The sequence below is a fragment of the Aquidulcibacter sp. genome (assembly GCF_020253525.1).
In the GTDB taxonomy this organism is placed as follows: Bacteria; Pseudomonadota; Alphaproteobacteria; order Caulobacterales; family Aquidulcibacteraceae; genus Aquidulcibacter.
Map to the genome: position 1 here is coordinate 1 of NZ_JADCBK010000060.1, position 50,661 is coordinate 50,661.

Consider the following 50,661-nt stretch of genomic DNA (forward strand, 5'->3'; position numbering starts at 1 on the left):
CAAGCTGGTTGATCAGTTGGAATTGCAGATCGACGAACTCACCACCGCACAATCCGAAGCCAAGACCAAAGCGGAAATCAATCGCCTGGCCAGCACGCAGTCTGCGCCAGACACCAAGCAGGACAAGGCACCAAACCACCCCAAGCGCGCCCCGCTGCCTGATCATTTGCCGCGCGAGAGAATCGTCCTGCCATCACCAAGCGCCTGCCCCTGCTGCAGCGGCACCCTCGTGAAACTCGGCGAGGATGTGACGGAAACGCTGGAGGTCATCCCGCGGCAATGGAAAGTCATCCAGACCGTGCGGGAGAAATTCGCCTGCCGCAGTTGTGAGGCCATCTCCCAGCCGCCCGCGCCCTTTCACCCGATCATGCGCGGCAGGGCGGGGCCGCATCTCCTCGCCACCATTCTGGAGGCGAAATTCGGCCAGCACCTGCCGCTCAATCGGCTGAGCGAGACCTTCGCGCGTGAGGGCATCCATCTCAGCACCTCGACGATCGGGGATTGGGTGGGCGCCAGCACTGCAACGATCACGCCGCTCATGATGCTGATTGATGCCCATACGATAGCCGCCGAGCGGCTGCATGGTGATGATACCACTGTGCCGGTACTGGCGGCGGGCAAAACCGATGTCGGGCGCTTTTGGACCTATGTGCGCGATGATGCGCCCTTTGGTGGCACGGACCCGCCCGCGGCGATGTTTCGCTATTCCCGAGATCGAAAAGCCATCCATCCCGAACGCCACTTGGCCAGTTACACCGGTATTCTGCAGGCAGATGCCTATGCCGGGTTCAATGGGCTCTATGCAGCAGGGCGACAGCCAGGGCCGATCCTGGAGGCCGCTTGCTGGGCGCATGGCAGGCGGAAACTGTTCAAGCTGGCCGAACTGCATCACATGCCACTCGCCATTGAGGCCGTGCGCCAGATTGATGCGATATTCGCCGCCGAGGCCACCATCAATGGCAAGCCTGCGGCTGAGCGACTTGCGGTGCGCCAGCGCGACATCGCGCCATTAGTGGCCGCGCTTGAGGCGTGGATGCGGGCCGAGCGGGCGAAGCTCTCGCGCCACAATGACCTTGCCCAGGCCATGGATTACATGTTGAAGCGCTGGGAGGCTTTCACGCGGTTCCTGAGTGATGGGCGCACCTGCCTGACGAATAACGCCGCCGAGCGCATGTTGCGCGGCGCGGCCCTTGGACGGAAGGCTTGGCTCTTTGCGGGTTCTGACCAGGGCGGAGAGCGCGCCGCCGCCATGTATAGCCTGATCCAGACCGCAAAGATGAACGGCGTTGATCCGCGCGCCTGGCTTGCTGACGTACTCGCCCGCATCGCTGATATGCCGCAGCAAAGACTTCATGAATTACTGCCCTGGAATTGGAAAAAGCAGCAGAGCATGGCGCACAGCGCAGCGTGAAGATCAGAAAGCCGTGGGACTCGCCGGATAGTTACGGATAAATCGGTCACGGAATAACACCGCGCCATTGGTGCGCGGCCTGCCATATGTCCTGCATGCTGCGGCTGACGCTGCTGGCGCCGGATATGGTTGAGGCGAATCTGGACGGGCGGCAGCCGAAGGGGGTGACGCTACCGGGGCTTCTGGAGCCGTTTCCTGTGGAATGGGGGCAACAGTGAAGCCTCATTATACTGCAAAAATGTTTGAGTCGTAGCGGAAGCTAGCTAGCCCTGCAGCAAGCGGAAACGGCCCGCGCCTGGCTAGGCGGGCGCGAGGGGCGGGTACGTGCCAGACGCTCTAATGATCGCGACTCGGCGGCGAGCGCGCGTGATGGCGACACGAAGCAGGCGGCGGGCATGTGGCGATGGTGGAGGGTCGCGAGCCAAGTCGAAAAAGTGGGACTTGAACTGGCCCTCTACCAGGATAACGCCGTCGAACTCCTTCCCTTTGGACTTGTGGATGTTCATCACTAGGACGCCCTGCGGTTCCAGTTCGGCAGACATCAGCCGCTCCTGATCGAGGGTCTTCTTAACGAAGGTGGTCGCGCCCTGGTAGGTTCCCGTGTTGACCCACATGCTCGACAGGCCCCGGCCAAGCGCATCCGCCGCCCGGAACAATCGGACCAGGTGGACTTGTTTCACTACATCTTCCAGGACGGGGATGGTCGCCAGGACGGCGCGCGCGGCTCGCCAGTCTACCACCGGATCCCCTAGCAAGCCGACACCGACCGCCGCGGCTGCCGAGATTTCCTTACCGAACTTATTCCGCAATGGGCGCCCCGCGAGCGCTGCCTCAGCGGCCTCGCCAAAGCCCTTTGCGGCGGCCTTGGCTGTCTGCGTGTTGTCGATGGCTGCCTTAAGCCGGCAATAGGCCGCCGCTGCTTGCATGGTGGCGGCTGCGCTTTCAGCCGGCGGCGTCCTGGGCCATTCCAAAATGGAGGCGAGGACAACGGCAGCCGCCGCCGAAAGCTCGGCGTCCCAAACCACCTCGTGACCGACCGGTTTCAGGGTAGACGTCTTGTAGACGTGCTCCTCGCTTAGGATCGTCGAGATGTCGGACACTAGGGCGTTGCTCCGGCAAAGGACTGCGATACTAGGATTTTCGATCCCCTGCTTGGCGAGCTGTCCGAACATCCAGATCACAGCGGCATGGGTCATTGTCGAGAACATCCGCGGCGGATAATTGATTTGGGCGACTTCCGGACACGGCTTCGGCAAGGCGGTGTCGTGCAGCACGGCGTCCGCAAACTTGAGGATGCCGCTGTTGGGACTGCGGTGGTTATCACCCGCCAAATCGGTGACCATCGGCTTCAAGAAGGCGATGGCCCTTTCGATCCGTAGTGGGTCCACCTTAGGCTGGTACTGGAAAATGCTCTGGTCAGGGTCGGCAAGGCAGAAGATGGTCGTGACCTTCGACAGGGCGGCCACGAGCCGCCACTGGTCGTCGTCGGTGTCCTGGAACTCGTCGACTATGATCAATGGATACTTACGGCCGATCAATCGGCGCAAAGCGGCGCAGCCTTCGATCAGGTCTGCCGCCGCGCCGGCGAACTGGTCGAAGCCGAAAACGGCCTGTTCGCGGGCTAGGCGCCCCGCCTCGTCGGCCCAGTCACCGTCGAACGCCGCCTTCTGAAGGCGTTCTTCATCCGGGTAGCGGATCGAGGTAGGTTTTCCGGTCAGCAGCCGCCCATGCGACTTCAGCAGCTCGAGACAGAACGAGTGGTAGGTCTGGACTTCGATCTGCTTTCGCTCCGCCGCCTTGAGGATCGTTTTGCATCGGACCAAGACAGCGCGCACGGCCGCTCTGGAGAAGCTCAGGAAGAGCACCTCCTGGGCAGCTCCGAGCGTCGACAGCAACGCCTGGGCCTTGAGAAGCGCGATCGTTGTCTTGCCAGCACCTGGCCCTCCCTTCACCAGGAGATGCCCTTCAGCGGCCAGTATCGACACCCGCTTGGCATCCAGCTCCAGCTTCAGGTGACATCTCCGAACAGCATGTTCAACCCGCCCTGCCGGCGTCGCCCTCGTCCGGCGGCGCCAAGGCATTGTGAATGGCTTCCAATATATCGCGGATCGTCTTGGGAAGCTGGTCCGCGGTTTCACACGCGCGAACGAAGATCGCAGCGTAGCCGAATGCATCACCCTTCCGGGCTCTCAGCACGTCCAGCGCGAGGTCCTTGGCCTTGGCGGCCGTGTCAACCAGCGCGTCATACTTCCCGAGGGCCGTCGGGTAATCAGAGCGACCCTCGACCTCGGTTAGGAAGCGCACGTGCACGGCGCTTGCCGTTTCCTCCACCAGAAGCGCTTCGATCCCCTTGTGCGGCAGGGTCCAGTGCTGTGTATAGTCGCCCAACTGCGCGATAGCGTCGACGGTCAATGGCTTGTTGGGCTTGTCGCAAACGCCGAAGACCGGCTTTCCCATGGCTTTGAACACAGGCCCGTACTTCGGGACAGCGGTCTCGCTCCCTGCATTGAATAGGCTGACGCCGGCAAGATCGAAGTGGGCGTAGGCGTCGGCGCCCAATGAGGTTTCCATGATCGTGGACGCCTCCGCGAAGAGCGCGGTTTCCGTCGATCCCTCCACCACGAGGACGGCGCGGCTGAGAATGGATTCGGCGAACTGACGGCGTTCTGTCTTGAAGGTCTTTGGTTTAAATGTCCCCAGGTTGATGGGGGCGCCGGTCAGCGCGCCATCGTTTTGCCGGTCGAGGATCACGACGTCCTTTGGCTCGAACTGCTCAATGACATAGGGCGAATGGGAAGTGACGATGGCCTGTCCCATCTCGGCTAGTACGAACTGGCTTACCCGCCGCTGCGTGTGGGGCGGCAGGGCAATCTCGGGCTCCTCCATGGCGAAGATCACGGAGCCCTTCTCCTTGAGTTCGGCGATCACCGTGAGAAGCGCGAACACCAGCAGGTTGACGGACCCGGTGCCGAGCCGCGCAAACGGCACCGCGTAGCCGATCGGCTCGGCCGCGATAAAGAGCTTCACCACCTCGCGGAGGTTCTCGCGCGTCAGCTCCGAGGCGAAGAAGCTGGTCGCATCTTCACCGGGCGCGAGATTCACAAATCGCGCCATCCGCCTGCGGATGTCTGCCCGTACCTGCTTCAGCTGGGCGACTTCTCCGATGGAGGGTTTCAGGTCCTGCAGGCGGTCGAGCGTGTCCTGCCACATATCGGCGAGGCCTGTGCCGCCCAGGCGGAGGACGGTGTCCAAGAGAGAGCCTCGCTGCAGGCTGAGAGCGCGGGAACCGGTCCGGAGGGTACGAAGGAACACAAAGCCACATAGCCGCTTATGCTCCCGACCGAAGATCCGGCGCCCGGTGCCCAGCGCGACCTCCATGGTCTCATCATCGTCGTCAGGCGGCTCGATGGGATGGTCGAAGAAGGTGTTGCCGACAAAGTCATCCTCGTCCTTGTCATATCGGCCGAGAAAGACCAAGGGCAGAGCCCAAGTGATTAGCGGCCCGTCACCGGTCACAGGGCCCCCATCGCCCTCGTCAGCAAAGTCGCTCTTGGAGATGTCCCAGCGGCGCAGGTGGCGAAAGAATCGCAGTTCCGCCTCCGGCGACAGGTCGGTCAAGACCGCCTCGATGCGGATCACTATTGGGGTGCCGTCCTTGCCCTTGTAACGCCCGCAGTGGAAGTCGTGTTCATCGACAACCGGGCGCCGATACAGCCGCTCCGGCCCCAGAACGAGATCAAGTGCCTCGCAGACAGTGGACTTGCCGACGTTGTTCCCACCAACCAACAGGGTATGCCCAGAGAAGTTGACCGTACCCTGGGCGATCCCACGGAAGTTCGAAATGATAAGCCTCTTAACCTTCACCCCACCGTCCCCCTACCCCCGCCGCGTGGGAACATCGCACACTGGAACAATTCCGTCGATCTAAACGGGTGGTTATTGGCCGCGCATTGATCAGCATGGTGAATCGGAGGCCGCCCCTCCCTGATAGAGATCAGCCGAATGACAGTTATCTGAGTTCGCTCTTCGGAAAGCTGCCAGGCAGGTATCGGCCAGTTGCTGCCGGCCAAAACGAAGCCGCAACCGTCCCATGACATCAGGCGCGGCTCGAGCGATGGGAGTGCGACGGCGCGAGACGGGCCGCTTCGGCACGATCAACGAAATGGCGGCGGGGAGAACATCATCTTGTCCTATGTCTCGCGACTGCCCCGCCTGACGCTGCGGCGCAGGGCGTGGTCGAGGCGATCCTGGACGGGCAGCAGCCGGAGGGGGTGACGCTGCCGGCTCTGCTGGAAGGGGTGCCGGTAGGGTGGGGGGGGCAGGAACCGCCCAACCGTCTGAACCGATGCTAACCCTAGGCGCACCTCGCCGAGCATACCGTCTGCTGCTACATTGAAAAACTGCCGATCGGGTACCCAGGAACAATGATGGCAAAAATTACACTCTTTTCATGATCACGCCTCCTCAGCAGAATGACGCTCGAGATTGCATGCCGTCTCAAGCCAGTAGGGGCGGTGATTCCTGGAGGCCATCTTGATCTTAGGACCTGCAAGGGACTGTTCGAACAAACTGCTGACGTTGGAGAGCATCCAGGCTGGACACTTCGCCTGCCGAACGGTTTTAACCCAGATGAAGGCCCGAACCATCTCCTGTTCGCGCCTTGCGGCAGACTTTTGACATGATCGTATCCGACTATCATGCCAAATACTTTGCCGAGGACCTCTCACGCCGTGCCCCAAGCGGCATGGATCGTCTGTCAGCGGCCCTATTCGATGCTGCGGTTGACCTCAACCCGCATCAGATTGAAGCCGCGCTCTTTGCACTGCGCTCACCGCTCTCCAAAGGCGTGATGCTTGCTGACGAGGTCGGCCTGGGTAAGACGATCGAGGCGGGGATCGTACTGTGCCAGCTTTGGGCCGAACGCCGCCGCAGGCTTCTGGTAATTTGCCCAGCCTCCATCCGCAAGCAATGGGCGCTCGAACTCCAGGAGAAGTTCAACCTCCCAGCCGTGGTTCTCGACGCGCGCTCATGGGGCGATGCCACGCGCTTGGGCCAGGACCCCCTTACGCAGCCCGCCGTTCTGGTCATGTCCTACCACTTCGCCAATAGCCAACGGGACGCCCTGAAAAGAATCGCCTGGGACATCGTCGTCATCGACGAAGCCCATAAGCTGAGGAACGCCTATCGGCCCAGCAACAAGGTAGGCCAGGGAATCCGCTGGGCTACGGAAGACTGCCGCAAGGTCCTGCTGACCGCGACGCCCCTGCAGAACTCCCTCCTGGAACTGTATGGCCTCAGCACACTGATCGACGAGCAGATGTTCGGCGATGCCGATGCCTTTCGGTCCCAATACGCCACGGCGGGCGGCGATCTTGCTGGCCTACGGCAGCGCCTCGCCGCTTTCTGCAAGCGAACCCTTCGCAAGCAGGTGACCGAGTACGTCCGCTACACAGAACGGCGCACCATCACCCGGCCCTTTCACCCGAACGACGCGGAGCAGGCCCTCTACGAGGCGATTTCGAGTTTCCTTCAACGGGAGGACAGCTATGCCCTTCCGCGACGCCAGCGCCATCTGACAACACTCATCCTACGAAAGCTTCTCGCCTCCTCCTCAATCGCCATCGCAGCTACGCTCGACGCACTTCGCCTCCGGCTTGAGGAATTACGAGACCAGAAGACTGGCAATGATGAGGAACTAGCCGCACGGATCATCGAGGACGAAGAGCTCGAACCCGAACTTCTCGATGAAATCCTTGATGAAAATGACAGCGAAGGTGGCGCCGAGGCAGATGCGCCTCAGACAATCAACCATGCTGTACTGAAGGAAGAAATAGCGATCCTCGCCGCACTCGCTGATCGGGCACGGCAAGTCGGCGTGGATACCAAATCGCAGACGCTGCTTCAGGCATTGGAGCTTGGCTTCACGGAAATGGAGAAAACCGGCGCCGCACAGAAGGCACTCATTTTCACAGAGTCCAGGCGCACACAAGAATATCTAAAAGGCTTCCTCGAAGCCCATGGGTACTCGGGCCAGGTCGTGCTCTTTAACGGCACAAATGGCGGGCCGGAAGCGCACGCAATCTATGAGGAATGGGTCGCCCGCAACCGGGACTCAGGCCGTGTATCCGGCTCTCGCGCAGTCGACTCCCGTACCGCACTGGCGGAGCATTTCCGCGACGGAGCGCAAATCATGCTGGCCACAGAAGCAGCAGCCGAAGGCATAAACCTTCAGTTCTGCTCCCTGGTCATCAACTACGATCTGCCCTGGAACCCGCAACGTATCGAACAGCGCATTGGCCGCTGCCACCGCTATGGTCAGAAGCACGACGTAGTCGTCATCAACTTCCTCAACGAACGCAACGCGGCCGACAAGCGTGTGCTGGAGCTACTGACCGAGAAATTCAGCCTGTTCAACGGTATCTTCGGCGCCTCCGACGAAATCCTGGGCTCGATTGAGTCCGGGGTGGATTTCGAAAAACGCATCCTGGCCATCTACCAGCAATGCAGAACGCCCGATGAAATTGACACTGCGTTCCGCGCACTTCAGGCGGAGCTTGACGAGCAGATCCGCACCCGCCTGGCTGACACGCGCAAGGCGCTGCTCGAAAACTTTGATGAAGATGTGCATGAACGCCTGCGCGTGCGGCTTGCCGACACCCAGGCAACCTTGGATCGCGTCAGCCGCCGCTTCTGGGCAGTTACGCAGCACATGCTGGCGGCCATGGCGACTTTTGATGAAAGCACCCTGGCATTCGACCTGCACGCCCCGCCAACACCCCAAATCTCCCTCGGGCGCTATCACCTTATCTCCAAGACGCGCCCGCAGGCGCCGGGCGGAGAAACTGAGGAGATCAGCCAGTTCCTCTACCGCCTGTCGCATCCCCTCGGCCAGCACGTCATTGATACTGCCAAGGCCCTGCCCACACCCCCCGCCGAGATCGTCTTCGACATATCCGGTCACCCCGCCCGCCTCTCGGTCATTGAGGCGCTGAAGGGCAAGGCAGGCTGGCTAACGTTGCGGCGCCTTGGCATCGAAAGCTATGAACGAGAGGAGCACCTGCTCTGTTCGGGCTTCGCCGAAAACGGACTGGCACTCGATCAGGAAACGATGGAACGGCTATTCCTCTGTGCCGCTAAACAGGTCCGCCCGCGGGCGGTGCCGCCTGACGTCCAAGAACGCTTGCATGCCGAAGCGGAAAGGCACGCCCAGGCCACCATAAGTCGATCCCTGGAAACCAATAATCGTCACTTCCAGGAAGCCCGAGAAAAGCTGGAACGCTGGGCCGACGACATGGTGCTGGCCGCCGAAAAAGCGCTGGCCGATACGAAGGAACAGCTTAAGGTTCTGCACCGCCAATCCCGCCAGGCCCCAACCCTGGAAGAACAAAAGCAGCTACAGGATAAGATCCGCCGCTTGGAACAGCAGCAACGCCGCCAGCGTCAGGAAATCTTCCAGGTTGAGGATGAAATCATGGCCAAGCGAGATGCCCTGATTGATCAGCTTGAAAGGCGCCTGGCCCAGCGCACGGAAGCCGAGACCCTGTTTACGATCCGCTGGGTGGTCCTGTAATCACGCCGGATGACACCAAGGAAGCAAGAAAAATGAGCAATTTCGATACCCTGGTCGCCAAGCTGCGCGAGATTTTCCAGATTGATCGCCCCGACCTTGATTTTGGTGTCTACCGTATCCTGAATGCCCGGGCGGGCGAGATTGAGGAATACCTATCCAACCGCCTGAAGGCGCGTGTGGCTGAGGCACTAGCCGCCGGGGCTGCCGCGAATATCGAAGCTTTGCGAGCCGAACTGACCAAATCCATAAAGCAGTTCGAGGACCTGGGTGAAATTCCTGACGACAAGAAAAGGGTGAAAGATCTGCGCGCCGCGCTTGCCGCCGCCAGCGCAGGGGCATCTGAACATGAGAACCAGGTATCTTCCCACCTGCTGACGTTTTTCTCCCGTTACTTTGATAAAGGGGACTTCATCAGCCAGCGCCGCTACAAGGGCGACACCTACGCAATTCCCTATTCAGGGGAAGAAGTGGTTCTCCATTGGGCTAACCGCGACCAATATTACACCAAATCTGGCGAGTCCTTTTCCAATTTTAGCTTCAAGCTGGAAGACGGCCGTGCTGTTCACTTCCGCCTTGTCGCCGCCGATACGGCCAAGGACAACCGCAAGGATAATGACAAGGAACGCCGCTTTGTGCTGGCGACCGCGCGGACAATCACCCGCACGGATGAAGATGGCGAGACCTTTGAGGAAACCATCCAGCCCGTGACCGAGGAAGATGGCGCACTGGTGATCCGGTTCGATTATGCCCCGCAGCCGAAAGGCACCAAGCAAGAAGCGCTGGTTGATCAGGCGGTAGCGGCGATTCTGGCCGATGATGCGGTCAAGGCGCGCTGGTTGGCGCTCACCACCCGCGCCCCGACAGAAAAGAACCCCCAGCGCACACTGCTGGAAAAGCACCTGAAGACCTATACCGAGAAAAACACCGCAGACTACTTCATCCATAAGGATTTGGGCGGCTTCCTGCGCCGCGAATTGGATTTTTATATCAAGAGTGAGGTGATGAACCTGGATGATGTGCAGGGGGCCGAAGCCTTCGCTGATATCGAACGCAACCTGCGGATGATCCAATGCTTGCGCGCCATTGCGCTGGACTTGATCACCTTCCTTGCTAGCATTGAGAATTTCCAGAAGAAGCTTTGGTTGAAGAAGAAATTCGTCGTCGCAGCGCATTATTGTGTGACGCTAGATAGAGTTCCGGAAGCGCTTTACCCCGCCATCATGGCGAACCCCGCACAATGGGCGCAGTGGCATGAAATGGGCATGCGTTCTAGCGCCGCGTTGGGAACGGTCGAGGAACTGAAGGCCGCGCCCTTTTTGATGGTGGACACGGCGCTGTTTGATGCAGGGTTCCGCGCTGATTTGTTGAAAGCTATTCCTGACCTGGATGCCAGCCTAGACGGGCTGCTACTACATGGGGAGAATTTTCAGGCGCTAACGCTGTTGATGCAGCGGTATCGGGAGCAAGTAAAATGTGTCTACATGGACCCGCCCTACAACATCGGAAAGAACGACTTCACCTATAAGGACGCTTACAAGCATTCCAGCTGGGCAGCCATGCTGTTTGATCGACTAACACTGGCAATGCATCTATTGCGACGGGACGGCATACTGTCGATGTATATTGACGAGAACGAACACTATAATGCTGCGCTGGTTCTTTCCGCAGTCTTTGGAAAAGAGAACCGTGCTGGGGATATCATCTGGAAGAACTCTAGCAAGAACGACCAGTCCTACGTTTCGATGCAGCATGAGTACCTGATGACGGCTGTCGTTGACAAGAACGTAAACAAAGGTAACTGGACCGAAAAGAAGGAAGGCTTGGATGAAATATATGCAGCCTTTGCTAAACTGAGGAAGGAGCACGGAACCGATTGGAAGGCCATCCACGCCGCCGCACTGAAATGGTACGCAACGTTTCCGGACTCAAATCCGATACGGGATAGCAAACACTATAGCTGGATGGATGAGCGCGGAGTGTACTTCCCAGATAATATTTCAGGGCCAAACTTCGGACAGTATAGGTATGACGTAATTCATCCCATGACCGGGCGAGTTTGCAAAGAACCGTCCAGCGGATGGCGATATCCTGAAGAGACGATGCTTCAGAGAATTAAGGATGGCCTCGTTCATTTTGGAGACGATGAGACCACGGTTCCGAACAACAAGACCTACTTAAAAAACACCGAGTTTCAGAGCCTTACAAGCATCAAGTATCGGGATGGTCGTGTGGCGAGCAAAACACTTGCCAGTCTGTTTGGTGGTAAGGCGTTCACCAACCCAAAGGACTACGAGCTGTCATCTCGTTTCTTAAAGGCATTCGAGACAGACAGAGAAATCATCGTTGACCATTTTGCGGGTACTGGGACAACCGGCCATGCTATCCTGCACTTGGCCCGCAATTCCTCTGAGAAACGACGTTACATTCTGGTTGAACAAGGCGACTACTTCGATACTGTGCTGAAACCGCGCATGATGAAGGTTGTCTATTCCGCTGATTGGTCCGAAGGTAAACCAACCGCTCCCGAAACAGGGATCAGCCATGCCTTTAAGGTACTCAAGATCGAGGGCTATGAGGATAGTCTGAACAACCTCGAGCTGAAACGATCAGACGCGCAGGCTAATCTGCTCAATGAACTCAGCGAAGCCGCCCGCGATGATTACCTGATGCGTTATATGCTGGATGTTGAGGCGAAGGGTTCGCTTCTGTCTGTCTCAGATTTCCAGAAGCCCTTTGACTATACGCTCAAAATCGCCATTGACAGCGCCGGTGCCTGGGAAGAGCGCAAGGTGGATCTGGTCGAAACCTTCAACTATCTAATCGGCCTCACTGTTCGCCATATTGATATCCAGGCCAGGCAGGGCTTCGTGACGGTAGAAGGCTGGCTGCCGACCGGCGAAAAAACCCTGATCCTTTGGCGCGACTGTGAGAAACTCGGTTACGAAGAACTCACGCGTCTCTGCGACAAGCTGAAGATAAACCCGGCCGACAGCGAATTTGATGTGGTCTACATCAATGGCGACCACAACATCCCCTCCGTAGTGGAAACTACTGAGGAGGAAGGCAGTCTGGTGAAGAAGCTGATGCTGCGCCAGATCGAACCCGCCTTCCTGGATGCAATGTTCAATGTGGATGATGTCTAATGGCGCGCGCCCCGAAGAAAAAGCGCACCTTCCATCAGGAATTGGTATTGAACCGATGGATGCTAAGCCATTTCCACGGCGACGGCCTGATGACGCTGAAATCTCGTTTAGGCGAAGACCGGCACGAAGGCATTGACGATGACGGCCAGACAAAATTCTTCCATGAACTGACGCGCAGCCTTTTCAACATGGATCGGATCAATGAGGCCGATCTGCGTCGTTATGACCTTAACATCGTAGGGCATTGGCAGAAGATCACCCATCGCCGCAACGCCGCCACCGGCGAAGTGCTGACGATGAAATACTTCCAATACCTCTCCCTTCTGTTCACGGAAATCTACCTCGACTGGTATTTCAACCATCGGCAGGACCTACTGGATGGTTTGAATCAACAAATGACGGCCTATCGGGCAGAGGATGGGGCCGAACCGTTCAAGGACTACACCGCCGAAGACCTGAACAAGCTGGCCTTCTGGAACGCCACAGGCAGCGGCAAAACGCTAATCCTGCACATCAACATCCTACAATACCTGCACTACTTCCAGGCGGGAAATCCGAATCTATTCCCCGACAGGATCATCCTGCTGACACCAAATGAAGGTCTGTCGCGCCAGCATCTGGATGAATTCCATCAATCCGGCATCAACGCCCATGCCTTTGACAAAAACCAGGCCGGTTCGCTGTTCAAGGGTTGGGTGGATGTGATCGAGGTCACGAAGCTGGCCAATGAGATGGGCGACAAGACTGTCTCGACCGAGGCCTTTGAAGGCAATAACCTTGTCCTGGTTGACGAAGGCCACCGCGGCACCGGCAGCGCGGGCGGCGTCTGGATGGCACGGCGTGCTGCGCTGGTGAAGGGTGGCTTTGCCTTTGAATATAGCGCCACCTTCAGCCAGTCCGTGGCCAAGGGTTCCACTGTCGCCAAGGCTGAGGATGATATCCTGAAGGCCAAGGCAAGGCGCCTTTTTGACAAGACACTGAAGCAGCTGGATTCCACGGAACGCGCACAACTGCAGCTGACAACAGAAGAACGCGCCCGCGCCCGGATTGATGGCATCCGGGAAGCTTATGCCAAGGCCGTGCTGATTGATTACAGCTATAAGTATTTCTACGCCGATGGTTACGGGAAGGAGTCCCTGATCCTGAACCTTGACGACAAAGGTTATGACAAGGATGGGGATCTGTATTTCACGGCCTGCCTGCTCAGCTTCTATCAGCAGCTCTGGCTTTGGGATTCGCACCGCGACAAGATCAGGGATTTCAATATCGAGAAACCCCTCTGGGTGTTTGTCGGCAATACCGTTGCGGGCGAGGATAGTGATATCCTTGAAGTTATCAGATTTCTGGCTTGGTTCCTGAACCATCCAAAGGAAGCCACCACCTGGATTGCAGACCTTGTAGCGGACAAGGCCCGGCTGCTGGATTCGAAGGGCAACGATATCTTCGCCAAGCGCTTTACGCCCCTTATTCAGCGAGACGCGCTCACGATCTATGACGATATTCTGAAACGGCTGTTCAACGCGGATGCTCGGCAACGGCTGAAGCTGGTGAACCTGCGCAACAGCAAGGGTGAACTTGCCCTGCGGGTGGGGGCCTTCGACCCCTTCGGCCTGATCAACATCGGTGACGATTCCGGCTTCTTCAAAAACGCGGAAGACAGCACTGACTTTGACACCGAGGCAGATGATTTCGGTACGGGGCTTTTCGGAACAATCAACAACAAGGACAGCAAGCTGAATGTCCTTATTGGATCGCGAAAGTTCACCGAAGGCTGGTCAAGCTGGCGGGTATCAACCATGGGCCTGCTCAATATGGGCCAGGGGGAAGGGTCCCAGATCATTCAGCTTTTCGGTCGCGGCGTACGCCTGAAAGGGCGCGGCATGTCGCTCAAGCGCTCGCTGCCTGCTGAAAGGCCGAAGGGTACGCATATGGAACGCCTGGAGACACTGAATATCTTCGGCGTTCGGGCAAACTATATGGCCACCTTCAAGGATTATCTGAAAGAGGAAGGCATTACACCAAGCGATGAAATCATAGCGCTCGATTTCCCGACAAAGACCAACCTACCTTCTGGCACCAGATTAAAGACCCTGAAGCTGAAGGACGGTTACAAGGATAATCAGATCAAGGGCTTCAAGCGTATCCACTTCCCGACACTTTATGAAATTCCAGCGGAGTTTGCTGGTAAGGTTAAGCCGCCTCATGTTGTGCTAGATCTCTACCCACGCGTGGAGGCTCTCTCGACTACGGCAGTCAAAGAAAGTAGCGCGCCCGACAAACGCTATCGCGGTAAGCTGAGCAAGAAGGCAATCGCGTGCTTTGATTGGGACACGGTCTTCAATGCCGTGCAAGAATATAAGCTGCTGAAAAGCTGGAGCAACCTGAAGGTAGACCGAAACCGCCTTGCCGAGTTTTGCCTCGGCAATGATGGTTGGTACACGCTTTTCGTACCTCAGGAAGAATTGAAGGTGGAAGGGTTCGCTGATGTGCAGCGCCAGCAGAAAGTGATGGTGCAGCTGCTTACTGATTATACGGATCGCTTCTACCAGGGCCTAAAAGCCGCCTATGAAGGCCAGTTCTATGATGTCGCGCCAGTCGTGGAAGATTCAGGTTCGATCATCAAATTGTATCAATTCGAAATAGAAAACACCGACGATGGGCTCGAGTACAAGGAGAGGCTCGAGGTCCTGAGGGGCATTGTCGAATCTGGGAAGCTTGGCGAGGCGAGCAAGTGGAACGCCCCACATATGGTTGCGATCAGCTTCGGCCAGCATTTGTACTATCCCCTGCTCTCGCCGATTAAAGACGCTATCGTCCCCCTGAAGATGCGGCCCCTCGCCATCGGAGACCCGAGCGAGGTCCGGTTTGTCCAAGACCTGGAGGCATTTTATGAGTCCCCCGCGGGCAAAGAAGCCCTGGGAGGTTTAAGCCTTTATCTGCTGCGTAACGCGGATAATCGGGCCAAGGGGCTCGGCTTCGCATTAGCTGGAAACTTCTACCCCGACTTTCTTCTCTGGCTTGTTGACGATGAATCTGGAAAGCAGTGGCTTTCATTCGTTGATCCAAAGGGAATAAGGAATCTGAATTTGTCGGATCCGAAGTTCGGCCTGTATCGTGAAATCAAACAGATTGAGGCGCAGTTGGCCGACAAAGCCATCAGCTTGAGTGCCTTCATCTTGTCGATCACCAGCTTCCACGATTTGATCAATTTGCCCCGGACGACAACGAAATCTGACCTTGAGGAGCGCAATGTACTATTTATGGACGACGGCGGCCCATCCTACCTCCGCCAGCTCATAACCAAAGCCCGCGCGTGAACTCATCCCTCGCGTGGTCTGAACCACGCTGGATTTATCGGATGCTCCAACCCCCAACTAGGATGGAGACCCTATGATTGAGACGACAAAAAAATTTGTCCTGAGGTCCGTGCGCTGGGCTGTGCACCAAACCCTCCTGCTTCCGAACCGCGAACGCCTGATGGCCTGCGAATCCACCAAAAGCGGCTAATCTGTTTCGAGTAGGGGCACCTCAGATACCGCCCGAATTGCGGCGCTAGTGCGAGTTGGCCCCGTGAACTGTGTACACAAATACGCAGTTATCTTCACCTGATTGGCGATGGAGCGCCGCGGGAGCGAGCACCCGAAGAGACATAATTCTCATGAATTCCAATTGCTTGGTCGCCGTCAACAGCAAGCCGTGGGCATTTTTATCGATCTAAACCAGCGCATTAGCGGGCCGACTTTTGTACACGAATTTACTGCCTCGTTGGCCGCCAAAATTTATTGAGACCATTATCATATTTTTCTTGACAACATTCCTGGTTTGTGGCAGCCAAATAGCGTGGGAATGATCCCACAAAGGCGGCCGCCGAGGTGCTTCCAACACCCCGACGGCCTAACCCAAAACACAGGAGTATCAGTCCTATGTCTCAGGCTAATCACGAGCCTAGCTCTATTTTGCCCGCGGCGGAACGCCGCATCATCCCATTCCCGCGGCGCCACCCACGACGGCCGGATGCCCCGATTGTTTCCGTTCCGGAAGCCAGCGCGCACGTCCTGCCGAAGGTTGCCGCAGCGGGAGGCGGCGATGGTGATGATAGCCGTGGCAAAAGGCGCAAGAGAGCGCGTCTGCAACTTGTCAAAACCGATCAACTGCCATCACCTGAGCAGGTCTTCATTATTTATCAAATCCGAAGACGTTCTGATGGCCGAAGCTATGTTGGTGTTACGCAACGTAGCTTGGAAACACGCTTTCGCTTCCATCAATATGATGCGCATCGCAGAAGTAAAAAGCTGAGGGCTGGTGGATTGGCGTCGGCAATCAGGGAAGCTACCCAGCGTAATGTTGCGATCCACGAAGAATTCGAGATAACCAAGATCGACGGTTGCTCGACGCCCCGAGAGGCTAGAAAACTCGAGCAGGACTGGATCGAGCGCTTGCAAACAAGGGCGCCCAACGGGTTCAATTTGCAACCTGGTGGCGCAAGCTTAGGCGGCCCAGCCAATGGAAGACCGATTACGCTACGGATCGACGGACAAAGAGCGCGTCGATTTCCCTCGATTATGGCCGCACTTAACAGGGTAAATGCGTGGCGCATGCGCCAAGGAAAATCGCCGCTGGCATTTCCAACCGTGCGAGTGCGGCTCGAGTTAGGCCAGACTCCACGGCAAGCTTTCGAATTTGAAGAGCGGGTCGATAGAAGGCAGCTACGTGCAACGCCAATCGAGGTTGCAGGCAAGGAGTTCTATTCTTTGTCGAAAGCAGCGAAGGAGCATTGCATATCTCACACCGCGTTGAAGGGGCGTCTTTGGCGCGCTTCTCGCGCGGGTCTTGGTTCTGCCTGCCTGACTGAAGATCGGCGGCTGCCAGGCTCAGCAAGGCAGAATGGCGTCAAGACAGGACGCCTGCCACCATTCGAATTGCCTCATCCAACCAAATCAAATGAGGTTGTATCCGCTGCTGACTTTGCGAAGCTAACCGGCTTGCCAAAGGCAACGGTAACGTATCGCTATCAAAAAATGCGCCATGAAGAAGGTGATCAACTTTCTTCACTAGGGCGTGATGAGATTATTGCGCGTCTCTTGGACGGAACAGAGAGGCGCATTCAAATCTCATTGCCGCTACCCGATGGGCGCGCATTGCACGGTGGCGTCAGGGAATTGATTCGGAAAGTACTTTCGGATCCTGATCTACGCACGATGCGAAGCGAAGATATCGGTTTGAGTGGCATTCGGAAGCGGCTACGCCAGATTGAAAGTTGGCCAACGCCTCCAGCGCCGAAAATTGTTGCGAAAGCCTTCGGCTTTGGTGACGCGGAGGTCTGATTCCTCACGAGCGGCTCCCATAAATTCGGGGGCCGCACCTCTTGGGAAACTTGAGTCGCGAACATCTGAAATGTCTGCCCCAAAGACTGCGTTTTCTGAAAACACCGATGCGACTCCGTCCCAATCCATCCAGGGGCTCTTCGATAATCCAGACGACAGAAAACGTCTGAGCCCCTCAGCCGCCATTGGTGCCCGTAATATCCTACGAATTTGGTGTGTGCCGTCTGCCAGCGCGGCGATACTCATCGGCGTTTCACTCAGCACCTGGTATCGCATAAGGCATAATCAATGGTCGGGAACTTTTTCGCAGCATCAAATGACACGGGTTTCTCTACTATTGGGCATCTATCGTGGTCTACAAATTCAATTTGGTGAGGACCTAGGTAACAGATGGGTAAACCTAGCGAATAATGGCCCCCTCTTTCGTGGGCGGACACCATGCGAGTTTATGGTCGCTGAGGGCATTTCTGGAATGTGGCGGGTGAGAAGGTATGTTGATGGGATGGGATAGGGCTTCGAAGGTATGACCCTCACCTATACTGACAAAAACTGGGCTTGAGAGAGGTTTGGGATATGAGAATTCTTGTGCGCGCGCTTCTGCTCGCCTGCGCGACCATCGCAGTGCCATCTGCCCATGCACAGGGTGACATGCAGCCGATTGGCCGCTTTGCGATTGATCGCACGGAGGTTTCAGTCGCTGCCTTTCGCCGCTTTGTAGCCGCCACGGGCATGGTGACCATGGCTGAGCGCCAGGGCGGCGGTTCAGTGTTCGAGGCGGGCTGGGTGCGCAAGCCTGGCTGGACGTGGCGCACGCCCTTCGGTGAGCCCGCTGATGAGCGTGAGCCCGCGGTGCACATCACCTTTGACGAAGCAGCTGCCTATTGCCGATGGGCTGGCAAGCGCCTGCCGACGGATGCGGAATGGCTGGAAGCCGCGCATACGGAAAGGCGGGCGTCGCCTACACCGCCGTTCCAGACTGGCGCAACCTATCCCTATCCCAGTGGCGAACGCCCGACAGGCGCGAATTGTCTGCATGATTGCGGGCTGACACCTTTCGCATTGGACCGTTCGGTCAAGCTCAATCGTGGCATCGGCCCCGCACGCGTTGGCACAACGCAGGCCGGGGTGAATGGGCTTTACGACATGGGGGCCAATGTCTGGGAATGTGTGGATAGGGCGCAGGGGAATGAACGCATCACGCGCGGCGGATCCTGGTGGTATGGCGCGGCGCAGATGCGCAACGACCATCGCGCCAGTAAGCCTCCGGAAACTGCGGTGGTCTATATCGGGTTTCGTTGTGCACAGGATCGGAGGTCCTGAAGTGACAAATCCATACGCTGCATTCGCTATTGCGCTGCTTGCTGTTGGCTTTGTCGCTGCCGCTGAAGCCAAGCGCATGGATCCTGTGTTGCTGCAGGGCAAAGCGCGGGCGATTGATGGCGATACGCTCCAGGTGGGCGATACGCGGCTGCGGTTGCACGGCATTGATGCACCTGAGTTGCGGCAAACCTGCGAGGACAGCGCTGGCGAAGTCTGGGCTTGCGGGCGCCGTGCCGCATCCGAATTAGCAGCTGCAGTCGCCGGTGGCGAAATTCACTGCATCAGCCTCGAGCGGGATCGTTATCAGCGCCTTGTAGCGACCTGCTGGGCAGGCGGTCGGGATGTCGGGCAGTCACTTGTCGCGCATGGCTGGGCTGTCGCGTATCGGCGCTTTTCGGTGGATTATGTGAGCGAGGAGAATCTCGCACGCTATCTCACGCATGGGATGAGGGCGGGACGGTTTGAGATGCCCTGGGACTGGCGTCAGGGAAGGCGGAGGCAGGAGGCAAGTCGCTAAGGCCGGATAATCGAGGATTGCGCCTCCCAACTGTCCTCAATGAAATTGTCACAGAAAATCCCAACCTGAACTATCTTCTCGTTGACATGCACTTCTTCCACGAAGCTAGCACGGTCGTATCAAACTCTCCAACGATGTGAAGGCGATTTTTTTGACGCGGTACACGAGAGTAAGCGTAGCCGACCGTAACTGCCGTCCCACCTAATGCGCGATGAGCCTCTGCCTGCGACGATGCCATTGTTCGTGTAAAGCGGCGGCTTGCCTCGAGGGTTTGCATGCCTATTGGAAAGGTTTGATTGCCCTTCTGGGTCCATTAGCTTGATTTTGAGCTGGTGGTTTCATCCTTGATTTCCTTCGCCATCGAGCAACAATGGCATCGACCTCATCCCCGTTGATGACCTCATTCTGCGCAAGTAGCTTATAGATTCGATCGAATGCTTCGCGGTTGCTACTGATGGCCTGCTTAGCGCGAGAATAAGCCGTTTCCAGCATTCCGTTCACCTCACTCTGGAGACTACCATCTGCAGACAATGCGCTCGCGATTTGCCTGGCTTCAATGCCACCCGTCCAAAGCATGCTGCGCTCGCCCCTTCCCATGCCCTGCGACATTAGCGCTGCTAACGCTACCGACGTGGCCTTGTACAAATCGCTTTCTTCGGCGCCACCCGACAATGTGGATGGGCAACCCAGTACAACCTCCTCTGCCGCACGTCCGGCAAGAAGAATCATCATTCGCTTTTCAATGTCCTGGCGCGTAAGACATGGTTGGTCCGTGGCAATGACCTCGCCGCCCCCGTATTGCGTAGCAAGCAAGCTAACCCGCCGTACGACGCCTCTATCGTGGAGAGCTGCTACCAGGGCATGCCCGACCTCGTGGATCGCAACCCGCTTCCTCACTTCCGGATGCAGTCTGGGCTGGCCTGCACGAATGGCAGCCAGCAGATCGGCTTTGATCATCGGACGATCTTCAAATCGAGCACGACGCCGCGCATCGCGCACGAACCGTTCTGCCATGGCCGGGCTTGAGCCAACCGCGAAGTTGGCTACGCGCCGGAGATCTTGCTCGGCGAGATCACTGCCCAGATGGAACCTGAGAATTCCCGTGAGCCCCGTGACGTCCGGCAGACTGAGCCGAATCTCCCTATCAAGTCGCCCCGGGCGCCGCAGCGCAGCGTCAACGCGCTCAGGGTAGTTTGTCGTACCAATGACTACCACCCCCTCGCGTCCCTCTAGACCATCGAGTTGTTCGAGAAATGCATTCAAAACCTGGGTTTCATACCCCGCATTACGGCCTTCCATACTCCTCCGATTACCGGCCGAATCTACCTCATCCACTAGAACAATGCAGGGTGTATGCTGGCGTGCTGCATTGAAGGTTTCGATCATGGCTCGCAGCATTGTGTCAAGACTTCCTGCGGCCTGCCACACTGCAAAGCTACCCTGAAAAATGGGCACACGACAGGTCGCTGCAACCGCTCGGGCAGCTGTGGTCTTGCCCACGCCGGGCGGCCCTGACAAAAGAACTCCACGGTCAACATCGCGCCATAAAATTCGTCCCTGCTTGTACAGAGAAATATCCCGAGCCAGTGCGTTCCCCCAATCGACGACGCTGTCCATGCCGCATAATTCAGCCAACCTTGGGGTAGGCTCAGTTGATTGTGTCATCACCAGGTCTCGGACACGTTCGATGAAGCCATTCGGATCACCGTCTCGCCGAACCGCCAGCGCTAAATCCGCTTGCCTGACCCGACAAGCAATCTCGTGCTCAAGCTGCTTCGTAGGTGCGCGCCCAGTGACGGCTACTGCAACCTCAGATACCATCTCGGCGCTGATGGCAGGCGCATGCAGACGATATTCTGCGATGCGGCACAAATCCGCAGGCAGGTGCCGTGTTGGTGCAGGGCTGATTCCTACAATCGGATTACCCCTGGCCAATGCGTGCCTCACCGCCTCATTTCCGTGATCCGCACGATCAGATCGTAGTCGCCCGTCGCGAAAGTATGAAACCCACCTATCGGCTGCGTCTGTGTTTGGGCAGTCTGCGAAAACTGCACGCCGCAGACCATCACCCAGAGGCAGAACCATGTCTGCGTTTGGCACAGCGATAACCACAGCGGCGAACCCGCTGCGTAACTTTTCTACCAATTCGGGCTCTGCGGCCAGGATGCGTCGCGCTAAGGCGTAGCCCAACGCCGAGTCGGCTCGCGGGACGCTGTGGGAGGCTTCGTCTGGTTCGCCGCGTTGACAGATGGTAGGCGCGCTCAGGACATCACTGCGCGACCGTCTGGAAGCGGACTTCACAGACCGCTGGGGTTTTGACTGCATTTCGATAACCGCATTCGATGAAATTGGGCGCAGTTCCGGCGCCCACGAAAAAAACCGACTTATGAGCGGCAAAGGCCCTAACGGGCAGCCGTCATATGCGTTGCGCAGATATCGATATCAAACGCGACAGCACCTCAGCGCGAAAAGCTGAGCGCAAGCTCTGGGAGGGTGTTTCCGACGCGTTCATGGAGTTTGGCTACCGAAAGAGACCCCTCAGAGTCAAGAGTATTTTTGCTGCCCCAAGAAAGACTGCAGTTTCGCATACGGGCACCGCGCTATAATCTTCGAAGTGAGAACTTTTTGTTTGTGGAGAGGAGACATTTTGCTTGTCCGTCGTCAGATCATTTGAGACCGCTTTCCGTGTTGAGTTACGGAATATCTGCGCCATCGCGGTCTCATTCACAGCGAAGTCGCGGTTAAGCAGCGAGCTTCAGGCGCGGGTTCTCCCGTATTTGATGCTGCCGTTTCAACGGAATAGTCAGCCCTCACAAGTAACAGATGTCAGCAGGGAGGACGGCGGTTACCCTAAAGCGTTGGCTCCCGATCAATCATCGACACATGCGCAGCCACGACCTTCCATCCAACATCAGGGAAGCGCACCCAGGTCTGCATCTGGCGGCCGATCATATTCTGGCCGCGCACCTTATAGACCAGCGTGACGGTAGCAACATCGCGACCAATGGTGACGATATCAAGCCGTAGGCGTTTCTCTTTGCTGCCGGGGCCCGGCGGGCGCGCTACGCGGTGAGCATGGATACGATCAAACCCGTAGCCATGTTCGTAATTCGCCAGCCGGATCGTGTGTGGGCTGTTCCAGAAAGTGCCATCCAGCACCGCGACATCCTTGTCGATCAGTGCCTGCTCATAGCGTTCGAATAGGTCGCGGACCTCCTCAACAATTTCGGGGATATTCGGGGTACGGTCGTTATTCATGCTTGCTCCTCCATTGCCCGCGCCACGGCGACAAGTGTCGCATCGCTGCCACGTGGGCCAATGATTGAAAGGCCTATGGGCAGCCCATCAATCGTCGCACCCGGCAGATTGACTTGCGGATGTCCGGCCAACCCGCCCTGGGCGCAAAGGCAGGTGATGCGATCGCGCAGCGGATCGAGCATCGAAAGACGCTGCCCGCGTAGCGGCGCCGGGAATGGCGTGGTGGGCAGGCAAAGGATGGTACCAGATGGCAGCAACCAAGCCATGCGGCCCCTTGCTTCCTGGCGCATCAGATTGGCCCAGCCACGCTCACTGTCCGGCACCATCGAGCCCATGACTAAGTTGCGCGCGACAGAAAAGGCAAAGCGTGGATTACGCTCGTCGAGCCAATCCTTGAAGGTGTTATAGGCCTCAACCGGTTGCAGCGTGCGCTGGGCGCGTGCCCAAACCGATAGGCCTTGCGGCGCCATGACTTCCTCGCGGCTCGCGCCAATCAGTGCAGCAAGCCGCGCCACCATCGGCTGTAGCGCAGCCGCTACAGGCGCATCCGCAAAGCCGAAAGCATCCATCGCGATCACGAGCTTTGTCGGCAGTGTGGTGGGTATCTCCTCCTGCAGCAGCACGGATGAGACGCGCGCAAAGGTGGCTGCATCACGTGCGAACCATCCGGTGGTGTCGGAGGTCGGCGCCTGCGACATCATGCCGGTAACATCAAGCCTTCCATGTGTTGGCCTGATTCCATAAAGGCCGCAGAAGCTCGCTGGCACGCGCACCGAGCCACCCGTATCGGTGCCAAGCGCAGTATCGCAGATGCCAGCGGCAACCGCGGCGGCAGAGCCTGAGGAGGACCCGCCAGCTACCCGACCGGGGGCACGCACATTTATAGGCGTACCATCGAAGGCGTTCTCTCCCAGGATGCCGAGCGATACCTCGTCCGTGATCGTCTTGCCGATGAGCGTCGCGCCGCCATCGAGTAGCGCCTGTACAGCCCAGGCGTGCTGCGTTGGGATCGGGCGGCCCGTCGGCCAGTCGTGATTGCCGCCACCAGTGGGCACACCGGCAATATCAAACAGGTCCTTGACAGCAAAGGTGAGGCCAGCGAGAGGCCCACTGGGCCGTCCTTCGATATGGATGCGTGGGCCGGGCACGAAGGCGCCGATGTCTTCTGTCATGTCATTTCCCTCGTGATGGCGCCATTCGGACGGCGAAACTGGGACGGCGCGTTTCAGTCAACCAAGCCATGATTAAGGCTTATCTGCCTCCACCTGTCACGTGTGATGAAACTGAATTGTGCAGCTAAACTCTTTACCCTTCCGGGCGGCACGCTGCCCCTGCCGGATGGCCTTGAAGGATGGGTGAAATCTACACTGCTGCCAATGATACCCGGCTACCTGCGATCCTGACATTCAAACCTCTTTGTCAATTTAGGGCTCTTCTGACAACCAGCTTGCGGAACGTGAAGGACTGAGGAAAACTGATGATTGAATTGGAACGAGGAAGCGGCCCTGCGACCGAAACACGATATATCCGGCCTGATCGCCTGGGTGCACCGGGATGAATGGCGCGGGCCGATGCAGGAGACGCTGTCGCGTCACACCGCACAGGCTTGCCTTGACGCTGATGTTGATCTCGCCGACATCAAATCCATTGTTGGCGATCATGCGGTCTCAACCGTTTGGGGCGCGTCCTTTGAAGACCTGCTCGCGACCAACATGCCCGATGGGCGTAATCTGGCTGATGAGTATCTGAAACGCCGCGGCTGGAAGGAAAGCGCCTCTACGCGCGAGTATATTGCGGGTCTCCGCCACTCTGTCATGAGCCTATATGAGGTGAGTGGCCTGGTTCCCGGCGAATCGATGCTGCTACGTGATCTCATTCGTGGCGGCGAGCCTGTTCGAGTGATGGAGAAAAGCGGCTCCCAGGGCCTTAGGCAGTGGGATCGTATTGCCACGCGCGTAATCCCGCTGCGGGATCGGAGTGTTATCAGTGGTACGTTGATGCGCCTGGATCATGAGGCCAGCGATATTCTGAAAGAGAGGCTGGCCAAGATAGCACGAAAGAGAGTGCGACAAACGAAGAGCGAGGCCCGGGGCGAGGATAGCGGAACGGACCAGCAAGCCACCATAGTTGGATCTGCGACTGATCAGCTGCTCAGCATGGCGGCCTTCATGTTCACCAATCTTTGGCTATCTGATGAACTGAACGCCGCGAAGGGGAACCAATTTCCTGAACTCTGTAATGCTGAGGGCGATCCGATTGCCTTTACCAAAATGCATTTTCCCCTGAAATCAGGAGTTACGCTGGACCACGTCGCGGACGCGTTGAATACCCTGCCCTCACTGCAACAGGAGGATGCAAGCTTCTGGAACTGGTTGTCTGACGAAGGGCCTCATAAAAAAGCGCCACCGAAGAAGCAGAGCACAAAAAGCCTCGTGACCAGAATGGAAGATGGCGCCTTGGTTCTTGGGACCATTTCCTTGCAGGCCCGCAGGCTGACGCTTGAGGTGAATTCGGAAGCGCGCGCCAAGCGTGGTAGGGCCCTGCTGGAGCAGATCGTTTCCGGACTCGTCGGGCCGCCTCTGGTCGAGCATCTGGATCTCGCTGACCTTCGGAAGGCCAGAGGGGCTGAACCCATATCTGACCCTTTAAGCCTTTCGCCCGAGGAAAAGCGCGATTTCGTCAAGCGCACCCTGGATGCGCATTATCGCCAAGTCATCGAGGAACCGATCCCTGCTCTGGGCAATAAGTCTCCCCGGACTCTGATCAAGACGCCAAAGGGGCGAGAGATGGTAGCCGCTTGGCTAAAAAGGGTGGAGAACCATGGTGAGTATAAGGAGCCGGATGACCCGTTGCGAAGTTATGACTTTACCTGGCTTTGGCGTGAATTGGGGCTGGAGGCGCTGAGGCGTTAGGCTGTTTCTGATGACGCTGCATTCTTGTGCCGCATACTGAGGCTACAGAAATTTTGCTGTTTTGTTGTTGATAGAACGACCTCGAAGCGTTCGGTCAAGAAAGCGGGAGCAGAAACCTGGCCGTAAAAAAAGCGGGCGGGCAACGAAACGATCCGGATAGGCTATTGCATATCTCATGGGCAAGGAGCGCGACACATGCAGAAGAGATTCGCAGGCAAGACGGCGGTGATCACCGGGGGTGCGTCAGGTATCGGGCTCGCAATCGCTCGGCGGTTTATTCAGGAAGGCGGCAAGGTTGCTGCTAATGACATCAATGCGGAAGGTGTGGCAGTACTGGCGACGGAATTGGGTCAATCAGGCATTGCGATCATCGGTGATGTGACACGAGAGGATGATGTCGCATATCTTTTCTCAACAGCGATCGAACGCTTTGGCTCTGTTGATGCAAGCTTTCACGTCGCGGGCGCCAACAAGCACGCCTATATCTCGCGTATGGCAGAGGCCGATTGGGACTTTACCATCAATCTCTGCCTCAAAGGTGTGATGTTCGCCATGAAGCATGCGGCCCAAGCCATGTTGAAGCAGGGGCGTGGCGCCATGGTGAATATTGCCTCCCTGAATGCGCATGTGCCGATGCATGCGGGGGCAGCCTATTCGACAGCCAAGGCCGGTGTTGAGATGCTGACAAAGAACGGCGCGCTGGAACTGACGCCAAGCGGCATAAGGGTGAACGCCATTCTACCCGGGCTTGTGCAGACCCCGCTCACCAAGCGCCTATTCGACAACGAAGAGATCCACGCGGCATTCATTGAGCGTATTCCGCAGGGAAGGGCAGCACAGCCAGACGAAATCGCAGCACCGGCACTTTTTCTGGCAAGTGATGATGCCAGTTATATTTCAGGTGCTTCGTTATTGGTTGACGGCGCATGGGCGGTGAGTGGCTATCCAGATATGCGACCTTGGCGCAATTGATGCAGGATGAGGCGGGCGTAAGCCTGATATGGACGTTCTCCTTGCCTTGAAACCTGCCACGCAAATATCTGATCAGACTATCTTGGTGCTTGATCTTCATTTTCGCTGTTTAGCGGCCCAAACCGATTCCACATTCTTGCATCAAGCCCGAGACATTGCCTCTTGAGGCATTGGCCATGCGGGCCACACGGGCAGAATCCTGCGCAGGCAGGGTGCGTATCAGGCAGGCAGACAGGGCTGTCATGTCTATCGTGCCGCAACCTGCCGCCGCCTGCGCGACACGGCCGCAAAAGGCGCGCTTTTGCTCTGGCGTCTGCTCGGCAAAGGCGCCGCGCAGCGCGTCTGTCGCGCTTCCGCCCTGATCGCCCATGCCGGGTAAGCTAAGGCCCTGCGCCATGGCGGAACCCGTTGCGTACAAGAACAGAGTGATCATCACAAAAAAACGCATGGGGTGTAGCTTTCGTTGAGAGCGATCAGTCTCGGTCGTGAGAATAGATTTGGGCATGACGACAAGCTGATTGCAATGCTGACTGGTACTGACTTTTCTATCAGAAGCGGTGCTAATTCCCGGTAGATCCGGTTACTCAAGGGCAAGGGCGCGTTCCCCGCGCCTGCAACGAAGCAGCACCTTGCCTGAAAGCGAGAAAACAGGGGCCGGGATGGTCACTGTATGATCGAGAACCTATGTATTTTTTGCGGTCAACCAAACCGCGTCGGCGCCAAGCTCGGGCCAGCCAATCGCACGGCCTGCCCTGGCAGCGGCTTCCGCACCCGTAAGGCTGTTGTCCCAACGTGCCGCGATGATGCGCTGGCCCGTGAAATCCCCTGCGGCGTCGGAGACAAGCCAGGCCAAGGGTGGGCCCATGACGCTTGGCCTCAGCATCGCATCCCTGGCCCAGCCTGACTCGGCACCAATGAAAGGCGTATCAGTGGGGCCACCTGGGATCAGCACATTCACCGTGATGCCGCTGCCAGCCAACTCCGATGCCCACACTGCCGAGCTGGCCTCCAGCGCCGCTTTAGTGGCGCCGTAGGGCAATACGCGCAGCATGGTACGGAAAGATGTGGTGTTATTGATTATTCTTCCCCAGCCAGCCTCACGCATCATTGGCACGGCGGCACGCGTCAACAGCATCGGGGCAGTGACATTAATTGCAAAAAAGCGATCCCAGACAGGTGCGCTTAGCTCTTCAAGGCTAGGCAGTCGGGTTTCCGCATCGGGGCGCAGGCTCGAGACACCGATACCCGCATTGTTCACGAGCACTTCCACGCGGCCAAAATGGGACACCGCGGCGGCCATACCCGCTTCGCATCCCTGTGCCGTTGAGAGATCCGCTTCAATTGCGTGCAAATTTGGATGGGAACCATGCGCCACCAGCAACCCATCCAGGCCGTTGGCATCATGATCAAGCGCCGCGATGCGGTGCCCGGCAGCGAGAAGCGATGCAACCATCGCACGTCCAATGCCGCCAGCAGCGCCAGTAACAAGGACAATACGGGATGTTGTTCCATCCATGGTATCCTCTCATGTTGAGGCTAGCTTAGGCTGCGTTGCTCGGGAGACATAGAGCCCTAATCAATTTACTGGTCAGCGGCGCAGCCAAAGTCGGACTGCCGATGGACGAATACTCCACTATTCATTGTATCAATAAAACGCACATAATTTTACGACGGACAGGATACGTTCAGGAAGGCACCGGAGTCTCATAGCCGCTGACGCTGGACAATCCGGAAGAATAAGCCAGCCTGCCGCGATCAACGTGTGGAAGCCGTCAATCCACCATCCACGACGAGTTCCGTTGCGGTCACGTATTTCGCCTCGTCAGAAGCAAGGAACAGCGCGGCATGGGCCACATCCCATCCCTCGCCCATATGGCCGATGGGAACGGCGGCGTTGCGCTTCGCCACGAACCCGTCCAGGTCGCCGCCCGCAAATTGCTCCGCGAGCTTGGCCACCAGCGGTGTGTACATGAGGCCTGGCAGCACGCAGTTCATGCGGATGCCTTGCGGAGCATAGGTAATGGCGGTGGTCTTGCTGAAATGGATCAGCCCCGCCTTGGCCGCCGAATAGGCCGCCTGGGGCTTGCCCGTGTAGCGAATGCCCGCCGTGGAGGCGATGCTGACCACGGCTCCCTTTCCCTGCTTCTGCATGATCGGCAGCACCGCCTGGCAGCAGAGGAAAGCGCTTTTGAGATTGACGGCAAGCTGGCTGTCCCACAGCGCCTCGTCCATCTCACCGGGAATAGCGGGTTCGGACTTGCCGACATTGTTCACCAGCACGTCGATGCGGCCGAAGCGCGCCATGCAAGCCTCGACCAGCCGCTCCACCTCGGCGGAATCCGTGACATCGCCCGTTGCGATCTCGCAGGTGCCGCCCTCTTCCTGGATGATTGCTTGAGTCTCGCGCGCCGCCGCCTCATTGATGTCCACGCCGAAGATGCGCGCACCCTGCCTGGCGAAGAGCACCGCGATCGACTTGCCATTACCCCAGCCAGGACCGACCGAGCCGCAGCCGGTCAGGAACACCACCTTGTCCGTCAGCCTGAACACGCGCGTCTAATCGATCTCGATGTTGATGGCACGTATTACGGGCCTCCAGAGGGCCGCCTCATCCGCGATGAAGCGGGTGGCGCGCTCGGGCGTCGAATCCGTCACCGGCACAAAGGCCATGGCCTCCAGCGCGCGGGCCATCTCGGGCGTGGACATCACGGCGCGAGCGGCGGCGGAGAGCCGCTCCAGCCGGTCCGGCGGTGTGCCGGGTGGAGCGGCCAGGTAGTTGGCGAGACGGATCACGACGTCGAAGCCATCCTCGCGCGCGGTCGGCACCTCGGGCACCACCGCTGCGCGCTGCTCACCGAAGACGGAGATAATCTTGAGCTTCCCCTCGCGGTGCTGCGGCAGCAGTGCCGTGAAGGCGTCCACCGCGAAGGATATGACGCCGGAGAGAAGATCTTGGGTTAACGGCCCTGAGCCTCGGTAGGGCACATGCACCACGTCAAGGTTGCCTGCTCGCATCCGCAGCAACTCCGTTGCGAGGTGCGGGACGCCGCCGATGCCCGAGCTGCCATAGCTCAGTCGGCCGGGCTGGGCGCGGATCATGGCGATCAATTCGGCCAGGGTGTTAACGCCAAGCTGCGGGTTCACCGCGAGGCAGAGCGGCGTAATGCCGAGGATGGAGATATGCGAAAACCCCGTGACCGGATCAAAGGGCGGCACACGACGTGTGAGCGGGCCTGTGATCCCGGCCGTCGGGCTCTGGAAGATCAACGTGTAACCGTCCGGTCGGGCGCGATGCACCTCGCCCGAGCCGATGAGACCGCCCGCGCCGCCGCGATTGTCGACGACAACGGGCTGGCCGAGCGCCTGCCCGAAGGGTTCGGCAAATAGGCGCCCAAAAATGTCCGTGTTTCCACCGGGCGGGAAGGCCACGACCATGCGGATGCGAGAACTTGGGAAAGGCGCTTGCGCATAGGCGGGGGCGGCTAGCAGTCCAAGGCCGGCCGCAGCACGCAGGATCTGGCGCTTCTTCATGGCGTTTTTCTCCTCACCCTCTCACGAGGCGAGATGATAGCCAACATGGCGCGGCCCCGACTGTCAATGTGAGGGTACCGTTCGGCGTGGCGCTTGAACCCGTGACGCGCCAGCGCCTCGCCTGGGAAATCCTTCGACCAAGAGCAATACAGGCTCTCAGCGATGGCTTCGCGGCGGCATAGGTCGGCGATGGTTTCTTCGCCGTGGAGCCCTTCCAGGACGATGCGGATCTTGTCCTCGGCGGAATGGTGCTTGCGCGTGGGGCGGCGAATATCGCGGGCCAGCTTTTCGGTTCGCACCCGCGCCGGTGGGGTGGCGAAGCTCTGGCTCATCTTCACCCTCCTTGGGGTTACGATGAGCCAGAAATACTCCGTTACTCAAATCGCCAATTTGGTCTCATAGGTGCTGACGCCGGACACATCGTCCTACCGTAGCGACAGTAAATAATGCGCGTAAAACTCAGGTTACGATTTTCTGCAGCGTGCTATTGCGGATTGCTTTGACTGAACTCGCTGGGACTAGCGTGGCGCAAACCGTCCGATACGAATGGTGCGCGCCACCCGTTCATGCTCCGCAAGGCTCTCTGCCATCATGCTGCGCATTTCGGCGGGCCCCAGACGCACTGGCACGATAGCCAGATTTCGCATAGCATTGAGGAAGGTCTCGTTCCGGGTTGCAGCAAGCAATTCCTCGCTCCAGCGATTGGCGATCACATCGGGTAGATTTTTCGGTCCGCCCATACCAATCCATGGCCGCGATGCCCAAGAATAACCAAGTTCAGGCATCGTTGGTACATTCGGAAATTCTTCGCTCTTGTCAGCGTTGAGTAGCGAAAGCAATCTCAATGTACCGTCTCTGACGGATGGCAGTACCTCTCCGGCGACAACAGCACACATCACATGCCCCCCGAGCAGCGCAGTGGTCGCAGGGGCGCCGCCGGGGAAAGGAACAAACGTCACCTCCACACCTTCTTCTGCCGCCAGACGCGCCATATTCAAATGACTGTTGGCGCCAATACCGGAAACGCCAATGGTCAGCTTGCCAGGTTCGCGCCGTGCAAAAGCGATCAACTCCTTCAAGGAGCCAAAGGATGAACTGGCTGCGACGGTAACGAAGGTGAGGAAAGAACCGTAGTTCATGAGTGGTGTGAAATCATTCACGGGGTCAAAGCTGAGCGCTTGAAGCTGCGGCGCCACAGCGTTTGTATTGACCGAAAGAAGCCCCAGGATGTGGCCGTCTGGCCGCGCACGTGCCAATTCATTCAACATGATAGTTCCGGCCGCGCCTGTACGATTAACTACCGCAATGGGTTGCCCGATTGCGGGCTCGACAGCGCGGGCCAAGGCGCGTTGCGTAACGTCAAAGGCACCCCCAGGGGAGAATGGCGCAAGAAAACTGACCGGCTTGTCCGGTGCCCAGCGGCTTTGGGCCAGTGCAAGGGCCGGAGTGGCCAGAACTGATGCCAAAAGGTTGCGGCGTGCGAAGTTCATGTCATTCTCCCTACCAGGCGGCGGCAAAGAGCATGCCCTGTTTTTCGATGGGAAGGGAAGACCATTATGGATGGTTTGGTGCTTGGTATCGACATTGGCGGAACATTCACCGACCTGGTTGCCCTTGATACGGTTACGCGCAAGGTAGTCTCAAGCAAAATCTTGACTACCCCAAAGGACCCGAATGAGGCCGTTGCCTCCGGGATTTCCGCACTTTTTTCTGCCCATGGTTTGGACCGGGGGCGCGTATTGCGGGTTGTACATGCGACAACGCTTTTTACGAACGCGCTCGTTCAACGAAGTGGCGCTAAGGTGGGTATGATAACCACCGCGGGCTTCGCCGATACACTGGCCCTTAGGCGCGAACGCAAGTTTGAGCTTTATGATTTAGGCATCAAGATGCCTGAACCGCTTGTTCCCGCAGAAAGGCGCCTTGAGGTACGCGAACGCGTGGATGCTAAGGGCGCTATTCTAAGTCAGATTGACGAAAATGAGGTTCTGGCTGCCGCATCCAATCTTCTTCAGCATGGGTGCGAGAGCCTTGCGGTCTGCTTCCTCAATAGCTTCATCAATCCCACGAATGAAAAAGCTGCCCTCCGCATTTTGCAAAGTCATTTTCCGGAGCTTTCCATTTCAGTATCTCACGCGGTTGCCAATGAAATCCGTGAATTTGAGAGATTTTCTACCACTGTTGCGAATGCTTTCATTGCCCCACTGGCCCAGCAATACTTGGGCAGATTCCGTGCCTGCATCGAGGAAAATTGTGGCATCTCATCGGCCATTTATCTTATGCTTTCATCTGGCGGACTCGCTCCCCTGGATGTAGCTCGACAGAGCCCTATTGCATTGCTGGAATCCGGCCCCGCCGCTGGCGCTTTGGCAGCCGCCTGGTTCGCACGTCAGGCGGGGATCAGTGACTTGCTTGCTCTTGACCTGGGGGGCACCACCGCAAAAATTTGTGTTATTGACAATGGCACGCCACTCATTGCACGTCGGTTTGAGGCCGCGCGTGAAAAGCGCTTCATACCTGAAAGCGGTCTGCCTCTTTGCCTTGCTAGTGTGGATTTGATCGAAATCGGCGCTGGTGGCGGGTCAATCGCTCGTCGTGATGGCCTTGGTCTACTCAAAGTTGGGCCACGTAGCGCGGGCTCTGAGCCCGGCCCGGCCTGCTATGGGCGCGGTGGAGTTGAGCCAACCCTAACTGACGCGAATTTGGCACTCGGCTTGCTGGATGCAGAGAACTTTGCTGGGGGTACGATGAAGTTGGATGCGCGAGCGGCGTCCAAGTGTTTGAACCGTCTTGGGATAGAATTGTCGTTGAATGAACCGTTCACTGCGCTTGGTATTCGCGAATTGGCGAATGAAAATATGGCGTCGGCTGCGCGCGTTCATGCGGCGGAACGCGGGGTTGAGCCCGAAAAACTTGCTTTGGTTGTCACAGGCGGCGGGGGCCCACTACATGGTGCGGAGGTGGCGCGTAAACTTGGCATCAGGACCATGGTCTGCCCGCCTGCCGCTGGTGTCGCCTCGGCTATTGGTCTTTGTCTCGCTCCATTACGGATAGACCGTTCCGTTTTTCTTGGCCAGGCATTAGCGCAAGTTACTGGCGCGAAAATCGAGGCTGCCTTCACTGAATTGGAGGCAGGCATCACACTCAATGCCCCCCCGCAACAAGGTGATTTCACTATCAGGCGCAGTGCAGATATGCGCTATATCGGGCAGGGATTTGAAATTGAAGTTGCCTTACCGAAAGGCTCCTACGGGGACACCCATCAAATTCTTGAGGCTTTTCGTGCTGCCTATGAACGCATTTTTGCTCGCACTATAGATTGGGCAGAAGTGGAAATAGTGGCGCTGCGGATTGTGGCGACATTACCTCTGGTAGATGATCAAAGCCCCCTGACTCTCAGCGAAGCGAAGCTGCTTGCGCAGACCTCAACGCAGGACATCATCTCCCCCCTTGGGTCAAAACTCACTGCGAAAAGGTTGATTTGGGGCGAATCGCAGGCAGAGATAGAAGGGCCCGCCCTAGTGGCGCAATCTGGTTCTACCTTGGTGCTTGGCCCGCGTGATATCGCGAGATCCTCGATTATGGGTATTGGTATCATCAATCTTGAATCAGAAGCCGTACGCGCAGGGGATTTCGATGCTGTAACCACAGAGGTGCTTTGGCGCCGATTGATCGGTGTGGTGGACGAAGCATCTGCCACGCTTGTGCGCAGCGCATTTTCCACCGTCGTCCGCGAATCTGACGATTTTTCAGTTGTGATAACGGATGCGGGGGGTAAGCTACTGGCACAGGGTCATAAATCCATCCCCAGTTTCATCGGCAGCCTGCCGCGAACGGTGGAACACTTCGTCGCTGTCTTCAAAGAAGATATCGCGGATGGTGACATACTGATCACCAATGATCCCTGGTGGGGCACGGGGCATTTGGCCGATATCAGCCTCGCCGTACCTATTTTCCAACAGGGAAAAATTGTTGCTTTTGCGGCCAGTACCGCGCATGCGCCTGATATCGGCGGCAGAAGCGGCGCGCAGCGTATTGCTGATGTGCATGAGGAAGGATTTCAGATTCCGCCCTTAAAGCTTGCGCGTAAGGGAGTGCTGGATCAATCCATCCTTGCACTTTTGGCTAAGAACGTACGCGCCCCAGAAGAGGTGCTTGGCGATCTTTACGGACAAATGGCCGCCCTGGACTTGGTAAGAAGGCGCGTTGAGAAACTCCTTATGGATTGGCGACTTTCTGATTTTGAGAAATTCGCTGCGGCCAGCTTTGATCGGACAGACAAGGCTGTTCGACAGGCCCTAGCGAGACTGCCCAAAGGAAGCTGGACTGCCGAGGAGGAGACTGATGGCATGGATGGCGTACCAATACGCTTGAAGGCAAAGATCACTTTGGAAGCAGATAATGTGACGGTCGATTATACAGGTAGCTCCGCACAGATTCCGGCAGCCCTGAATGTCGCTTGGTGCTACACTTTTGCTTTTACGGCCTATGCCTTGAAATGCGTGCTTGACCCTGAAAGCCCCAATAATGATGGCTCTCAACGAGCAATCCGGCTCATTGCGCCAGAGGGTTCAATCGTCAATCATGTTTGGCCTTACTCCGGTGGTAATCGAGCATTGGTAGGCCACTATTTACCAGCATTGGTTCTCCGTGCTTTAGCCGATGCAATTCCCGATCGCGTTATTGCGCCAACGGGAAGCCCGATCTGGTCCTTCCTGCTCCGAGGCCAGCGTCAGGATGGCTCCCGCTTTGCACTCAAGACATTCTTTAATGGAGGCATGGGTGCAACTGCGCATGGCGTTGGTGAGACGGCACTTTCTTGGCCGTCCAATGTTTCCTCGACACCTGTTGAAGTCATCGAACAACAGGCGCCGATCAGGGTATTGCATCGGCGTATTCGCCAAGGTTCCGGTGGACAGGGGCTAAACAGGGGGGGGGACGGGCTAGAGCAGGCTCATCTCATTCTTGAAGGGGGGCCATTCTCGATCGGTTTCAATGCCGAAAGAACACGCGCGCCTGCGCAAGGAATTCTTGGGGGTGGACCGGGTGTCTGCGGCGTAGTTTCTATCAATGCGACGGCGATTGATATCAAGAACAGCCCCTTTACACTCAGGCCAGGTGATATCGTGGGCATCGCGACTCCTGGCGGAGGGGGATACGGCAAGCCGAGCTAAGTCCCGTCCTGATACATCACTTCAGTGATTGAGGAGATCAAACGCTGACGTTTATGAGCAGTCTTACTATATTCAAACATGGCTTGATGCACCCACCGAAACGTCGCGTAAACCTGACCTTAGATGAGGCAGGCACTCCGTTATTCAGTCCGCCGCTTGGTCTCAAGTTTTTTTGAGACGGAAACGCTGACTATGGTGGCCCCGTCGTATCCTAACGCTTGGGCCAGGTCAGCTTTGAATGCGCATGGCCCATAGTCCCTTTTTGACAAATACCCCTTCGTCAGAAGCCTTGTTCCTACCCATTTGACTCAGAATAAATGTGGCGCCTACGTTAAATACTGCGAGAATACGCTGTGGTTGCAGCCTGAAGCATACGGGAGCATTATCACCATGCAAAGCAGCATCAGCCGTCGTTCAACTGGTCTTGGGATTTTTGCGGCTGCAGCCAGCGCCGCACTGGTGCCCTCCGCGCGAGCTCAGTCTTGGCCGACGAGACCTCTTCGCTTGGTGGTGCCTTTTCCACCCGGCGGTGGGGTTGATGCGGTAGGGCGCATTCTGGCGGAACCTTTGAGCCAAGCGCTTGGCCAAGCGGTTATTGTCGAAAATCGCGCCGGCGCCGGTGGTGCCATTGGTGTCGATTCGGTGGCAAAGGCACCACCAGATGGCTATTCGCTCAGCATGGTCAGCGCCGGAAATATGACCGCAGGTCCGGTCGTACGTCGGACACCCTATGATCCTACAACTCTTGGCTTCGTCACCATGGTTTGCCAAAGCCCGCTTTTGCTGGTCGCGCGCAATACACTTCAAGCGCGCGATCTGGCCGGATTTCTGGCCATGGTTCGGCTGCAGCCAGACCTTATTCGCTTTGCCTCCGGCGGGGTTGGCACGGCAACGCATCTCGCCGGAGAGTTGCTCAATCTGCGCCTTGGCGCGCGTATGCTGCATATACCCTATCGCGGCACGGCACCGGCACTGACCGATCTTGTTGCGGGGAACGCTGATGTTTTCTTCAGTGATTCATCCGCTTGGCCCATGGTGCAGCAGGGACAGATGCGGCTACTGGGCGTCACCACCGCCGCACGCTGGACAACATCACCGGACACACCGGCCATCAATAGCCTAGTGCCAGATTTTGACATCTCCAATTGGTATGGCGTGATCGCGCCCCCTGAGACGCCGTTCGCCATTCGAGAACGCCTTGCTGCCGAGATCTTTCGTATCCTAGGGCGTGTGGAGATACGCGAAATGCTTGGCCGTATCGGTTTTGAGCCCGCGCCTATGGCGCCGGCAGATTTTGGGGCTTTTGTGCGTAGCGAGACGGAGATCTGGCGCGCTGTTGTAAAGGCGGCCAATATACAGCCCGAATAGGGCGCATGCCGCGATCAGAAGAAGGATATCATGACCAAGACTGCGCGCCTCGCTGTCGATATCGGCGGCACTTTCACCGACCTAGTACTTGCACTGCCGGATCGCTCGCTCTCCGCCAAGGTCCTGACCACTTCAGATGCACCAGAACGCGCGGTACTAGAAGGTACGGCAGCAATCCTGGAGAAAGCCGGTATCAATGCAGCCGATCTGGCTTTGGTCATTCACGGAACCACCCTTGCGACCAATGCGCTGATTGAACGTAAAGGCGCACGCACGGCGCTGGTCACGACAGAGGGTTTCCGTGATTCGCTTGAAATCGCTTATGAGCATCGCTTTGAACAATATGATCTTTATATGGAGCGGCCGGAACCACTAGTCGCCCGACCGTGGCGGTTTGAAGTACCGGAACGTATGGCCGCGGACGGCACCGTATTGCTGCCGATTGATGAGGCTGCGGTTGAGCGCATTGGTGCCGCCGCGAAAGCTGAAGGCGCTGAGGCCATCGCAATCTGCTTCCTGCATGCCTATCAGAATGACGCACATGAAAGGCGAGCAAAGGCCATACTCTCGCGGCATTTCGCACCTGAGGTCATCGCGATTTCGAGCGAGGTCTGCCCAGAAATCCGCGAATATGAACGTACCTCCACTACGGTTGCCAACGCCTACGTCCTGCCGCTCATGGAACGCTATCTGCGCCGACTGGAAGATGGCCTGAAGGCGATAGGCAGCGCCGCGCCACTATTGCTGATCATGTCTTCGGGCGGCATCACAACGGTAGAAACCGCGCGGCGCTTCCCGATTCGTCTGGTAGAGAGCGGTCCGGCAGGCGGCGCCATTCTGGCGCAGATGATCGCGGCAGAAAGTGGCATCAGCCGTGCACTTTCCTTCGACATGGGCGGGACGACTGCGAAGATCACGCTGATTGATGATATGAAGCCGCAGCAGGCCCGACATTTTGAAATTGCGCGCGCCGCACGCTTCGTGAAGGGTAGCGGTATCCCGGTACGCATCCCGGTAATTGATATGGTAGAGATCGGTGCTGGCGGTGGTTCGATAGCCCGCGTGGATGGGCTTGGGCGCATTACCGTTGGTCCCGATAGCGCGGGCTCCATGCCTGGCCCGGCCTGCTATGGGCGCGGTGGCACTATGCCCACTGTGACCGATGCGGATTTGGTTCTTTCATGGATTGATCCGGCGCGTTTTGCGGGGGGGCACATAACGCTTGATGCCGCAGCGTCCCATACCGCGTGTCATACTTTTGTGGGAAATACGCTTGGCATGACGCCACCGGAAGCAGCCCTTGGCATCACTGAAATCGTTACTGAAACCATGGCCAATGCAGCGCGTGTGCATGCGGTAGAGAACGGCAAGGAAACCAGCGGACGCACCATGATTGCCTTCGGTGGCGCCGCGCCCCTGCATGCAGCGCGCATGGCACAGAAGCTTGGCATGGATCGCGTGCTGGTGCCGGTTGGCGCGGGGGTGGGCTCCGCCCATGGCTTTCTTGCTGCGCCGATCGGCTATGAAGTGGTGCGTACGCGCCTTGTCAGCTTGAATGCCTTCGATGCGCGATTGGTCAATGGTCTTTATGATGCCATGCGGGCGGAGGCTGAGGCCGTGGTCCGCCTTGGTGCAGCAAATGCGGCGCTACAGGAAATCCGCACCGGCTTTATGCGTTATCGGGGCCAAGGGCATGAGGTGGCGGTTGCGCTTCCGACCGGCCCCTATGGTCCGGATAGCGAAGCCGCCTTCCGCAACGCCTTCGAAGCAACCTATGGTGCGCTTTATGGGCGCACGATTCCGAAGCTCGAGGTCGAAGTTCTGACCTGGACGCTATCATTGGCAGAAGCGAAACCTCTGCCCGCGCGCATCCCGGACCCACCAAGTGCCGCAGCACCATCGCCTTCAGGCATGAGGCGCATCATGGACCCTGGTGTGCGCCAATTTATTGACGCTTCGATTTATGATCGCGCAAGCCTAGTACCTGGCGCGCGCATCATCGGCCCAGCGGTTATTGTGGAGGCTGAAACCTCAACCCTGGTACCCGAAGGCTTTCGCGCTGGCCCCAATGCCGCCGGGCATATTCTGATCGAGAGGATCGCCTGATGAGCAAGATGATCGGCGAAATCGAAATCCAGATTCTTTGGAACCGCCTGCTTTCGGTGGTCGAAGAGCAGGCGCAGACCCTGGTGCGTACTGCCTTCTCCACCGCAGCGCGCGAAGCGGGTGATATCTCTGCCGGTGTCTTCGATATGAAAGGGCGAATGCTTGCTCAGGCCGTGACGGGTACGCCAGGGCATATCAATTCCATGGCGCGCTCGGTCGTGCATTTCCTAGATGCCTTCCCCGCTGAGACGCTGAAGGATGGCGATATCCTGATTACCAATGATCCATGGAAGGGTACAGGGCATCTCTTTGATCTGACGGTCGTTACGCCAGTTTTTCTGGATGGAAGGCCGGTCGCGCTTTTCGCTTGCACTACGCATGTGGTGGATATTGGCGGCTTAGGCGTGAGTGCCGAAGGGCGGCAAATTTATCACGAAGGCCTCTATATTCCGCTCATGCACCTTGCGCGTGAGGGGCGGATGAATGAAGACCTTCTTGGCATTGTGCGTGCCAATGTGCGAGAGCCGGTGCAGGTGGTGGGCGACATCTATGCGCTAGTGGCCTGCAATGAGACCGGCGGCATTCGGCTGCGCGAAATGATGCGCGAATTCAACCTCGTGGATCTTGACCATCTGGGCGAGGAAATCATTGCTCGTAGCCGCCGCGCGATGGCCGAGATCATCGCGAAGCTGCCGCAAGGTTCCTGGACGGCGCGCATGACTATTGATGGCTTCGAAGCGCCAGTCACGCTTGTTGCGACGCTCACTATTGCGGGTGATCGGGTATTAGTGGATTACACAGGCACATCGGGCTTATCGCGATACGCAATCAATTGCCCGATGTGTTATACGGAAGCATATACATCCTTTGGCGTGAAAGCAGCCCTTGCCCCCTGGATCCCGAATAACACGGGCACGCTGGATGCAGTGATCGTGACAGCGCCTGAGAATACGATCCTGAATGCGCCACATCCGGCTGCCGTTTATGCGCGTTCGGTCATGGGGCATATGCTGCCTGATGTTGTCTATGGCTGCCTTGACCAGGCACTGCCGGATACTGTGCCTGCGGAAGGCACTTCGAGTCTCTGGAATCTCAGCCTGCTCGCGGGCCATGGCTTGACTGGAATGGAAGGCAGCGCGGTGCGCGCCTTCAATGTCACCACCTTTCATTCCGGCGGTGCGGGTGCCCGCCCGCGGCAGGATGGGCTTTCGGCAACCCCTTTCCCATCCGGCGTACGCAATGTGCCGATTGAGATTACCGAAGCCATCACACCCCTGGTTGTCTGGCGGAAGGAATTGCGGCGCGGGTCTGGCGGTCCGGGGCGGCAACGCGGAGGGCTTGGTCAGCGCATGGAAATCGCAAATCGGGACGGCGCCGCCTTCGGTATTCAGGCGCGCTTTGAACGCGGTGTCTATCCCGCGCGCGGGCGCAGCGGGGGAGAGGCGGGCGCGAAGGGGCGCTTGTCGCTCGCCACAGGCGCTTCACTCGCGATCAAGGGGCTACAAGTTATCCCGGCTGGCGACCGGCTCATTGTCGAAATGCCTGGCGGCGGTGGGTATGGTGATCCCTTTATGCGTGATCCGGCGCTAGTGGCGCGGGACGTGCGTTATGGCTTGATTGAAGCGGATCAGGCGGAAGCGGAGTATGGTGTCATCCTTACAGCTGAAGGCGAAGTGAATGCGGCGGCTACTCATCGCCGAAGAGCCATTCGGTGATGCAGACGCAAGCTCACCATTCTGGACCGAAATTGCCCAGCCCGTTGCAACCTGGGCCTTGACGCCACCAATGCAAATAAGCCACCCTTTTCGGTAAACCAAAATCAAGCAAGCAATAAAGCTCAAGAAGGGGAAGAAAACCATGAGATCGAAATTTTCTCGCCGTGATGTGCTGGCGCTGAGCGGTGCAGCCTTATCTGGATCGCTTGCCGCGCCCGCTTATGCGCAAACGCGGGAGCGCGTTGCGCGGGTTTGGGGAGAGCCCGGACCATATATTGGTGTATTCACCAATGGCCTGAATGAATGGGCGCAGAGAAACGCCCCCGGTCTGCGCTTCGAGTCTGAGCAAATCGCGTGGGATGCCGTCTATACAAAACTCGCCACTGATCTTGCAGCGCGGCGTCCTCCGGCGCTCATCAGTGTTGAGAGCCCGATTGCCTATCAATTGGCTGCTGAAGGCCTTCTTGAGCCTATGCAGGATGTGAACCGCGCCATTCGTGCACGCGAGAGGCTGGTTGACGGCTTTTCGGTGGATGATTTTGGCACATGGAAGGGAACCGAATACGCGGTTCCATTGCATCACCAGGGCTGCCTTTTCGTCATGCAAGATGATGCACGCCAGGAAGCAGGGCTGTCTGAGCCGACCAATTGGACTTGGCATGACCTTCTGAACGGGGCGAGGGCCATCCAGCAGCGTCGTCAGGGCGGTGCGGGCTTTACCATGGCCCTTGGACGTAACCTGTGTGGCGACTACCACATTCAGCAATTGATCTGGCAGGCCGGTGGCTTGACCTGGGATCCGAGCCGTCGCTTTGAGACGACTTTCAACAGCCCGGCAACCATCGAAGCCTATGACTTCATCAAGGAGTTATTTGCGACCATGCCGCGCTCGGCGGTTGAATTCAGCTTCCTGCAGGTTGTAGATCAACACGTGACCGGGCGGACAGGTTCCAGTTTCTATTGGGGTCGGACCATGGGCCGCGCAGCCGATGAGGCCAAGCCGATCTTCGACAAGATGGAGTATTATCTAAACCCAGCCCATCCGCGTACAGGCGCCCGCTGGTCATGGACCGATATCAATGGCTTCATTATGCCGCGTCAAAACAATCCATTCATCAAGGAAGCCAAGGAAGCCTTGGCGCATGTGATGAATAGTACGGAATGGATGGTACGCTATTCCGCGAGCCTATTTCCGAATGTTGGTCCTGTCTTCAAGGATCAGGCGACGGCGCCGGGCATTCAGCAACACCCGATGTATCAAGCGAAGCGCCGGAGCGTCGATGTGATCTTCACCGGCTTCGTGCCTCACGCGTGTAATTCGGGGCATGAGCTGAAGAAAGGCATCAATCCCCTTGCGGGCATTGGTCATGGACGAAATGTCTGGTCGCAGGTCGCTCAACGCATTCTCGTGAATAATGAGAATACCCGCGCCGCGGTTGAGTGGGGCCATCGCCAATTTGAGGATATCCGTCGCGAGAATGCGCGCTTGCTAGGATAAACCTAAATGCGTCTGCGCCTTAGTGATCGCCAGGTGGGGGTGCTGTTCATGCTCCCCCTCATTCTGGGGCTTGGTGTCTTTCTCATTTGGCCTATTGCTGAAGCCGTGCGGCTTTCTTTCGTGCGCTACAATCCTTTGCGCCCGGATAGTCAGCCCTTTGTTGGCCTGGATAACTATGTCTTTGTCCTGAAGGACCCGTTGTTTTGGGAAAGTTTCAGCCAAGCGCTGATATGGACCGGTTGGTCTACCGTTTTGCAGGCCCTGATTGGCGTGGGCTTGGCCATGCTATTGCATCAGCCGCTCAAAGGCATGAATGCCTTTCGCGGGCTGCTTCTTTTTCCGTATATTGTTCCCACAGTCGTGATTGCACTCAACTGGCGCTGGCTCTTCAATTCAGAGATTGGAATTGTCAATCATCTACTGATGTCGGCTGGCATTATTGACGACCGTATTGCCTGGCTGTCGACGCCCACCATGGCGATGGCAAGTGCCATCCTCCTGAACGTTTGGAAATATACGCCTTTTGTTGTCATTGTCGTATTGGCGCGGCTCCAGACCATTCCGACCGAGCTATATGATGCCGCAAAAGTGGATGGAGCGGGGCCTTTTCGCCGTTTTCGAGACATTACCCTGCCACAACTGGCCGAGGTCTTGGCGGTAGTGATCGTTTTCAGGACGATCTGGACATTCAATAAATTCGAGGAGATCTACCTGCTCACGCGCGGTGGGCCAGGCACCTCAACCTATAACCTGGCACTATATGCTTTTGACCAGTCTATAGCGAATTTACGGATGGGGGTCGGCGCGGCAGCCGGGGTGATTATGCTGCTTCTGCTTCTTCTCGGATCCATTCTGTACATTCGTGTGTCGGGATTCGGCAGAGAGGACAAAGCGGCATGAAGACCTGGGTTGCCGCGCTGCTTTATGCGGTCCTTTCAGCCATTACTGTTGTGGTGTGCTTTCCATTGCTATGGGCCATTTCGACCAGCCTCAAGCCGAAGAGTGAAATTTTCCGTTGGCCGCCGACCCTTTGGCCCGAAAACATCACCTTTGAAAGCTATAGAGAGTTGCTATTCGGTGGCGCGGTGGCGAGCGCGCCTGGCGCGGGCGTACCGCCGTCAGCCTATTTTCTCGACTGGTTCGCGAATTCAGTCATTGTATCGGTCGGATCCACCGCCATATCCATCACGATCGCGACGCTTGCCGCCTATTCATTGACCCGATTTCGTTTTTGGGGACAGCGCGCGGTACCCTACATCGCGATCCTTGGTTACATGGTGCCAAGTGTTATCTTCGTATTTCCCATGTTTCTCACGATGGTTTCGCTTGACCTTACCGATACCCTCCTGTCGCTCATCCTCGGTTATGTCTGCATCACTTTGCCTTTTTGTCTTTGGTTGATGTGGGCATTCTTCCGTGGGGTTCCCATTGAAATTGAGGAGGCGGCGCTGGTGGATGGTGCATCACGGCTGCAGGTCTTTCGCCAAGTGGTCCTTCCAGTGGCACTTCCAGGGATCATCGCTGCAAGCATTTTTTCTCTCATCGTATCCTGGAATGATTATCTGTTTGGCCGTGTTTTTATGAATTCCATGGAGAATCTGCCGCTTACGGTCGGCGTGATGCATTTCTTTGACGGCACCCATGTTGATTGGGGTTTGATGATGGCATCTTCCGTTCTCATGACGTTGCCAATGGCAATTCTCTTTGGTTTCATGCAGCGCCATTTGGTGGCCGGGTTTGGTGCAGGAGCAGTGAAAGGATGACTGATGTCGTCGTAAGAGGGCTTTCGAAGTCCTTTGGCTCCAACAACGTGCTCAAGGCGCTGGACCTTCTTGTGCCATCACGACAATTTGTGACTCTTCTTGGTCCGTCCGGTTGCGGAAAGACAACGCTGCTTAGACTTATTGCAGGCCTTGAAAGGGGAAACGGCGGCGAGATTCTCTTCGGCGAGAATCGGGTGGATCATCTGCCTCCAGGAGAGCGCAACATCGCCATGGTTTTCCAGTCCTACGCGCTTTATCCAACCATGGATGTGGCGCGTAACATTGGTTACGGCCTCGAGGTCCGACGCATCCCAAAGCCCGAGCGGAGTGAGAAGATTAGCACCGTGGCTAAAGTGCTGGAGATAGGGCATTTGCTGCTACGCAAACCAAAACAGCTTTCGGGAGGGCAGCGCCAGCGCGTAGCTTTGGGGCGTGCGATGGCGCGGCGGCCTGATATTTTTCTGATGGATGAGCCGCTTTCTAATCTTGATGCAAAGCTGCGATCGGCGATGCGGGGCGAGTTGAGGCGGTTCCATCTGGATCTTGGCACAACCACTATTTATGTGACGCATGATCAGTTGGAAGCCATGACAATGTCGGATTTGGTGGTTGTCATGAATGAGGGAATCGTCCAGCAAATCGGTACGCCGGAGGAAGTTTACAGCAAGCCCGCCAATCTGTTTGTTGCTGGTTTCATTGGAACACCGCCGATGAACCTTTTTCCGGCCACCAACAGCGACGGTTTTCTGAAAGTCGCCAATACGACCTTACCCATTCAGATATCGTCCGACTTGCCGCGTGAGCTGGTGATTGGCATTCGTCCCCAAGAAGTTAGCGTTGTGAGTACCGGTGAGCCGGGCGCCATTCCAGGGAAGGTCTGGATGGTCGAGCTGATCGGTAGCGAAAGACTTATTGAGGTTGAGATAGCGCCCAAGCTACGAATTACCGCCGAGGTACGAGCGAAGCATCGCGCCGCGATAGACGATCATGTGGCAGTTCGGCTTGATCCGACCCACCTGCATATCTTCGATCCTGTCACCGGTAAGGCGCTCTCTGCTTAGCAATGCCACTGGCTTTCCTTGACATTGTCGTGCTCTGGTGTGCGGGGCAGCAAGTCCCGCTTATACGATAACTGTGTGCTAAGATGAATAGGCTGGTCATCCAGATCTCTCGGAGCCGCGTATCGAATATGGTCAGAGTAGGTAAGGCAGAATTCCCAGCCCAAAAGAATGCCACACGGGCGCGTCAGCTTCGTACGGAATCGATAACGGGCGAAGGCCAATCGTCGCCTTTCGCCAAATCAATCAGATAATCCAAGGCTCCTCCGATATCGGCTTCAAGAAATTCACGAGTCGCAAGGGAATCACGACGCTCAAGCGCGGCGATTGCGGATGCACGCAGTTTCCCACGCTCGACACGCGTATAACCAGGAAAGAGCAAGTTGCTGTAGGGTGCGCTTCGCAACCAGAGGCTTTCGATGATGCGTAGCAGATCTGGCATCGCTGCTGCCCTATAAATTGCAAAGTGTAAGCGGCTGATAAGGGGTATCATCTCCTTGCGCTCACCGCGCGGTCTCAACGCTACAATTTGCGCCTCCAGATGTCTGATGTCTTCCAACTCAACGTCAGTAATCCGCCGCGCAGCATGCGCTGCCGCCAACCCCTCAAGAGCGATACGGATGGCACGCAGTTCTGTCAGCTGATCAACAGAAAGTACGGGAATGCGCATCCACCGATTCGGTTCCGCTTCGATCGCTCGCTCAGCGGCGAGGCGGCGCAATGCTTCTCGGATCGGCGTTGGGCTCACACCCAAAGCGCTTGCAAGTCCTCGAATTGTAATGTGTTGCCCAGGCTCAAATTGTCCGGTCATCAATGCATCACGCAATTGGGCATAGGCATTATCGCGTAGCGTCTGGTGCTCCACGGGAGTAAACGCAGGCAGCAGGTTTGACGAGGCTTCGTTCATGTTTTCTTTGGCGGCCAAATTCTTTGGAAAAAACCGATGACTGGCTTGATATTTAGCCTGATTCTGCGTTTCGCGTCATCCAATGGCGTCACTGTCGAAGGCCGACCCAATTGAAGAAAAAGTCCATCATCTTTCGCCAATTCCAAGCCGCCGCTCCAGGCCCCGACTATATGCTGACATCGCGCTGCAGAAAATCAGATAAATCAGGGCGATGAAGAGATATGGTTCAATGTAAAGGCCCCACCATTTAGCCTCAGCAGTGGAAGCATTCGCAGCCCCAAGAAGGTCCAGCATGGATATGACGACCACAAGCGACGTATCCTTGAATGCCGCTATGAAAATATTGACAAGGCTTGGGATCACCTTTCGCAGAGCTTGAGGCAGAATGATCCGCCTTTGTGTTTGCCACCAACTCAAGCCCAGTGCCTGCGCCGCGTCATACTGGCCTGGCGAGATGGATTGCAGGCCACCGCGCATTGCCTCGGCCATATAGGCTGCAAAAAACAAGGCGAACGCAAGCTGTGCCCGCAGAAGGGTATCCATACTCCAACCGGGCGGGACAAAGTAGGGAAAAAGGATCGCCGCCAGGAATAATAGTGCAATCAGGGGAACACCACGAAAAAATTCGATATAACCCGTCGCCATCCAGCGCAGGACTGGCATCTTAGATACGCGCCCAAGCGCCAACGCAATCGCGAGCAGGAAGGCCAGGGAGACACCAACTGAGGCGAGCATCACAGTCAAGGGCAAGCCGCCCCAAAGCCGTATGGGAACACGGGGAATACCAAGCATACCACCGATCATCAAAAGAGCCATGAGGGGCACGCCCAGGATCCAGCAGAACAGCAGAAGTCTTGGACCAAGCGCCTTTCCCCAAATCCAGGTGCTTACCGACGCCGACAATAATGCGAGGCAGACGACGAGCGCTAACGCCGGGCGCCACTGTTCCTGAAAGGGGTAGGGACCAAACAAGATAAGTCTCCAGCGATCGCGCAGGAATGCCCAACAAAATCCTCCATTTCTGGCGCACTGCTCAGCAGTCTCAGCCTGCCATGTGCCTCTTGTGATGGTCCAATCCCAAACCCCCATTCCCCAATGAACAAGAAGCGCGAGAAGGATAAGAGAAAAAAGCGCATTACCGGGAGTATCGAAAATTCCACCGCCGAAGCGCTTTTTTGGAATCCCATAAATGCCTTTCATGCCGCTGCACCACCACGGCGCATGACGCGGCGATTATAGACATCCATGATCAAGGCGGTGAAAAGCGAAAGCGATAGATATACAGCTAGCAGGATAGACACACATTCGACTGCCCTGCCCGTTTCGCTGATCGTGACCTGGCTTACTCGCACAAGATCCGGATAGCCAATAGCGACCGCGAGTGAGGAATTCTTGGTCAAAGACAGATATTGGCTGGTTACAGGTGGGATGGCGATGCGTAGCGCTTGAGGAAGTACAACAAGCCACAGGAGCTGAAATCGCGGAAGGCCAAGCGCCTGTGCTGCTTCAATCTGGCCTTTCGGTACCGCCAGAATACCGGAGCGGATGGTCTCCGCCATGAAAGCGGACTGATAGATTACAAGCGCACATAACAGGGCGATGAATTCCGGGCTTACCGATGAACCACCGTGAAAGTTGAAGCCCTTCAACTCTGGAAATGAGATGGATGGTGGCGCGATTAGTAGGGCAATCAAAGGCGGCGCCACCAATAAGCATATAGGGAGGAAGTGGTATAATCGGCTTCCATGAACAGAAGGTGTTCGGCGCAGCACTAAAGCCACGCTAATCCCGACTAAGACAGCACAGATCATAGGCAGAAGGGCAGCTGCGGTCTCCGGCGCAGGAAATACCAGGCCACGGTTGCTAAGAAACACCCCTGGCAGAGGCTCCCACGCCTGACGAGGCATGGGAAGCTGCCTGATGATGAACTGATGCCAGAACAATAGCTGCAAAAGCAGCGGCGTATTGCGAATCAATTCAATCCACGTGCCGGTGAGCCGGCGCGCCAGACGATTGGGTGACAAACGGACGAGAGCCAGCGCGAGCGCAAGGATGGTGGTTAAAACGATCCCAGCAACTGCAACCTGAATCGTATTTCCGAGCCCGGCCAGAAAAGCACGAAGGAAGCTATCTCCAGCTTGATACCCGGCAAGGTTTTCGCCGAATTCAAAGCTAGCCCGCCCTGATAGAAAGCGAAAATCTATGCCCAGGTCGCGTCGGGCCAGGTTCCCGGTAAGGTTTGTCCATAACCACCAGATGGCTGCGCCAAACAAGCCTAATGCAAGCGCTTGCCAGAGTCTGGCCCGCGAAGATGGACGGTGCCATAGCCGCGACAGCAGGTTTGGCATCGCCATAGCTTTCAACGAACTTACTTCAGCGCCACGTTGGAGACCATTGCAGTCCGCCCTGGCCAGCAAGCGCATTCAAGCCCCGCGGCAGCTTGATGACGCTCTGCTGCCCGTAATGGCGCTCAAAGATTTCGCCATAATTGCCAACTGCACGAATGATCGCTTGGGTGAAGTCATTGGGTAATCCCATATTGCGGCCAATATCGCCTTCAAGACCGAGGAAGCGGCGTATGGCCGGATCCCGACTTTCGCGCACCAGCTGATCGATATTGGCGCGCGTAATACCCATCTCCTCCGCATTAACGAGTGCGTAATGCACCCAGCGCGCGACATGCGCATAGCGACGATCATCATCGCGAACGATCGGGCCCATATGGGATTTGGCGAAAATCTCGTCGAGGATCAGATGCTGATCGGGTTGGCGAAGTCGTGAACGGCGCATGCCCAGAAATGGTACCTCGGAAGTGACAACGTCGCAGCGCCCCTCTTCATACAAGGCATACATTTGCGTTGTATTCTCTACAGCCAGAGGTCGGAAAGTCATATTGCGAGCGCGAAAATAGTCAGCGATCAGGCTGTCGGTAATGCCACCGGCAACAACGCAAATCGTTGCGCCATTGAGGTCAGCCAAGCGCGTAGCACCCGTCCGACGATGGACCATGAATGCATGCCCGGAGTAAAGAGTTGGGCCAACAAAGTCGAGGTTGAGTTCCGTATCCCGCTGAATCGTGTAGGTAAGAGCAAGCGCCACCATATCAACTTCGCCCGAACGCAACGCGGGGATGCCCTGAGCCAAGGACATTGTTCTGAACTCAACTTTTGTCGGGTCACCCAAAATGGCCGCAGCCATGGCGTGGCAATAATCAACATCTAAACCCACACGTCTTCCCTGTGCATCAAGGGCCGAGAGCCCAGGTACATTTTCATAGACACCACAGCGAAAAGTCCCGCGCTCCCGTATGGTATCCAGCTGTGGCGCAATGGATGCATTTTGCGCAAAAGTCGGCCCCACCATAAGGCCAAGAAAGGCAGAAGCGGCAATTGCCAAAGACCGTATACTCATCCTGTCGTTCTCCCCGGTTTTGAGAGCTCAGCGGCGGCTGATCCTCCCCTCACTCTCGGAAGGGTGGCCGCCGCCACCCCGGCATTCAGTAGGTTCGACCGGAAGCCTCAAGAGCCCTGGCGCCTGTTTTACGCACTTCAGTAACTGCATCGCGAAGATCGGATAGATAATCGTCTACTGCTATCGAGTGGGCCGGATTAAGGTGAAGGTGGATGCCTGGAGGTTCAGCTTGGCGGCCCACGAACCATCCGCGTTGCGTCAAACCTTCTGCGACCGCGCCAATATCGAGCGCTGGATCATTCGAACGATATACGAAGATGCAAAGTTCATGCGGCTCAAGGACTTCAAGCCCTGGAATGGCAGCGATACCGGCCGCCATACGATCCACAGTATCCATCAGCACCCCGGCCCAGTGAACATAGCCTTCCTCACCCAAAAAATTCATGACGGCCCATGCGGCGGCAACGGCACCTCCGGGTCGCGTCCCTTGAGCCGTAGAGTTGACGTAAGCACCTCGTTCCCAGTCACTGAAGTTGAAAGTTTGCCATTTTAGGAGCGCCGCGTCCCGCAGCATCATCATTGATGCTCCCTTGGCAGTATAAGCATACTTGTGCAGATCGGCAGAGATGGAGGTGACGCCCGGCACAGCAAAATCAAAATCGGGAATTTCTCGCCCAAGTTTACGAACAAACGGCGCAAGAAAACCACCGACGCACGCATCGACATGCATCCACAAACCATGTTGCTGAGCCAGCGCCGCAATCTCGCGGATTGGATCAAAGACGCCAAAGGGATAATTCGGCGCGCTTCCAAGAAGCATGATGGTACGCCCGTCAATGCGCTTTGCCATCTCCCTTGGATCGGCGCGAAAATCGTTGCGTGACGTTGGTACTCGTCTGACCTCTACGCCAAGATGTTGGGCAGCGCGGTCAAAAGTCGGGTGGCCCGTGCGTGGGATAACGATATTTGGGCGCTCGACTCCCTTGGTCTCTCTTGCCCAATCGCGCGCTGTTTTCAGCGCCAGGAAAATGCTTTCGGACCCGCCGGATGTGAATGTGGCGGTCGCCTCTTTGGGTGCGTGGTGCAAGGCAAGAGCCATGGATATGACTTCGCCTTCAAGCCGCTTCATACTCGGAAACGCACGCTGCCCCATGGCATTTTCAGTCCAGTAGGTAAGGTAGGCCTCCTGAGCGACGCGCGTGACTTCATCATCTAGAAAATAAAAATAAAGCGCCATGCGACCCTGGCGCCAGGAAAAATCATCAGCTTTTGCGGCGTCCAATTCTGCTTTGAGCTCGCTCCAGGGCCGCCCTTTTTGCGGAAGTAACGTCATGATCAACGCTCCCCGGACATGACGCACACGGTGCATATGGTTGGGCGCCTATGCGGCAGCCATTTGTTCTTCTTTTGTATTACGCCCGGCATCAGCGAGGAGCTATTCTCCATATCAGAATCTCCATCCTTAAGATGTAAGCTCCCTCAATCGTATTGAAGAATGTGATCACATACAACAATTTTTTTGCGGGTCGTACCGTCCCCTTGCGGTGCTCATGAGACCAAACTGGCGATTTGAGTAACGGAGGATTTCTGGCTCATCGTAACCCCAAGGAGAGTGAAGATGAGCCAGAAATCCTCCGCCCCACCCACGCGGGTGCCAGCCGAAAAACTGGTCCGCGATATTGGCCGCGCCACGCGCAAGCACC

Annotated in this window: 32 protein-coding genes and 1 pseudogene; 17 read left to right on the forward strand and 16 right to left on the reverse strand. The window is 57.1% G+C overall.

Features of this window, described 5'->3' with window-relative positions; translation table 11 throughout:
- On the forward strand, positions 1–1,411 hold a 1,411-nt coding region (locus IOB61_RS07960; protein WP_290814811.1), incomplete at its 5' end, for an IS66 family transposase.
- 299 nt (positions 1,412–1,710) lie between these two features.
- Here IOB61_RS07960 and IOB61_RS07965 read toward each other — a convergent pair.
- Positions 1,711–3,396, reverse strand: a complete 1,686-nt coding sequence (locus IOB61_RS07965) for a UvrD-helicase domain-containing protein (protein ID WP_290814814.1) — start codon at positions 3,394–3,396, stop codon at positions 1,711–1,713.
- Between the two features lie 49 nt (positions 3,397–3,445).
- On the reverse strand, positions 3,446–5,275 hold the full coding sequence (locus tag IOB61_RS07970) for an AAA family ATPase (RefSeq protein WP_290814817.1): 1,830 nt from the start codon (positions 5,273–5,275) through the stop codon (positions 3,446–3,448).
- Between the two features lie 814 nt (positions 5,276–6,089).
- Between IOB61_RS07970 and IOB61_RS07975 the strand changes: the two genes are divergently transcribed.
- The 6 genes from IOB61_RS07975 to IOB61_RS08000 all read left to right on the forward strand — a co-directional run bounded on the left by IOB61_RS07975 (position 6,090) and on the right by IOB61_RS08000 (position 19,285).
- Positions 6,090–8,981, forward strand: coding sequence for an SNF2-related protein (locus IOB61_RS07975; RefSeq protein ID WP_290814820.1), 2,892 nt, complete (start codon positions 6,090–6,092; stop codon positions 8,979–8,981).
- 32 nt (positions 8,982–9,013) lie between these two features.
- Positions 9,014–12,124, forward strand: coding sequence for a site-specific DNA-methyltransferase (locus IOB61_RS07980; protein ID WP_290814824.1), 3,111 nt, complete (start codon positions 9,014–9,016; stop codon positions 12,122–12,124).
- Positions 12,124–15,441: a DEAD/DEAH box helicase family protein gene (locus IOB61_RS07985; protein WP_290814827.1), complete on the forward strand. Its 3,318-nt coding sequence runs from the start codon at positions 12,124–12,126 to the stop codon at positions 15,439–15,441. Before IOB61_RS07980 ends, IOB61_RS07985 begins: the two co-directional genes overlap by 1 nt.
- 606 nt (positions 15,442–16,047) lie before the next feature.
- Entirely contained in the window at positions 16,048–17,448 is a 1,401-nt protein-coding gene (locus tag IOB61_RS07990) for a GIY-YIG nuclease family protein (RefSeq protein WP_290814830.1), read from the forward strand.
- A gap of 573 nt (positions 17,449–18,021) precedes the next feature.
- Positions 18,022–18,768: an SUMF1/EgtB/PvdO family nonheme iron enzyme gene (locus IOB61_RS07995; RefSeq protein WP_290814833.1), complete on the forward strand. Its 747-nt coding sequence runs from the start codon at positions 18,022–18,024 to the stop codon at positions 18,766–18,768.
- A 1-nt stretch (position 18,769) separates the two neighbouring features.
- Entirely contained in the window at positions 18,770–19,285 is a 516-nt protein-coding gene (locus tag IOB61_RS08000) for a thermonuclease family protein (protein ID WP_290814836.1), read from the forward strand.
- A gap of 279 nt (positions 19,286–19,564) precedes the next feature.
- Here IOB61_RS08000 and IOB61_RS08005 read toward each other — a convergent pair whose 3' ends face one another.
- From IOB61_RS08005 to IOB61_RS08015, 3 genes are all read right to left on the reverse strand, one after another.
- Entirely contained in the window at positions 19,565–21,232 is a 1,668-nt protein-coding gene (locus IOB61_RS08005) for an AAA family ATPase (protein ID WP_290814839.1), read from the reverse strand.
- 903 nt (positions 21,233–22,135) lie between these two features.
- Positions 22,136–22,543 carry an AtzH-like domain-containing protein gene (locus IOB61_RS08010; protein ID WP_290814842.1) on the reverse strand — a complete coding sequence of 136 codons (408 nt, stop codon included), beginning with the start codon at positions 22,541–22,543 and terminating at the stop codon, positions 22,136–22,138.
- Positions 22,540–23,715, reverse strand: coding sequence for an amidase (locus tag IOB61_RS08015; protein ID WP_290814845.1), 1,176 nt, complete (start codon positions 23,713–23,715; stop codon positions 22,540–22,542). The genes IOB61_RS08010 and IOB61_RS08015 overlap by 4 nt, the downstream gene beginning before the upstream one ends.
- 309 nt (positions 23,716–24,024) lie before the next feature.
- Between IOB61_RS08015 and IOB61_RS08020 the strand changes: the two genes are divergently transcribed.
- Together IOB61_RS08020 and IOB61_RS08025 are read left to right on the forward strand one after the other, a co-directional pair.
- On the forward strand, positions 24,025–25,455 hold the full coding sequence (locus IOB61_RS08020; RefSeq protein WP_290814848.1) for a hypothetical protein: 1,431 nt from the start codon (positions 24,025–24,027) through the stop codon (positions 25,453–25,455).
- A gap of 195 nt (positions 25,456–25,650) precedes the next feature.
- Complete coding sequence (locus IOB61_RS08025; RefSeq protein WP_290814851.1) at positions 25,651–26,427, forward strand: SDR family NAD(P)-dependent oxidoreductase; 777 nt, start codon at positions 25,651–25,653, stop codon at positions 26,425–26,427.
- 109 nt (positions 26,428–26,536) lie between these two features.
- Here IOB61_RS08025 and IOB61_RS08030 read toward each other — a convergent pair whose 3' ends face one another.
- The 6 genes and pseudogenes from IOB61_RS08030 to IOB61_RS08055 form a co-directional block, all read right to left on the reverse strand.
- Entirely contained in the window at positions 26,537–26,875 is a 339-nt protein-coding gene (locus IOB61_RS08030; protein ID WP_290814855.1) for a hypothetical protein, read from the reverse strand.
- A gap of 234 nt (positions 26,876–27,109) precedes the next feature.
- A complete protein-coding gene (locus IOB61_RS08035; RefSeq protein ID WP_290814858.1) occupies positions 27,110–27,943 on the reverse strand; it encodes an SDR family NAD(P)-dependent oxidoreductase in 834 nt (277 codons plus the stop codon).
- A gap of 239 nt (positions 27,944–28,182) precedes the next feature.
- On the reverse strand, positions 28,183–28,977 hold the full coding sequence (locus tag IOB61_RS08040; RefSeq protein ID WP_290814861.1) for an SDR family NAD(P)-dependent oxidoreductase: 795 nt from the start codon (positions 28,975–28,977) through the stop codon (positions 28,183–28,185).
- Between the two features lie 6 nt (positions 28,978–28,983).
- Positions 28,984–29,958, reverse strand: coding sequence for a tripartite tricarboxylate transporter substrate binding protein (locus IOB61_RS08045; RefSeq protein WP_290814864.1), 975 nt, complete (start codon positions 29,956–29,958; stop codon positions 28,984–28,986).
- Between the two features lie 125 nt (positions 29,959–30,083).
- Positions 30,084–30,290, reverse strand: a pseudogene (locus tag IOB61_RS08050) (hypothetical protein); the annotation flags it as partial.
- 186 nt (positions 30,291–30,476) lie between these two features.
- Positions 30,477–31,448, reverse strand: a complete 972-nt coding sequence (locus tag IOB61_RS08055; protein ID WP_290814867.1) for a tripartite tricarboxylate transporter substrate binding protein — start codon at positions 31,446–31,448, stop codon at positions 30,477–30,479.
- A gap of 66 nt (positions 31,449–31,514) precedes the next feature.
- On the opposite strand from IOB61_RS08055, the gene IOB61_RS08060 reads away from it, so the two are divergent.
- From IOB61_RS08060 to IOB61_RS08095, 8 genes are all read left to right on the forward strand, one after another.
- On the forward strand, positions 31,515–35,132 hold the full coding sequence (locus tag IOB61_RS08060) for a hydantoinase B/oxoprolinase family protein (RefSeq protein WP_290814870.1): 3,618 nt from the start codon (positions 31,515–31,517) through the stop codon (positions 35,130–35,132).
- A gap of 390 nt (positions 35,133–35,522) precedes the next feature.
- On the forward strand, positions 35,523–36,500 hold the full coding sequence (locus IOB61_RS08065) for a tripartite tricarboxylate transporter substrate binding protein (RefSeq protein ID WP_290814873.1): 978 nt from the start codon (positions 35,523–35,525) through the stop codon (positions 36,498–36,500).
- Positions 36,501–36,530: 30 nt separating this feature from the next.
- A complete protein-coding gene (locus IOB61_RS08070) occupies positions 36,531–38,606 on the forward strand; it encodes a hydantoinase/oxoprolinase family protein (RefSeq protein WP_290814876.1) in 2,076 nt (691 codons plus the stop codon).
- Entirely contained in the window at positions 38,606–40,321 is a 1,716-nt protein-coding gene (locus tag IOB61_RS08075) for a hydantoinase B/oxoprolinase family protein (protein WP_290814879.1), read from the forward strand. Before IOB61_RS08070 ends, IOB61_RS08075 begins: the two co-directional genes overlap by 1 nt.
- Before the next feature lie 142 nt (positions 40,322–40,463).
- Positions 40,464–41,819, forward strand: a complete 1,356-nt coding sequence (locus IOB61_RS08080) for an ABC transporter substrate-binding protein (RefSeq protein ID WP_290814882.1) — start codon at positions 40,464–40,466, stop codon at positions 41,817–41,819.
- Positions 41,820–41,825: 6 nt separating this feature from the next.
- Complete coding sequence (locus tag IOB61_RS08085; RefSeq protein WP_290814886.1) at positions 41,826–42,719, forward strand: carbohydrate ABC transporter permease; 894 nt, start codon at positions 41,826–41,828, stop codon at positions 42,717–42,719.
- Entirely contained in the window at positions 42,716–43,582 is an 867-nt protein-coding gene (locus IOB61_RS08090) for a carbohydrate ABC transporter permease (protein WP_290814889.1), read from the forward strand. Before IOB61_RS08085 ends, IOB61_RS08090 begins: the two co-directional genes overlap by 4 nt.
- The gene (locus IOB61_RS08095; RefSeq protein WP_290814892.1) at positions 43,579–44,643 is read left to right on the forward strand and encodes an ABC transporter ATP-binding protein; all 1,065 of its coding nucleotides are present in this window, start codon (positions 43,579–43,581) and stop codon (positions 44,641–44,643) included. The genes IOB61_RS08090 and IOB61_RS08095 overlap by 4 nt, the downstream gene beginning before the upstream one ends.
- A 184-nt stretch (positions 44,644–44,827) precedes the next feature.
- Here the strand turns inward: IOB61_RS08095 and IOB61_RS08100 are convergent, their stop codons facing one another.
- From IOB61_RS08100 to IOB61_RS08120, 5 genes are all read right to left on the reverse strand, one after another.
- Positions 44,828–45,547 (reverse strand): GntR family transcriptional regulator, encoded by a 720-nt coding sequence (locus tag IOB61_RS08100; RefSeq protein ID WP_290814895.1) that lies wholly within the window; start codon positions 45,545–45,547, stop codon positions 44,828–44,830.
- 126 nt (positions 45,548–45,673) lie between these two features.
- Positions 45,674–46,747, reverse strand: a complete 1,074-nt coding sequence (locus IOB61_RS08105; protein ID WP_290814898.1) for an amino acid ABC transporter permease — start codon at positions 46,745–46,747, stop codon at positions 45,674–45,676.
- Positions 46,744–47,970, reverse strand: a complete 1,227-nt coding sequence (locus tag IOB61_RS08110) for an ABC transporter permease subunit (RefSeq protein WP_290814901.1) — start codon at positions 47,968–47,970, stop codon at positions 46,744–46,746. The genes IOB61_RS08105 and IOB61_RS08110 overlap by 4 nt, the downstream gene beginning before the upstream one ends.
- On the reverse strand, positions 47,921–48,958 hold the full coding sequence (locus IOB61_RS08115; protein WP_290814904.1) for an amino acid ABC transporter substrate-binding protein: 1,038 nt from the start codon (positions 48,956–48,958) through the stop codon (positions 47,921–47,923). The genes IOB61_RS08110 and IOB61_RS08115 overlap by 50 nt, the downstream gene beginning before the upstream one ends.
- 85 nt (positions 48,959–49,043) lie before the next feature.
- The gene (locus tag IOB61_RS08120; RefSeq protein WP_290814907.1) at positions 49,044–50,291 is read right to left on the reverse strand and encodes an aspartate aminotransferase family protein; all 1,248 of its coding nucleotides are present in this window, start codon (positions 50,289–50,291) and stop codon (positions 49,044–49,046) included.
- Between the last annotated feature and the right edge of the window lie 370 nt (positions 50,292–50,661).

Bases quoted from the DNA above. Each gene is read 5' to 3' on its own strand.
- IOB61_RS08095 (WP_290814892.1), top strand. From the start codon at position 43,579: ATGACTGATGTCGTCGTAAGAGGGCTTTCGAAGTCCTTTGGCTCCAAC.
- IOB61_RS08075 (WP_290814879.1), top strand. From the start codon at position 38,606: ATGAGCAAGATGATCGGCGAAATCGAAATCCAGATTCTTTGGAACCGC.
- IOB61_RS08015 (WP_290814845.1), bottom strand. From the start codon at position 23,715: ATGACAGAAGACATCGGCGCCTTCGTGCCCGGCCCACGCATCCATATC.
- IOB61_RS08070 (WP_290814876.1), top strand. From the start codon at position 36,531: ATGACCAAGACTGCGCGCCTCGCTGTCGATATCGGCGGCACTTTCACC.
- IOB61_RS07985 (WP_290814827.1), top strand. From the start codon at position 12,124: ATGGCGCGCGCCCCGAAGAAAAAGCGCACCTTCCATCAGGAATTGGTA.
- IOB61_RS08030 (WP_290814855.1), bottom strand. From the start codon at position 26,875: ATGCGTTTTTTTGTGATGATCACTCTGTTCTTGTACGCAACGGGTTCC.
- IOB61_RS08035 (WP_290814858.1), bottom strand. From the start codon at position 27,943: ATGGATGGAACAACATCCCGTATTGTCCTTGTTACTGGCGCTGCTGGC.
- IOB61_RS08080 (WP_290814882.1), top strand. From the start codon at position 40,464: ATGAGATCGAAATTTTCTCGCCGTGATGTGCTGGCGCTGAGCGGTGCA.
- IOB61_RS07975 (WP_290814820.1), top strand. From the start codon at position 6,090: ATGATCGTATCCGACTATCATGCCAAATACTTTGCCGAGGACCTCTCA.
- IOB61_RS08100 (WP_290814895.1), bottom strand. From the start codon at position 45,547: ATGAACGAAGCCTCGTCAAACCTGCTGCCTGCGTTTACTCCCGTGGAG.
- IOB61_RS07990 (WP_290814830.1), top strand. From the start codon at position 16,048: ATGTCTCAGGCTAATCACGAGCCTAGCTCTATTTTGCCCGCGGCGGAA.
- IOB61_RS08045 (WP_290814864.1), bottom strand. From the start codon at position 29,958: ATGAAGAAGCGCCAGATCCTGCGTGCTGCGGCCGGCCTTGGACTGCTA.
- IOB61_RS08085 (WP_290814886.1), top strand. From the start codon at position 41,826: ATGCGTCTGCGCCTTAGTGATCGCCAGGTGGGGGTGCTGTTCATGCTC.
- IOB61_RS08010 (WP_290814842.1), bottom strand. From the start codon at position 22,543: ATGAATAACGACCGTACCCCGAATATCCCCGAAATTGTTGAGGAGGTC.
- IOB61_RS08055 (WP_290814867.1), bottom strand. From the start codon at position 31,448: ATGAACTTCGCACGCCGCAACCTTTTGGCATCAGTTCTGGCCACTCCG.
- IOB61_RS07995 (WP_290814833.1), top strand. From the start codon at position 18,022: ATGAGAATTCTTGTGCGCGCGCTTCTGCTCGCCTGCGCGACCATCGCA.
- IOB61_RS08120 (WP_290814907.1), bottom strand. From the start codon at position 50,291: ATGACGTTACTTCCGCAAAAAGGGCGGCCCTGGAGCGAGCTCAAAGCA.
- IOB61_RS08110 (WP_290814901.1), bottom strand. From the start codon at position 47,970: ATGCGCTTGCTGGCCAGGGCGGACTGCAATGGTCTCCAACGTGGCGCT.
- IOB61_RS08060 (WP_290814870.1), top strand. From the start codon at position 31,515: ATGGATGGTTTGGTGCTTGGTATCGACATTGGCGGAACATTCACCGAC.
- IOB61_RS08090 (WP_290814889.1), top strand. From the start codon at position 42,716: ATGAAGACCTGGGTTGCCGCGCTGCTTTATGCGGTCCTTTCAGCCATT.
- IOB61_RS08065 (WP_290814873.1), top strand. From the start codon at position 35,523: ATGCAAAGCAGCATCAGCCGTCGTTCAACTGGTCTTGGGATTTTTGCG.
- IOB61_RS07980 (WP_290814824.1), top strand. From the start codon at position 9,014: ATGAGCAATTTCGATACCCTGGTCGCCAAGCTGCGCGAGATTTTCCAG.
- IOB61_RS08105 (WP_290814898.1), bottom strand. From the start codon at position 46,747: ATGAAAGGCATTTATGGGATTCCAAAAAAGCGCTTCGGCGGTGGAATT.
- IOB61_RS08025 (WP_290814851.1), top strand. From the start codon at position 25,651: ATGCAGAAGAGATTCGCAGGCAAGACGGCGGTGATCACCGGGGGTGCG.
- IOB61_RS08115 (WP_290814904.1), bottom strand. From the start codon at position 48,958: ATGAGTATACGGTCTTTGGCAATTGCCGCTTCTGCCTTTCTTGGCCTT.